General features: G+C 72.8%; 51 protein-coding genes and 1 pseudogene. 32 read left to right on the top strand and 20 right to left on the bottom strand.

Translation table 11 applies throughout. From position 1 onward, the window contains the following. Positions 1–56: 56 nt before the first annotated feature. Positions 57–1,043, bottom strand: coding sequence for a class I SAM-dependent methyltransferase (locus ABZ261_RS26685; RefSeq protein WP_356863404.1), 987 nt, complete (start codon positions 1,041–1,043; stop codon positions 57–59). Between the two features lie 233 nt (positions 1,044–1,276). On the opposite strand from ABZ261_RS26685, the gene rpsA reads away from it, so the two are divergent. The 4 genes from rpsA (at position 1,277) to ABZ261_RS26665 (ending at position 5,229) form a co-directional block, all read left to right on the top strand. After that, positions 1,277–2,767, top strand: a complete 1,491-nt coding sequence (gene rpsA, locus ABZ261_RS26680) for a 30S ribosomal protein S1 (protein ID WP_356863402.1) — start codon at positions 1,277–1,279, stop codon at positions 2,765–2,767. A gap of 369 nt (positions 2,768–3,136) precedes the next feature. Next, positions 3,137–4,075: a PAC2 family protein gene (locus ABZ261_RS26675; protein ID WP_356863400.1), complete on the top strand. Its 939-nt coding sequence runs from the start codon at positions 3,137–3,139 to the stop codon at positions 4,073–4,075. Between the two features lie 79 nt (positions 4,076–4,154). Next, positions 4,155–4,799 (top strand): dephospho-CoA kinase, encoded by a 645-nt coding sequence (coaE, locus tag ABZ261_RS26670; RefSeq protein ID WP_356863398.1) that lies wholly within the window; start codon positions 4,155–4,157, stop codon positions 4,797–4,799. A 49-nt stretch (positions 4,800–4,848) separates the two neighbouring features. Next, the gene (locus ABZ261_RS26665; RefSeq protein WP_356863396.1) at positions 4,849–5,229 is read left to right on the top strand and encodes a tetratricopeptide repeat protein; all 381 of its coding nucleotides are present in this window, start codon (positions 4,849–4,851) and stop codon (positions 5,227–5,229) included. Between the two features lie 47 nt (positions 5,230–5,276). Here ABZ261_RS26665 and ABZ261_RS26660 read toward each other — a convergent pair whose 3' ends face one another. Further along, entirely contained in the window at positions 5,277–5,573 is a 297-nt protein-coding gene (locus ABZ261_RS26660) for a DUF6343 family protein (RefSeq protein ID WP_356863394.1), read from the bottom strand. Positions 5,574–5,862: 289 nt separating this feature from the next. On the opposite strand from ABZ261_RS26660, the gene ABZ261_RS26655 reads away from it, so the two are divergent. From ABZ261_RS26655 to ABZ261_RS26645, 3 genes are all read left to right on the top strand, one after another. Continuing rightward, positions 5,863–6,543, top strand: coding sequence for a class I SAM-dependent methyltransferase (locus tag ABZ261_RS26655; protein WP_356863392.1), 681 nt, complete (start codon positions 5,863–5,865; stop codon positions 6,541–6,543). 235 nt (positions 6,544–6,778) lie between these two features. Continuing rightward, positions 6,779–7,225: a DoxX family protein gene (locus tag ABZ261_RS26650; protein ID WP_356863390.1), complete on the top strand. Its 447-nt coding sequence runs from the start codon at positions 6,779–6,781 to the stop codon at positions 7,223–7,225. Positions 7,226–7,296: 71 nt separating this feature from the next. Continuing rightward, positions 7,297–8,043, top strand: a complete 747-nt coding sequence (locus ABZ261_RS26645) for a uracil-DNA glycosylase (RefSeq protein WP_356863388.1) — start codon at positions 7,297–7,299, stop codon at positions 8,041–8,043. An 8-nt stretch (positions 8,044–8,051) separates the two neighbouring features. On the opposite strand, the gene ABZ261_RS26640 is transcribed toward ABZ261_RS26645, so the two are convergent. Further along, positions 8,052–8,450, bottom strand: a complete 399-nt coding sequence (locus tag ABZ261_RS26640; protein ID WP_356863386.1) for a RidA family protein — start codon at positions 8,448–8,450, stop codon at positions 8,052–8,054. 358 nt (positions 8,451–8,808) lie between these two features. Here ABZ261_RS26640 and ABZ261_RS26635 point away from each other — a divergent pair, with 358 nt between their 5' ends. Continuing rightward, on the top strand, positions 8,809–8,985 hold the full coding sequence (locus tag ABZ261_RS26635) for a hypothetical protein (protein ID WP_356863384.1): 177 nt from the start codon (positions 8,809–8,811) through the stop codon (positions 8,983–8,985). A gap of 61 nt (positions 8,986–9,046) precedes the next feature. Here the strand turns inward: ABZ261_RS26635 and ABZ261_RS26630 are convergent, their stop codons facing one another. The 3 genes from ABZ261_RS26630 to ABZ261_RS26620 all read right to left on the bottom strand — a co-directional run bounded on the left by ABZ261_RS26630 (position 9,047) and on the right by ABZ261_RS26620 (position 12,772). Then, positions 9,047–11,185 (bottom strand): ABC transporter ATP-binding protein, encoded by a 2,139-nt coding sequence (locus ABZ261_RS26630; protein ID WP_356863382.1) that lies wholly within the window; start codon positions 11,183–11,185, stop codon positions 9,047–9,049. Positions 11,186–11,495: 310 nt separating this feature from the next. Next, entirely contained in the window at positions 11,496–11,894 is a 399-nt protein-coding gene (locus ABZ261_RS26625; RefSeq protein WP_356863421.1) for a hypothetical protein, read from the bottom strand. Positions 11,895–11,950: 56 nt separating this feature from the next. Further along, a complete protein-coding gene (locus ABZ261_RS26620) occupies positions 11,951–12,772 on the bottom strand; it encodes an ATP-binding protein (RefSeq protein ID WP_356863380.1) in 822 nt (273 codons plus the stop codon). 200 nt (positions 12,773–12,972) lie between these two features. On the opposite strand from ABZ261_RS26620, the gene ABZ261_RS26615 reads away from it, so the two are divergent. The 3 genes from ABZ261_RS26615 to ABZ261_RS26605 all read left to right on the top strand — a co-directional run bounded on the left by ABZ261_RS26615 (position 12,973) and on the right by ABZ261_RS26605 (position 14,992). Further along, positions 12,973–13,833: a helix-turn-helix transcriptional regulator gene (locus ABZ261_RS26615; protein WP_356863378.1), complete on the top strand. Its 861-nt coding sequence runs from the start codon at positions 12,973–12,975 to the stop codon at positions 13,831–13,833. After that, positions 13,834–14,088, top strand: a complete 255-nt coding sequence (locus ABZ261_RS26610; RefSeq protein WP_356863376.1) for a DUF397 domain-containing protein — start codon at positions 13,834–13,836, stop codon at positions 14,086–14,088. A 94-nt stretch (positions 14,089–14,182) separates the two neighbouring features. After that, the gene (locus tag ABZ261_RS26605) at positions 14,183–14,992 is read left to right on the top strand and encodes an SAM-dependent methyltransferase (protein ID WP_356863374.1); all 810 of its coding nucleotides are present in this window, start codon (positions 14,183–14,185) and stop codon (positions 14,990–14,992) included. 77 nt (positions 14,993–15,069) lie between these two features. Here ABZ261_RS26605 and ABZ261_RS26600 read toward each other — a convergent pair whose 3' ends face one another. Continuing rightward, a complete protein-coding gene (locus ABZ261_RS26600) occupies positions 15,070–16,557 on the bottom strand; it encodes a glutamate synthase subunit beta (RefSeq protein ID WP_356863372.1) in 1,488 nt (495 codons plus the stop codon). A 1,155-nt stretch (positions 16,558–17,712) separates the two neighbouring features. On the opposite strand from ABZ261_RS26600, the gene ABZ261_RS26595 reads away from it, so the two are divergent. Further along, entirely contained in the window at positions 17,713–18,345 is a 633-nt protein-coding gene (locus tag ABZ261_RS26595) for a uridine kinase (RefSeq protein ID WP_356863371.1), read from the top strand. A gap of 125 nt (positions 18,346–18,470) precedes the next feature. Here the strand turns inward: ABZ261_RS26595 and ABZ261_RS26590 are convergent, their stop codons facing one another. Continuing rightward, a complete protein-coding gene (locus ABZ261_RS26590) occupies positions 18,471–19,598 on the bottom strand; it encodes a magnesium and cobalt transport protein CorA (RefSeq protein ID WP_356863369.1) in 1,128 nt (375 codons plus the stop codon). Positions 19,599–20,161: 563 nt separating this feature from the next. Beyond that, a complete protein-coding gene (locus tag ABZ261_RS26585; protein ID WP_356863367.1) occupies positions 20,162–21,070 on the bottom strand; it encodes a pseudouridine-5'-phosphate glycosidase in 909 nt (302 codons plus the stop codon). Between the two features lie 163 nt (positions 21,071–21,233). On the opposite strand from ABZ261_RS26585, the gene ABZ261_RS26580 reads away from it, so the two are divergent. Continuing rightward, on the top strand, positions 21,234–21,665 hold the full coding sequence (locus tag ABZ261_RS26580) for a VOC family protein (RefSeq protein ID WP_356863365.1): 432 nt from the start codon (positions 21,234–21,236) through the stop codon (positions 21,663–21,665). Between the two features lie 16 nt (positions 21,666–21,681). Here the strand turns inward: ABZ261_RS26580 and ABZ261_RS26575 are convergent, their stop codons facing one another. Next, positions 21,682–22,245 carry a methylated-DNA--[protein]-cysteine S-methyltransferase gene (locus tag ABZ261_RS26575; protein WP_356863364.1) on the bottom strand — a complete coding sequence of 188 codons (564 nt, stop codon included), beginning with the start codon at positions 22,243–22,245 and terminating at the stop codon, positions 21,682–21,684. A 40-nt stretch (positions 22,246–22,285) separates the two neighbouring features. Further along, on the bottom strand, positions 22,286–23,155 hold the full coding sequence (locus ABZ261_RS26570) for a glycerophosphodiester phosphodiesterase family protein (RefSeq protein ID WP_356863362.1): 870 nt from the start codon (positions 23,153–23,155) through the stop codon (positions 22,286–22,288). Between the two features lie 276 nt (positions 23,156–23,431). Here ABZ261_RS26570 and ABZ261_RS26565 point away from each other — a divergent pair, with 276 nt between their 5' ends. The 5 genes from ABZ261_RS26565 to ABZ261_RS26545 all read left to right on the top strand — a co-directional run bounded on the left by ABZ261_RS26565 (position 23,432) and on the right by ABZ261_RS26545 (position 30,492). After that, the gene (locus ABZ261_RS26565) at positions 23,432–24,310 is read left to right on the top strand and encodes an MHYT domain-containing protein (protein WP_356863360.1); all 879 of its coding nucleotides are present in this window, start codon (positions 23,432–23,434) and stop codon (positions 24,308–24,310) included. A gap of 40 nt (positions 24,311–24,350) precedes the next feature. Beyond that, positions 24,351–26,489, top strand: a complete 2,139-nt coding sequence (gene uvrB / locus ABZ261_RS26560; RefSeq protein WP_356863358.1) for an excinuclease ABC subunit UvrB — start codon at positions 24,351–24,353, stop codon at positions 26,487–26,489. 161 nt (positions 26,490–26,650) lie between these two features. Beyond that, positions 26,651–27,229, top strand: coding sequence for a TerD family protein (locus tag ABZ261_RS26555; protein ID WP_356863356.1), 579 nt, complete (start codon positions 26,651–26,653; stop codon positions 27,227–27,229). A gap of 63 nt (positions 27,230–27,292) precedes the next feature. Continuing rightward, on the top strand, positions 27,293–29,266 hold the full coding sequence (locus ABZ261_RS26550) for a TerD family protein (protein ID WP_356863354.1): 1,974 nt from the start codon (positions 27,293–27,295) through the stop codon (positions 29,264–29,266). Between the two features lie 224 nt (positions 29,267–29,490). Next, complete coding sequence (locus tag ABZ261_RS26545; protein WP_356863352.1) at positions 29,491–30,492, top strand: TerC family protein; 1,002 nt, start codon at positions 29,491–29,493, stop codon at positions 30,490–30,492. A 155-nt stretch (positions 30,493–30,647) separates the two neighbouring features. Here the strand turns inward: ABZ261_RS26545 and ABZ261_RS26540 are convergent, their stop codons facing one another. Then, positions 30,648–31,919 carry an MFS transporter gene (locus tag ABZ261_RS26540; RefSeq protein ID WP_356863419.1) on the bottom strand — a complete coding sequence of 424 codons (1,272 nt, stop codon included), beginning with the start codon at positions 31,917–31,919 and terminating at the stop codon, positions 30,648–30,650. A gap of 219 nt (positions 31,920–32,138) precedes the next feature. Here ABZ261_RS26540 and aroQ point away from each other — a divergent pair, with 219 nt between their 5' ends. Beyond that, positions 32,139–32,612: a type II 3-dehydroquinate dehydratase gene (gene aroQ, locus ABZ261_RS26535; RefSeq protein WP_356863350.1), complete on the top strand. Its 474-nt coding sequence runs from the start codon at positions 32,139–32,141 to the stop codon at positions 32,610–32,612. Between the two features lie 9 nt (positions 32,613–32,621). Here aroQ and ABZ261_RS26530 read toward each other — a convergent pair whose 3' ends face one another. The 5 genes from ABZ261_RS26530 to ABZ261_RS26510 form a co-directional block, all read right to left on the bottom strand. Continuing rightward, on the bottom strand, positions 32,622–33,350 hold the full coding sequence (locus tag ABZ261_RS26530) for an amino acid ABC transporter ATP-binding protein (RefSeq protein ID WP_356863417.1): 729 nt from the start codon (positions 33,348–33,350) through the stop codon (positions 32,622–32,624). A gap of 55 nt (positions 33,351–33,405) precedes the next feature. Beyond that, positions 33,406–34,227 carry an amino acid ABC transporter permease gene (locus ABZ261_RS26525; RefSeq protein ID WP_356863415.1) on the bottom strand — a complete coding sequence of 274 codons (822 nt, stop codon included), beginning with the start codon at positions 34,225–34,227 and terminating at the stop codon, positions 33,406–33,408. Between the two features lie 104 nt (positions 34,228–34,331). After that, positions 34,332–35,216, bottom strand: a complete 885-nt coding sequence (locus ABZ261_RS26520; RefSeq protein WP_356863348.1) for an ABC transporter substrate-binding protein — start codon at positions 35,214–35,216, stop codon at positions 34,332–34,334. 483 nt (positions 35,217–35,699) lie between these two features. Continuing rightward, entirely contained in the window at positions 35,700–36,356 is a 657-nt protein-coding gene (locus ABZ261_RS26515; protein ID WP_356863346.1) for an MBL fold metallo-hydrolase, read from the bottom strand. A gap of 44 nt (positions 36,357–36,400) precedes the next feature. After that, positions 36,401–37,087: a maleylpyruvate isomerase family mycothiol-dependent enzyme gene (locus ABZ261_RS26510; protein WP_356863344.1), complete on the bottom strand. Its 687-nt coding sequence runs from the start codon at positions 37,085–37,087 to the stop codon at positions 36,401–36,403. Between the two features lie 245 nt (positions 37,088–37,332). Between ABZ261_RS26510 and uvrA the strand changes: the two genes are divergently transcribed. Continuing rightward, positions 37,333–40,353, top strand: a complete 3,021-nt coding sequence (gene uvrA / locus ABZ261_RS26505; protein ID WP_356863342.1) for an excinuclease ABC subunit UvrA — start codon at positions 37,333–37,335, stop codon at positions 40,351–40,353. A 152-nt stretch (positions 40,354–40,505) separates the two neighbouring features. Here uvrA and ABZ261_RS26500 read toward each other — a convergent pair whose 3' ends face one another. Together ABZ261_RS26500 and ABZ261_RS26495 are read right to left on the bottom strand one after the other, a co-directional pair. Continuing rightward, a complete protein-coding gene (locus ABZ261_RS26500) occupies positions 40,506–41,426 on the bottom strand; it encodes a carbohydrate kinase (RefSeq protein ID WP_356863340.1) in 921 nt (306 codons plus the stop codon). Then, entirely contained in the window at positions 41,423–42,553 is a 1,131-nt protein-coding gene (locus tag ABZ261_RS26495) for a LacI family DNA-binding transcriptional regulator (protein WP_356863338.1), read from the bottom strand. The genes ABZ261_RS26500 and ABZ261_RS26495 overlap by 4 nt, the downstream gene beginning before the upstream one ends. Before the next feature lie 426 nt (positions 42,554–42,979). Between ABZ261_RS26495 and ABZ261_RS26490 the strand changes: the two genes are divergently transcribed. Further along, on the top strand, positions 42,980–43,408 hold the full coding sequence (locus ABZ261_RS26490) for a Rieske (2Fe-2S) protein (RefSeq protein WP_356863336.1): 429 nt from the start codon (positions 42,980–42,982) through the stop codon (positions 43,406–43,408). Between the two features lie 74 nt (positions 43,409–43,482). Here the strand turns inward: ABZ261_RS26490 and ABZ261_RS26485 are convergent, their stop codons facing one another. Then, positions 43,483–44,451 carry a hypothetical protein gene (locus ABZ261_RS26485; protein WP_356863335.1) on the bottom strand — a complete coding sequence of 323 codons (969 nt, stop codon included), beginning with the start codon at positions 44,449–44,451 and terminating at the stop codon, positions 43,483–43,485. 337 nt (positions 44,452–44,788) lie between these two features. On the opposite strand from ABZ261_RS26485, the gene uvrC reads away from it, so the two are divergent. The 11 genes and pseudogenes from uvrC to ABZ261_RS26430 form a co-directional block, all read left to right on the top strand. Then, on the top strand, positions 44,789–46,951 hold the full coding sequence (uvrC, locus tag ABZ261_RS26480; RefSeq protein WP_356863333.1) for an excinuclease ABC subunit UvrC: 2,163 nt from the start codon (positions 44,789–44,791) through the stop codon (positions 46,949–46,951). After that, entirely contained in the window at positions 46,948–47,964 is a 1,017-nt protein-coding gene (gene rapZ / locus ABZ261_RS26475) for an RNase adapter RapZ (protein WP_356863331.1), read from the top strand. Before uvrC ends, rapZ begins: the two co-directional genes overlap by 4 nt. Then, positions 47,961–49,025, top strand: a complete 1,065-nt coding sequence (gene yvcK / locus ABZ261_RS26470) for a uridine diphosphate-N-acetylglucosamine-binding protein YvcK (protein WP_356863329.1) — start codon at positions 47,961–47,963, stop codon at positions 49,023–49,025. The genes rapZ and yvcK overlap by 4 nt, the downstream gene beginning before the upstream one ends. Beyond that, on the top strand, positions 49,016–50,005 hold the full coding sequence (whiA, locus tag ABZ261_RS26465; protein ID WP_356863327.1) for a DNA-binding protein WhiA: 990 nt from the start codon (positions 49,016–49,018) through the stop codon (positions 50,003–50,005). Before yvcK ends, whiA begins: the two co-directional genes overlap by 10 nt. A gap of 622 nt (positions 50,006–50,627) precedes the next feature. Continuing rightward, positions 50,628–51,635 (top strand): type I glyceraldehyde-3-phosphate dehydrogenase, encoded by a 1,008-nt coding sequence (gene gap / locus ABZ261_RS26460; RefSeq protein WP_356863325.1) that lies wholly within the window; start codon positions 50,628–50,630, stop codon positions 51,633–51,635. Between the two features lie 134 nt (positions 51,636–51,769). Continuing rightward, entirely contained in the window at positions 51,770–52,981 is a 1,212-nt protein-coding gene (locus ABZ261_RS26455) for a phosphoglycerate kinase (protein ID WP_356863323.1), read from the top strand. Positions 52,982–52,987: 6 nt separating this feature from the next. Beyond that, positions 52,988–53,764 (top strand): triose-phosphate isomerase, encoded by a 777-nt coding sequence (gene tpiA, locus ABZ261_RS26450; protein ID WP_356863321.1) that lies wholly within the window; start codon positions 52,988–52,990, stop codon positions 53,762–53,764. 109 nt (positions 53,765–53,873) lie between these two features. Beyond that, complete coding sequence (secG, locus tag ABZ261_RS26445) at positions 53,874–54,110, top strand: preprotein translocase subunit SecG (RefSeq protein ID WP_356863319.1); 237 nt, start codon at positions 53,874–53,876, stop codon at positions 54,108–54,110. 254 nt (positions 54,111–54,364) lie between these two features. Continuing rightward, a complete protein-coding gene (locus tag ABZ261_RS26440) occupies positions 54,365–54,700 on the top strand; it encodes an RNA polymerase-binding protein RbpA (RefSeq protein ID WP_003957010.1) in 336 nt (111 codons plus the stop codon). Positions 54,701–54,824: 124 nt separating this feature from the next. Continuing rightward, positions 54,825–56,090, top strand: coding sequence for an MFS transporter (locus tag ABZ261_RS26435; RefSeq protein ID WP_356863317.1), 1,266 nt, complete (start codon positions 54,825–54,827; stop codon positions 56,088–56,090). A gap of 52 nt (positions 56,091–56,142) precedes the next feature. Further along, positions 56,143–56,453 (top strand): annotated as a pseudogene (locus tag ABZ261_RS26430) (glucose-6-phosphate isomerase); the annotation flags it as partial.

Genomic DNA, 56,453 nt, shown 5'->3' with positions numbered 1-56,453 from the left:
TGTCGTACGACCCGGGAAACGGCCTCCACGCGCGCGTGCCCGCAGGCACGCAGCGTTCAGTCCCGCTCGCAGACGAAGATCGCCGTGCCGGGGATCAGGCTTCCGCGCAGCGGCGACCAGCCGCCCCACTCCGTGGTGTTCCAGGCCGGCCACTCCGGCTCCACCAGGTCCACCAGCCGGAAACCGCAGGCCACGACGTCCCGCACCCGGTCGCCGAGCGTCCTGTGGTGCTCCACGTAGACGGCCCTGCCGTGCTCGTCCTGCTCCACGTAGGGGGTGCGGTCGAAGTAGGAGGAGGACACCGACAGGCCCTCGGGACCCGGCTCGTCCGGGAACGCCCAGCGGATCGGATGCGTCACCGAGAACACGAACCGGCCGCCCGGCCGGAGCACCCGGCGCACCTCGCGCAGCACCAGCCGCGGGTCGGCCACGAAGGGCAGCGCCCCGTACGCGGAGCACGCCAGGTCGAAGGAGCCGTCCCCGAAGGGCAGCGCCACGGCGTCGGCGCACACCAGCGGGACGGAACCGCCGATCCGCAGGGCGTGCTGGAGCTGGCGGTGCGAGAGGTCCAGGGCCACCGGGCGGGCGCCCTGGGCGGCCAGCCAGCGCGCGCACTGGGCCGCGCCCGCGCCGATCTCCAGCACGTCCCTGCCCACCAGGTCCCCCGCCGGGCCGAGCAGCCCGGCCTCCGCCTCGTCCAGGCCCTCCGGGCCCCACACGAAGCGGCTGTCGCCGAGGAACGCGCCGTGTTCGCTCTGGTACTCGTCGGCGTTGCGGTCCCACCAGCCGCGGCTGGCCCGCGAGCTCTCGGTGACGTCCGCGTCGCGCCGCGTGGCCTCCGGCTCGGGCCGGCCGGCCCCGGACGGTCCGTACGCTTCCGGCTCTTGGATGATCGGCTCCCTCGTCGTACTCTTCCGTGCAACCCGCCGGGGTCCGCGCGCAGGCGATCCACGCGCAGGCGATCCACGGGCCCGCGCGGCCGGTCGGGGCGGTTCCGCCGCCGGGCGCGCGGCGGTCCGCCCGGGGTCCTGGCCGTCGCGCATTGACCCTGCCCGGCTGCCCCCGTATGCTACAAGTTGCGCTGCGGGCCTGCGCACCTCAGACGTAGCAGGCTGCGCTCGCATCTGTTGTATGTCCCCTCGGTTGTCGAGGCGCCACCGGGCACCCGGTGCTCAAAGTGGCGCTTCCTTGGCTGTCCGGCTTCTGCAGAGCGAAACGGGCTCCCGGCGTAAGCAGTACCTACGACTTCAATGTCCGTACCGGAGCCCTTTCCCACATGACGAGCAGCACCGAGACCACCGCCACCACCCCGCAGGTAGCGGTCAACGACATCGGTAACGAGGAAGCCTTCCTCGCCGCGATCGACGAGACGATCAAGTACTTCAACGACGGCGACATCGTCGACGGCGTCATCGTGAAGGTCGACCGGGACGAGGTCCTGCTCGACATCGGTTACAAGACCGAAGGTGTCATCCCGAGCCGCGAGCTCTCGATCAAGCACGACGTCGACCCCAACGAGGTCGTGGCCGTCGGCGACGAGATCGAGGCCCTGGTCCTCCAGAAGGAGGACAAGGAAGGCCGCCTGATCCTCTCGAAGAAGCGCGCCCAGTACGAGCGTGCCTGGGGCACCATCGAGAAGATCAAGGAAGAGGACGGCATCGTCACCGGTACCGTCATCGAGGTCGTCAAGGGTGGTCTCATCCTCGACATCGGCCTCCGCGGCTTCCTCCCGGCCTCCCTGGTGGAGATGCGCCGTGTCCGCGACCTCCAGCCGTACGTCGGCAAGGAGCTCGAGGCCAAGATCATCGAGCTGGACAAGAACCGCAACAACGTGGTCCTGTCCCGCCGCGCCTGGCTCGAGCAGACCCAGTCCGAGGTCCGCCAGACGTTCCTCACGACCCTGCAGAAGGGTCAGGTCCGCTCCGGCGTGGTCTCCTCGATCGTCAACTTCGGCGCCTTCGTGGACCTGGGTGGCGTCGACGGTCTGGTCCACGTCTCCGAGCTGTCCTGGAAGCACATCGACCACCCGTCCGAGGTCGTCGAGGTCGGCCAGGAGGTCACGGTCGAGGTCCTCGACGTCGACATGGACCGCGAGCGCGTCTCCCTGTCGCTGAAGGCGACCCAGGAAGACCCGTGGCAGCAGTTCGCCCGGACCCACCAGATCGGCCAGGTCGTGCCCGGCAAGGTCACCAAGCTGGTGCCGTTCGGCGCGTTCGTCCGCGTGGACGAGGGCATCGAGGGTCTGGTCCACATCTCCGAGCTGGCCGAGCGCCACGTGGAGATCCCGGAGCAGGTCGTCCAGGTCAACGACGAGATCTTCGTCAAGGTCATCGACATCGACCTCGAGCGTCGTCGCATCAGCCTCTCGCTGAAGCAGGCCAACGAGGCGTTCGGCGCCGACCCGTCCGCGGTCGAGTTCGACCCGACCCTGTACGGCATGGCCGCGTCCTACGACGACCAGGGCAACTACATCTACCCCGAGGGCTTCGACCCGGAGACCAACGACTGGCTGCCCGGCTACGAGAAGCAGCGCGAGGAGTGGGAGCGCCAGTACGCCGAGGCGCAGTCCCGCTTCGAGCAGCACCAGCAGCAGGTCATCAAGTCCCGCGAGGCGGACGCCCAGGCCGCTGCCGAGGGCGGCGAGGCCGCGGCTCCGGCCGCGACCGGCGGTTCGTACTCCTCCGAGGGCGCGGACACCTCCGGTGCGCTCGCCTCGGACGAGGCGCTGGCCGCGCTGCGCGAGAAGCTCGCCGGCGGGCAGAGCTGACCGCTGCCGCCGAGGCACACCCGTCAGGGCTGAGGGGCCGCACCTTCCGAGGTGCGGCCCCTCGGGCTTTCCCCGGGCCGGCGGCTGCCGCGCCGGCTCCCCCGGGGCCGTGCTCCCCCTGACCGGCGCCACCGGCCCGGACCGGCCCGACCCGTCCGGCGATCCACCGCCGCCGGCCACGGCGGCGGTGAGGAACGGGCCGCGCGCATGACGGCCGTCATGGTGGACGCCGATGTCCGGCCACGCGCACAGCCGCTGACGCGGCGTCAAGGCGGCTGGGCGCCGCCGCCTCCGATCGAGGGCGTGTCGCGGGAATTACCGTGTTCCGGGCCGCGTTGTCCAGGAGGAACACGAGGAGGAGCGGTCACTGTGCTTGATCCGCAGGGTTTGTACGCATGGGAGCCGAAGGGCCTCGCCGTCGTCGACATGGCGCTCGCCCAGGAGTCGGCCGGCCTTGTCATGCTCTACCACTTCGACGGCTACATCGACGCGGGTGAGACCGGCGACCAGATAGTCGACCGGCTGCTGGACTCCCTGCCCCACCAGCTCGTGGCCCGCTTCGACCACGACCGGCTCGTGGACTACCGCGCCCGCCGGCCCCTGCTGACCTTCGAACGCGACCGCTGGACCGGCTACGAGGTCCCGGCCATCGAGGTCCGCCTCGTCCAGGACGCCACCGGCGCCCCGTTCCTGCTGCTGTCCGGCCCCGAGCCGGACGTGGAGTGGGAGCGGTTCGCGGCGGCGGTGCGGCAGATCGTGGAGCGGCTCGGCGTCCGCCTGTCGGTGAACTTCCACGGCATCCCGATGGGCGTCCCGCACACCCGCCCCGTCGGCCTGACCCCGCACGGCAACCGCACCGACCTCGTCCCCGGCCACCGCAGCCCGTTCGAGGAGGCACAGGTGCCGGGCAGCGCCGAGTCGCTCGTCGAGTACCGCCTCATGGAGGCCGGGCACGACGTCCTGGGAGTGGCCGCGCACGTCCCCCACTACATCGCCCGCTCCCCGTACCCGGACGCCGCCCTGACCGTCCTGGAAGCCATCACCGCCGCCACCGGCCTGGTCCTGCCGGGTGTCGCGCACGCGCTGCGCACGGAGGCGCACCGCACGCAGACCGAGATCGACCGGCAGATCCGCGAAGGGGACGAGGAACTGACCGCCCTGGTCCAGGGCCTGGAGCACCAGTACGACGCGGTGGCGGGCGCCGAGACCCGCGGCAACATGCTCGCCGAGCCCGTGGAGATCCCGTCGGCCGAGGAGATCGGGCAGGAGTTCGAGCGGTTCCTCGCCGAGCGCGAGGGCGACACCTGACGGGCCCGGCACCGGCCCGGCACCGGCCGGCCCGGTGCCGGCGGCGGGGCGCCGGGCCGCAGGGCCTAAGCTTCCGCTCATGCTGACAGTGGGCCTGACCGGCGGGATCGGCGCCGGCAAGAGCGAGGTGTCGCGGCTGCTCGTGGAGCGCGGAGCGGTGCTCATCGACGCCGACCGGATCGCACGCGACGTGGTGGCGCCCGGCACCCCGGGGCTCGCCGCCGTGGTCGAGGCCTTCGGCCCGGACGTCCTCACGGCGGACGGCAGCCTGGACCGGCCCCGGCTCGGCTCGATCGTCTTCGCCGACCCCGACAAGCTCGCCCTGCTCAACTCCATCGTGCACCCCCTGGTGCGCGCACGCTCCCGTGAACTCGAGAGCGCGGCGGCCGAGGACGCCGTCGTCGTCCACGACGTGCCCCTGCTCACCGAGAACGGTCTCGCCCCGCTCTACGACGTCGTGGTCGTCGTGGACGCCGACCCCGCGACCCAGCTGGACCGGCTGGTCCGGCTGCGCGGGATGACCGAGGACGACGCGCGTGCGCGCATGGCCGCGCAGGCGACCCGCGAGCAGCGCCGGGCCGTCGCGGACATCGTGATCGACAACGACGTGCCGCTGGACGAGCTGCGGGCGCGCGTCGCCGAGGTGTGGGACGACCTCGTGCGGCGAGCCCGCCGGGGCGGTGCGGAGCGGGCGCGCGGCGGTACCGGGGCGGGCGCGGAATAGCGCGGCCGCCCGGGGCGTTGCACCTCGGCAGTGAGGGAAGGACTCTGCCGTGCCCGAGACCAGCGGTTCCACCGGACGTACGCCGGAGACGCACGTCATCGACTTCCGTGCCGCCGAGCAACTGCTCAACGCACGGGACCCCCGGGGCGCGGTGAAGCTGCTCGACGGCGTCATCGCCGCCCACCCCGAGAACACCGCCGCCCGGCTGCTGCGCGCGCGTGCCTTCTTCGCCGCGGCGCAACTGCGGCCCGCCGAGCTGGAATTCACCATCGTGCTGGAGCGGGAGCCGGACAACGCGTTCGCGCATTTCGCCCTGGCCCGCACCTACGAGCGTCAGGGCCGCCCGGACCAGGCCAGGCGCCACTTCCGGCTGGCCGCCGCGCTCGACCCCAATCCGCAGTACCGGAAAGCGGCCCGCTTCGACGACTGACTCCGGGCGCGGCCGGCGGCCCGGGCCGGCCAGGCGCCGGGTGTCCGTCAAGGGCGGCGGCGCCCGGCCTGCCGCGGGTACGGCGGCCCCGGTTCCGGTGGCGGGTACGGCGGCACGTCGTGGCCCGGCTGATGGTGCGGGCCCTGCCGCATGTGCCTGAGGACCACGACCAGGTCCGCGGTGGCCACCAGCCACAGCACCCCGCACGCGGCCGCCCAGCCGGGGTGCCCGCTCAGCGCGAACGCCGCCGTGCCGAAGACCGCCCAGAGCAGTCCCCACACGCTCAGCCACAACCGCGCCCGCAGCGCGCTGCGGGCGGTCACCGGTTCACTGCCCGTACGCATCGGATCACCGCTCCTTCCTTGCAACGTACTCCCCTGTGAGCCGTGCACCAAGGCCCGCCGGGGCCCGCGCGGGGGCGCCCAGCCGCAGTGCGCCGGCGCCCGCTGTGACGCCCAGGTGCGACGGCCCGGTGCACGCCCACGGACAGGGGCGCGCGCATGCGGATGTCACCGCATGCGCGGGGTCACCCCATGCGGGGTCACCCCATGCGCATGTCACTCGAAAGGGTGAAGCGGGGTCGGGTGGGAACGGGCGTGCGGGGCCGGCCGTTGTCCGGGCATGAGGGTCGAGATGCGTAAGGGGTACGGGGGCACGGGACCGGGTGCGATCACCCCGGACGGCTGCGCGGTGGAGTTGTACGCGCGCCTGCCGGTGGGCAGCGAGCCGGACGTCATCGCCGCGGCGGTACCGGCCGGGGCGCACATACTGGAACTGGGCAGCGGGGTGGGCCGGGTCACCCACGCCCTGCTGGAGCGAGGATTCACGGTCACGGCGGTGGACGAGTCCGCCGACATGCTGGCCCGGGTCCGCGGCGCGCGCACCATATGCAGTCCCATCGAAGACCTCGACCTGGGCGAGGAGTTCGACGTGGTGATGCTCGCGTCGTTCCTCGTGCACGCCGGTGACGAGGAGGTGCGCCGAGGGTTGCTGCGCACCTGCGCCCGGCATGTGGCCGAGGGCGGCTGCGTGCTCATCCAGCGCGAGGGCGAGGACTACCACACCGAGGTGCCCCGGGAGCGGGTCGACCCCAGCGGCTTCACCGTGCGGATCCTCTCGGCGGACCCGGTCGGGGACGGGGTGAACTCCGTCCACGCCGAGTACGTGTTCCCGGACGCGGTCTGGACCCAGACGTTCCTGTCCCGGCCCCTGACGAGGGAGCAGTTCGAGTCGGCGCTGGCGGAGGCGGGACTGGAGGTGGACGCGTATCTGACACCGGACGGGATGTGGGTGCGGGCGCTGCCGACCGCCTGACCCGGGCGCCGCCCTCTCCACGGGACCGGCGGACCGGGGGACTGCACGATGCCGGGCACCCTGCCCGCCGGGGCGGCCGAGGCCGGCGGACGCCGAGCCGGTCCCGCGGCGGACGGACCGCTCGGTGAACCGGCGAGGAGGTACCCGGGCAGCCCGCCCCGGAGCGATGAGTTTCCGGGGGCCGGCGGGTCTACCCCGGCGAAAGCTACCGGGACCGCATCCCCAGGAGACCCCCATGTCCGAGACCACCGCTTCCGCCGGTTCCACGACCCCCGCGGCCTCCGGCCCGCTCACCGGCCGGGCGCGCCGGGCCCGGGTCGCGCTGCGGGCCCTGCAGACAGTGCTCGCCCTCTTCTACGGCGTCGCCAGCGCCCTGCCCAAGCTCATCGCGCATCCGTCGGCCGTCGAGTCCTTCGACCGGATCGGCTGGGGCACCGGGGCCATGTACACCATCGGCGCGCTGGAACTCGCCGGCGCCGTCGCGCTGCTGATCCCGGTACTGCAGTCCGTGGCCGCGCTCGCCCTCGCCGCGCTCATGGTGGGAGCGTTCATCGTCCAGCTCACCGTGTTCGACGGCCGCAACGCGGTGACCCCGCTGATCCTCATCGCGCCGCTGATCCTGATCGCCTGGGCCCGGCGCGCCCACAACAGGGACCTGCTGCGTCTGCTGCACCGCCGGTGAGTCTCCGACCTGCGCCTTCGCCGGTGCGGGCGGCGGCTTCCCCCGGACGATCCGGGGCATACGGTGACGGTATGGACGACAGCAACGCACTCGCCCGGCTCGACCGGCGCGTCGCCGGCTGCCGGGCCTGCCCCCGGCTGGTCGACTGGCGCGAGGAGGTGGCCCGTACCAAGCGGGCCGCGTTCGCCGACTGGACGTACTGGGGGCGTCCGGTGCCGGGCTTCGGCCCGGCCGACGCCCGGCTGCTGATCATCGGGCTGGCCCCGGCCGCGCACGGCGGCAACCGCACCGGACGCATGTTCACCGGCGACCGCTCCGGGGACGTGCTGTACCAGGCGCTGTACGACGTGGGGCTCGCCTCGCAGCCCACCTCCGTCCGGGCCGACGACGGTCTGGAGCTGTACGGCGTCCGCGTCACCGCGCCCGTGCACTGCGCCCCGCCGGCGAACAAGCCGGCCCCCGTCGAGCGGGACACCTGCCGGCCCTGGCTGGTGGAGGAACTGACGCTGCTCCGCCCGACACTGAGGGCCGCGGTCGTCCTCGGCGCCTTCGGCTGGCAGGCCGCGCTGCCCGCGTTCGCCGAGGCCGGGTGGAGCGTGCCCCGCCCTCGCCCGGCATTCGCCCACGGTGCCCGGGTCGCCCTCGACGGCCTGGATCTCTTCGGCTGCTTCCACGTCAGCCAGCGCAACACCTTCACCGGCCGGCTCACCGCCGAGATGCTGCGCGAGGTCCTGCACACGGCGGCGGAGACGGCCGGGCTGCCTTCGACCACCGGACGCCGTCACCTCCACCGCCCAGACCCCGGGAGGCCGTGCTGAGCGGACCGCTACGGAACCACGGCCGTCGCCGTGATCTCCACCAGCTGTCCCGTGTAGCCGAGGCAGGAGACCCCGAGCAGCGTGGACGAGTGCGGCCCCCGGCTCAGGCCGGACGCCTCGACCACCTCCCACACGGCGGACAGCGTCGCGGGCTCGTCGGCGACGACGTACACCTCCGTCACGACCACGTGCTCCAGGTCGCTGCCCACGGCCCGCAGCTGCTCGCTCAGATTGGCGATCACCTGCTCGGCCTGGAGCACGGGATCTCCCGGACCCACCAGCTCGCCGTCGGCGGTGAGCGGCACCGCCCCGGCGAGGAAGGCCAGTCCGGTCCCGGCCTCCACCACGGAGGCGTGGGAGTAGGCGGGGGGAGGGAAGAGAGCGGGGACGGTGACGCGCCGGATCATGAGGCGGCTCCTGTCAGACGGTGGCGGGCGACGGCCCAATGATCGGCGCGCACCGGCGCCCGGCGCACCCGAATTCCGCGGACCGGCGTACGCCTGCCGGGGGCGGCGACGGCAAGGCGCTCTCCGCACTCGCACTGCCCGCCTCACCCCGGCGCGGCCCCGCAGATGGCGTCCGCCCTGCCTTCACGAGGGGTACGACGGCTGACACGGAGCGTGCGGTTCGTGTCACAACGTGAACGGATTCTCACGGTCCGCGCCGGCCCGGCACCGGCAATGTCTCAGTCGTGTCACTGAGCGAGGCGTCACCCCTCCCCGGAGCGTTAACTCCTACACGGACGACGCTTTCTGGAGGTGCGAGATGGTGAACGGGCGAAGGGTGCTCGAATGCTTCCCCGCCGGTGGCCCGCGGGGCTCCTGGCCCGCGGAGGAGTTCGCCCACGCACGGCGTCTGGAGGGCATGCCCGCCGAGGTCGTCATGGACCTCGCCACGGACACGTTCCTGGTCATCGTGCGGGGGAGCGAGGCCGTCGACTGAGCCGCCACCGGAGCGCCGCCCGTCCGCGGCGCATCCGGCGGGCCCGGCGGGCCCGGACGGCTCAGACGGGCTTGGGAGCCGGGACGTCGCGGCGCGGCGCCGGCGCCTTCGCCGCGAACTGCTGCGCCTGCAGGGTGTACAGCTCGGCGTAGACACCGCCCCGGGCGAGCAGCTCCTCCGGGCTGCCGGACTCGACCAGACGTCCCTGCTCCAGCACGTGCACCAGGTCGGCGTGGCGGACGGAGGCCAGCCGGTGGGTGATCAGGACGACCGTCTGCCCACTGCCCGCCAGCGCCCGGATCTTCTCGAACACCTCCAGCTCGGCCCGCGCGTCGAGCGCCGCCGTCGGCTCGTCCACGATCAGGATGCTCCCGCGCCGGTACGCGGCCCGGGCGATGCCGAGCCGCTGCCACTGGCCGCCGGACAGTTCGTGCCCGCCGCTGAAGTTGCGGGCCAGCAGGGTGTCCAGGCCGCGCGGCAGATCCGCGACCACCTCCTCCGCTCCGGCCTCCGCGATCGACGCGGCCAGCCGCTCCTCGGTCATGGGGGCGCGGGAGCGGCCGACGGCCACGTTCACCCGGGCGGTGAACGGCCAGCGTTTGAAGTCCTGCGCCACCATCGCGATGCGCTCGGCGAGCAGTCGCCGGTCGGCGCGCGCGGCGTCGACGCCGTCCCACAGGATCCGGCCCCGGTCCGGCGTGTACAGGCCCGCCAGCAGCTTGACCAGCGTGGTCTTGCCCGAGCCGTTCTCGCCGACGAGCGCGATGATCCGGCCGAGGGGGAGGGTGAGGGTGACGTCGTCGAGGGCGGGGCGGGGGATGTTCCTCCGGATGCCGTCCCGCGGCCGGGCGCCTGCGGCGCTCCGCGAGCCGGGTTCCCGCGAGCCGGGTTCCCGCGGAGCGGCGCCCTGCCGGGCGGTGTCGTGCGGATGTCCGTCGCCGGAGCGGGCGTCGTGCGGACGGACGTCGCCGGGGCGGGCGTCGTCCGGCTGCGGATCGTGCGGGTAGCTGAAGGTGACGTTCTCGAAGCGGATCTCCTTCGGGTCCTCCGGCAGCGGCTCCCCGCCCGTCGGGATCGCCCGCTCGGCCGCAGCGACGTACAGCCGCTGCAGATCGCTCACGAACAGGGCCTCCTCGTGCAGCTGGTTGATCTCCAGCACCAGCGCGTCCAGGCTCGCCGCGCCCGTACGGATCGCGATCACCGCCGTGCCGGCCACGGACAGGGCCGTCGCACCGGCCAGCAGCAGCCCGCCCAGCGTCGCGTACGTCGCGAGCGTGGCGAGACCCGTCCAGGCCGCGGCGATCAGACCGGTCCGGGCGGCCAGCCGGGACAGCCGGGCCTGTTCCGCCTCCGCGCTCTCCGACATGCAGCGGAAGTGGCGCAGCAGGAACGGGCCGACGCCGTGCACCCGGATCTCCGGGGCGGCGGCCGGCTCGGTGAGCAGGCTGCTGATCAGCTGGCCCGCCCGGGCGTGCTGCACCCAGGTGTGGAAGGACTCGTAGCGGCGACGGGCGTTGGTCAGCGCGCTCCACGCACTGGGCAGGGTCATGGTGACCAGCAGCGGGAGCAGCGCCGGGTGCAGCACCGTGAGCACGCCGGCCGCGGCGACCAGCGAGATGATCGCGTTGATCACCCGGGTGCCGTGGCCGATCATGTGCCGGGCGGACCGGGCTCCGTACTGCGCCGTGTCCAGCAGCTTGTGGAAGGCGTGGTCCTCGATCGCCGCCAGTTCCACCTCCGCGGCACGCTCCAGGTACAGCTCGGTCGCCACCCGCTCCACCTTGGGCTCCAGCCGCCCGGTGGCGTAGGTCGAGGCGGCCCGCAGGAGCGCGGCCACCAGCGTCACGGCGGCCAGGACGACGAGGGCGGGGGCGGCCGAGCGCAGCCGCTGCTCGATGGCGGCCCCGGTGAGCAGCTCGCCGAGGGCCCTGTTCACGGCCAGCAGGCCGACCGCCTGGGCCAGGCCGCGTCCGACCTCGGCGGCCAGCACCGCCCGAGCGGCCCGCGCGTCGGCCTGCCGGGCCAGCCGGAGACTGGCCGCCAGCATGCCGGGCAGCCGGGTCAGCATCGCCCGGAAGCCCAGCTGGAGAAAGGCGTCCGCGTGCTTGTTCCAGCCCATGTCGTACCGCAGCGGCCCTCCGAACAGCAGCCGCTCCGACTCCGACACCACGGGCTCGGCCGCCTCCCGTCTCTTCCTCACCGTGACCTCCCGCACCCCGGAACGGAACGGCCACTATCGCGGCCGCAGCGGCGGCTGGGCAGGGCGCGGGACGAAGCGAGGGGGGCGCGGAAGGGGCACGGTGCGTGCGGCCGGGGCGGGGGTGGCGCCGGGGGAGGGCGGGCGGCCGGCCGCGGGCCCGCAGGCGGGCGCGCGGCTCGCCGGGGGCGCGGGCGCGGCTCGCGGGGCGTGCAGGAGCGCAGGCCGGGGTGGCCGCGCCCCCGGCCGGGTCCGGGGGCGCCGTCGTGCCGCGGCCGCCGGTACGCGTGCCGGCCGGGGTTCGGCGCAGCCGTTACGCCGAGACGGCCCGCGACCAGTCCGGCGTCGTCCCCGTCACCCGGCACAGCGCCAGGTACAGCGGTATCGGCGGGGTGTACGGAACCGTGCCCTGCGGGCGGTGGATGAGCCTGGCCTCGCCGCTGAGCAGGGCGCCGGCGGCGTAGTGGGCCGGAGACGGCCACGGCAGGGCGTAGTCCGAGTCCGACGGGACGATCCACCACCAGTGGGAGCCGTCCGCGTACACGCATCCCACCCGCGGCAGCCGCGGCAGGACGAGCGGGCCGAGGTGGTCGGGGACGCCGACGGCGTCACAGCCGAGCGGCGCCGTCATGCCGTCCGGCACCGGCAGCCGGCCGGCCGGTTCCGGCACCGGACGCCGGCGCTGCAGACCCACCAGGGCGTCCAGGCCCATGGCGAGATCCTGACCTGCGCCGACGCGCACGCGTCGCCCGAAGCCGCCGACGCCCGTCACGGGCGCTCCCCGCGGGAGTGCGGCGGCCGGCCGGACGCGGTGTGCGGGCGCTGCTCGGGGCCGGTACCGCACCGCTCGGGGCCGAGGTGCGCCGCGTGCCGCCGGTCCCCCGGGTGCGTCCCGTGCGGCTGCCGCTCCGCATCCCCGTGCCGCTGCCGCCCCGGCTCCCCCTGTCGCTGCCGCCCCTGAGTGTGCGCGTCGGCCTCGGCCGGCTGGTCCTCGTCGGAGTCGTCCGGGCGTCCGGGCTTGGGGCGGGCGCCCCAGCCCAGGTCGCCGCGCGGCTCGGCGGGGCTGGCGGCGGCCTCGGGTCCGCGGGGCAGCTCGGCCCAGACCAGCAGACCGGAGCCGTGCTCGTGGGCCCCCCACGCCCGGCACAGCGCGTCCACGAGGAGCAGCCCCCTCCCGTGCTCCTCGTCGGGCCGCTGCGAGGACGGGTGGGGTTCGCCGGGCGCGCAGCCCTCGTCGCGGACGGCTATGCGCACCATGTCGTCGTGGTCGTGCAGCTCGCACACGATCCGGCTGCTCGCCGTGTGCACGATCGCGTTGGTGACCAGCTCGGAGATGACCAGGGCCGCGTCGTCGCAGGTGTCCGTGCACACCGACCACCTGGACAGCCGGGCGTGCGTCAGGCGTCTGGCGCGGGCGGCGGAACCCGGATGTGCGGCCAGCTCGAATCGGAACCTGCGCTCGGCAGCGTCCCCCTGAGGGGCTGCTCCCGTCGCGGCGCCGAGACCGGGACGGACTGCGGCGACATCTGTTCCTAAGGGCGCGGACGGAATCACGCCTGCCACTATCTCCCCGCCGCGGACACTTGGCAAGTGTCACTCTGAAAAGTGCAGAGTGCTGTGTGACTCAGTGGAAGGTCGTGGCAGACTGCTCGCAACAGCACCACGAACGGCGCCAATTGGAGCCGCCGGAGATCCCCGGATCCCCGGACGGACCTTCGAGCGGCGCCGTAGGGCTGTCAGGAATCGTTCGGTGGAGCCCTTCGGGGCAGGTTTTCGGTGGAGGTGGGAGCGTGAGCGAGCCGCGGTCCGCGCCGACGGTGGGTCAGGTGGTCCTCGGCCGGCGCCTCCAGGACCTGCGCGAGCGCGCCGGACTGAAGCGCGAGGAGGCCGCCCGCGTGCTTCGCGTCGCCCCCGCCACGGTCCGCCGCATGGAGACGGCCGAAGTCTCCCTCAAGATCCCCTACCTGCAGCTGCTGCTGAAGGCCTACGGCGTCCCCGACGACGAGGCCGAGGTCTTCGTCCAGCTGGCCGAGGAGGCCAACCGGCCCGGCTGGTGGCAGCGCTTCCACGACATCCTGCCGGGCTGGTTCTCGATGTACGTCAGCCTGGAGGGCGCGGCCGACCTCATCCGCTCCTACGAGCCGCACTTCGTCCCCGGTCTGCTGCAGACCGAGGACTACGCGCGCGCGGTGCTGAAGTCCGGCGCCATCGGCCAGACCAGCCCGGACGACATCGAACGGCACGTCGCCGTGCGGATGCAGCGCCAGGAGCTGCTCACCCGTCCCGACGCCCCCCGCTTCTGGACGGTGATGGACGAGACGGCCCTGCGCCGCCCGGTCGGCGGCCCGGAGGTGATGCGCGCCCAGATCGACAGGCTGCTCGAGGCCGCGGAGCTGCCGCATGTCACGCTGCAGGTCGCCCCGTTCGCCAACGGGCCGCATCCGGGGACGTACGGACCTTTCGTGCTGTTCCGGTTCGCCGTGCCGGAACTGCCGGACATGGTCTACAGCGAGTACCTGACCGGCGCCGTCTACCTGGACGCGCGCACCGAGGTGGCGACCCACCTGGAGGTCATGGACCGCATGGCGGCGCAGGCCGCCACGGCACAACGCACGAAGGAGATCCTCCGGGATCTCCGCAAGGAGCTGTGAATGGATCGCATCAAGCCGCGCGGACGGGTCTACAACGGCATGCCCGCGCGGGAGTTGGGCAGCGAGGGGTGGCACAAGCCCTGGAGCGGCGGCAACGGCGGGAACTGCCTGGAGGCGATGAAGCTGGCCGACGGCCGGATCGCCGTGCGCCAGTCGACGGACCCGGACGGGCCGGCGCTCATCTACACCTCGGACGAGATGACCGCGTTCATCCAGGGCGCCAAGGCGGGAGCGGCCGACTTCCTGCTCTCCTGACCTCGGCCTGTGTCGTTTCGTGCCCGACTTCCTTATGGTGGTGGCCACTTGATCACCCGCGGCATCCGCCGCGCCTGACGCCACGGAGTGCCGCATGACCGGGCAGGACCCCACGGCCATCGAGATCGACACCAGCAAGCCGCATCCCGCGCGGATGTACGACTGGTATCTCGGCGGCAAGGACAACTACCCCGTCGACGAGGCGATGGGCCGGCAGATGCTGGCCCTCGACCCCCGGGTGCCGGTGATGGCCCGGGTCAACCGGGCCTTCATGCACCGCGCCACGCGCTGGCTGGCCCAGCAGGGCGTACGGCAGTTCCTGGACATCGGCACCGGCATACCCACCGAGCCGAACCTCCACCAGGTCGCCCAGCGGATCGCGCCCGACGCCCGGGTCGTCTACTGCGACAACGACCCGATCGTGCTGGCCCACGCGGCGGCCCTGCTGCGCAGCACCCCCGAGGGCGTCACCGAGTACCTCCAGGCCGATGTGCGCGACCCGGACGCGATCATCGCCGGCGCCGAGCGCATCCTCGACCTCGACCGGCCGGTCGCCCTGTCCCTCGTCGCCCTGCTGCACTTCGTCCCCGACGAGGACGGGGCGCACGAACTGGTCGGCCGCCTGCTGTCCCGGCTGCCCTCCGGGAGCTTCCTGATGATGACCCACGCCACCGCCGACTTCACCCCGGAGGCATCGGCGGCGGCCACCGAGAAGCTCAGGGCGGCCGGTGTCACCCTCGCCCTGCGCTCCCGCGAGGAGTTCGGCCGTTTCTTCACCGGCCTCGACCTCGTCGAGCCCGGTGTGGAGATCGTGCACAAGTGGCGCCCCGAGCTGGGCGAGCCGGTGCCGGGTCAGGACGACGGGGTGATCCCGGGGTACGGCGCGGTGGCCCGCAAGCCGTGACGCCCCGCGGCGGTGGGAGCCGCGCGGCCCGGCACACCCCCCTCTCGTGACGTGCGGGCGCCGGCCCCGCAGGGCGGTCAGACGGCCATCGGCCGGTCCGTGGGCGCGATCGGGGCCGGCAGCCGGGACGCTCCCGTGAGGTACCGGTCGACGGCCGCGGCCACGGCGCGGCCCTCGGCGATCGCCCACACGATGAGCGACTGACCGCGCGCCGCGTCCCCGGCGGCGAACACCCCGGGGACATCGGTCGCGAATCCGTCGTCCCGGGCGATCGTGCCGCGCGCGTTCATGGCCAGGCCGAGCTGGTCGATCAGCCCGTCCTCCCGGTCGGGCCCGGAGAAGCCGAGCGCGAGCAGCACCAGATCGGCGGGGACGGCCCGCTCCGTGCCCGGCACCGGTGACCGGCGCTCGTCCACCTCGACCAGGTGCAGCGACCGCACACGCCCGCCGCCGTCCCCGGTGAAACGGAGCGTGGACGCCGCGAACAGCCGCGCGTCCGCGTCCGCCGCCGGTGCCGTACGCAGCTCCCGCGCCTCCTCGTGCGCGGCCGACAGCCGGTAGATCCTCGGGTACGTCGGCCAGGGCTCGGCGTCCTCGTCGCGCTCCGCACCCGGCTGCGCGTAGATGTCCAGCTGGGTCACGGACGCGGCCCCCTCGCGCACCGCGGTGCCCAGACAGTCCGCCCCGGTGTCCCCGCCGCCGACGATCACCACATGCCGGCCGGCGGCCGACAGCGGCGACACCTCCAGGTCCCCGGCACAGACCCGGTTGGCCAGCGGCAGATACTCCATCGCCTGGTGTATCCCGCGCAACTCCCGGCCCGGCACCGGCAGTTCCCGCCACGCCGTCGCACCGGTCGCGATCACCACCGCGTCGTACCGCCCCCGCAGCTCCCTCGCCGGAACGTCCCGCCCGACCGCCGTCGAGGTACGGAACTTCGTCCCCTCGGCCCGCATCTGCTCGATCCGCCGCTCCAGATGCCGCTTCTCCATCTTGAACTCGGGGATGCCGTAGCGCATCAGCCCCCCGATCCGGTCGTCCCTCTCGTACACCGCGACCGTGTGGCCGGCCCGCGTCAGCTGCTGCGCCGCGGCCAGCCCGGCGGGCCCGGAGCCGATGACGGCCACCGTCCTGCCGGAGAGCCGCTCGGGCGGCCGCGCCGGGGTGAACCCCTCCTCCCACGCCCGGTCCGCGATCGCACACTCCACGTTCTTGATGGTGACGGCCGGCTGGTTGATCGCCAGCACGCACCCCGCCTCGCACGGCGCCGGGCACAGCCGTCCGGTGAACTCGGGGAAGTTGTTCGTGGCGTGCAGCCGGTCGCTCGCGGCCCGCCAGTCCTCCCGTGCGACCAGGTCGTTCCACTCGGGGATGAGATTGCCCAGCGGGCAGGCCTGGTGGCAGAACGGGACGCCGCAGTCCATGCAGCGGTCGGCCTGCTTGCCGATGATGGGCAGCAGCGCTCCCGGGACGTACACCTCGTCCCAGTCCCGCGCCCGCTCCTCGACGGGCCGCCGCGGCCACTCCTGGCGCGGCGTCGTCATGAACCCCTTGGGATCGGCCATGGGCGTCTTCCTCGCGTGCGGGGCGCCGGAGGCACCGGAGGCACGACCGGCCGTACGTCGTCTGGCGGCACTCTTCCGGCCACGATACGTCCCCACCCCGGCCTGCGCAGAGACCCGGACGGCGCTTTCCGCCCGGACTTCCCGGCCCACGGCCGGCCGGCTCGCCACCGCCCGCACCGGCAGGGGCGGAAGGGCCGGCGGACGACCGGGACCGGCCCCCCACGCGCTGGATCAGGCGACGCCCACCGCGCGGGCCAGGGCCGACCGCCGGCGCGCCCAGCACCGCGGACCCGAGGAGCACGGCCACCAGGGCCGACCGCATCGCGGCGAGGCCGATCGCCTGCATCGCCGCGGCACCCCGCACGGGCGGCAGTGCGGGGTGCACCCGCATCACCAAGGCCGGCAAGCCCCGGCACACGCCGGCCACCGGGACCACCGCGGCCACCAGCACGAACGCCCTCCCGATCACTCCCGCTCCCCCCTTTCCCCCTCCGTCGGGCCCGGCTCCCTGCCATGCCCGCACGACCATCGCCACGGCCGCGGCGATCCGGCGCCGCCTGACCGACCGCGGCGCGCCGCTCGCCTCCAGCTCCTCGTACCGGGTGTCCCATTGCCGTACGAGGAGCCACGACCGCCGAGACCCCCGAGCCCGACCGTGACCGCCCGGCCACGCCGCGCCCGGCTCCCGCAGCCCCGCACCGATGCGTGGGCCGCGATCACGCGGGCCCGCTCGGCCGGACAAGCGGGGGAGAGCACCATCCCGGCAGCGACACCACCGCGCACCGCATGTCCTCCCGCCGCCCTGCGCCGCCCGTCCCGCGCCCGCCGCCGGCGTCGCGCCGCGGTCCTTCCCACCGTCACCGCCCACGCCCGACCTCACGGGCCGCCTCCTCGCTCCCCTTTCTGCTCGCCCCCTCCTCCGGCCGCTTGCGCCCCCTCACTCCACGCCTTTCACCTCGCGGACCGCGCCGCGTCTCCCGGTCGACCCCGGCGGGTGGCCACCGCCCGTCCGCACCGGCCGCGCGCTGACGGCCGCCCCACCGGTCCCGCCCGCACCTTCGCGGCTCAGCACGGCACGGTCGCGAGCACGGCCGCCCACCGTCTCCCCGCCGGCGTCGTCACCGGGCTCGTGGTCCGCCCGGCATCATGGGGCCTGTGCGACTCGAAGCGATCACCTGGGACCGGCTCGCCGAACAGCTGGCCGACCGGCTGGCCGGGCTGGAACCGGCCGACGGAGGCGCCTGGCCGCGCGTCGGCTTCGACGCGGCCCCGGCCGCCCGCCCCGGCGAGCTGGCCGAGCGCGTCGGCGCGGCGCTGCGGGTGCGCGGCCGGCCCTCGCTCGTGGTCGGCGCCGAGGGCTTCCTGCGTCCTGCCTCGCTGCGCCTGGAACACGGACGGCGGGACGCGGAGTCGTACTACGACGGGTGGTTCGACACGGGCGCCCTGTGGCGGGAGGTCTTCGGCCCGCTGGATCCCGGAGGCAGCGGGCGGGTGCTGCCCGATCTGTGGGATCCGGCCACGGACCGGGCCACCCGCAGCCCGTACGTCCAGCTCCCGCCCCGCGGGGTCCTGTTGCTCCACGGCCCCCTGCTGCTGCGCCACTGGTTCCCCTTCGACCTGACCGTGCACCTCCAGCTGTCTTCAGGCGCCCTGCGCCGACGCACCCCCGAGGCCGAACGGTGGACCCTCCCCGCCTTCGAACGCTACGCAGCCGAGACCGACCCGGCCGGGACCGCGGACGTCCTGGTGCGCGCCGACGATCCGCGCCACCCCGCCTGGAGCGGCTGAGCGGGCAGCCCCGTCCAGCGGTCCGTGTGAGGCGTCGCCCCGCGTGCGAGACCCCGCCCGACGACGCCGCGACGCCACGACGCCACGGCGGCACGGGCACGCACCGGCGGCACCCGCCCTGCCGCTCACAGCCAGCCGTTGCGCCGGAACCCCCGGTACAGCACCGCACACGCCGCCGCCATCACGGCCATCACCAGTGGGTATCCCGACCGCCAGCGCAGCAACGGCATGTGGTCGAAGTTCATGCCGTACACCCCGCACACCATCGTCGGAACGGCGATCACCGCGGCCCAGGCCGTGATCCTGCGCATGTCCTCGTTCTGCGCCACGGTCACCTGCGCGAGATGCGCCTGCAGGATGGAGTTGAGCAGTTCGTCGAACGCGGCGATCTGCTCCTTGGCCCGTATCAGGTGGTCGAGCACATCCCGGAAGTAGGTCTGTATCTCCGGGGCGACGATCCGGATGGGCCGGGTGGCCAGGTCCTCCACCGGACGGCCCAGCGGCACCACCGCCCGTTTCAGCTCCAGGAGTTCGCGCTTCATCTGGTAGATCCGGCCCGGATCGAGGCGGGCGCCGTTCTCCGAGAACACCTCCGTCTCCACCTGGTCGATGTCGGCCTGCACCGCGTCCGTGACGCTCAGGTAGTCGTCGACGACATGGTCGGCGATCGCGTGCAGCACCGCCGCCGGTCCCTTGGCGAGCTGATGCGGATAAGCCTCCAACTCCTCACGGAGCGGGCCCAGTGAGCCGTGCCGGCCGTGCCGCACGGTGATCACGAAGTCCTCCCCGACGAACGCCATGATCTCGCCGGTGTCCACCACCTCACTGGTCGCCGTCAGTTGCTCGTGCTCCACGTAGCAGACGGTCTTGAACACCGCGAAGAGCGTGTCCCCGTAGTGCTCCAGCTTCGGCCGCTGGTGGGCCTCGACCGCGTCCTCGACCGCCAGCGGATGCAGGTCGAACAACTCGGCGACGCCCACGAACTCCTGGTCCGTCGGCTCGTGCAGACCCAGCCAGACGAAGCCCTCGCCGCTTCCGCGCACCCGGCGCACGGCATCCACCAGGTCGACGCACCCCGGCACGCGCACACCGTCCCGGTACGTCACGCAGTTCACCACCGAGGAGCCCAGCGGTGACCTGGCGGGATGACTGAGGTCCACGCGCGGCCGCCGCCGGGCCAGCCGCGCCACCTTGCCCAGGCCGCCGGCCCTGCCCAACTCCGTGACCTTCCGCAGATTCCCTGCCATGGACATCTGGATCTCCTCGTGTGGATCTCCGTGTGCAACGCTTCGTGCCTTGCCCGGCAAGTCTGCCAGTTGGGGGCAAAGTGCGGGGAAGCCTGTGGGAACGGCGAGTTCCGCTTGGTTCCCGCCTGTGGACAGAAGGGTCGGACGAACAGCGACGGCCGGTCGACCGGGAAGAGGTGGGGCCCACCGGGCAGGTCGTCGCCACGGACATCGGCAGTTGCGGTCGATGACTCGGGTGTTGCGGCTCGGGGGCCTGCTGCCGGTCGACGACGCCGGCCCCGCTCTCCGGCCGTCGGCCTGCCCCGGCGAGCACGTGCCCCGCGCGGCTGTTTCCCGACCGGCTGCGCCAGGGCTTCCGCGAGCCGCTCGCCGACCGCGGTGCCGGCCTGTTCCACGGCCGCAGACTCCCGCGCCTGCTCCGACAGGCCGGGCTGGGGGGCTGGGGGGCTGGGGGGAGGAGGAGGCCGGCGCGTACTTCCCGGTGCCGGCCGCGAGCGGCCCCCGGTGCCGCGCGACGACGTCCGTGACCACGTCACCGACGACCGGCAGCGCCCCGCCCCGCTCCGAGGTCACCCGCCGGCCCACGCCGTGGCGATCCGGGCCGCGAGCCGTACGTTGCCCCGCACCGCCGCCAGGTTGGCGCTCAGCGAGGCACCGTCCGTGTGCCGCACCAAGTGGTCCAGCAGGAACGGTGTGACCGCCTGGCCGGTGACCTGCTGCTCCGCGCAGGCGCGCAGCGCGTCGGCGAGCACCCGCGCGTGCAGCCCGGGATCGAGCTGCTCCGCCTCCGGGACGGGGTTCGCGACGATCAGCGCCGATTCCGGACCGTCGAGAGCGTCCTGGGCACGCATGACGGCGGCGACCTGCTCCGGACTGTCCAGCCGCCAGTCGACCGGATGCCCCGAGTCCGACAGGTAGAAGCCGGGGAACCGGGCCGTGCCGTACCCGGCGACGGCCACGCCCAGCGTCTCCAGCCGCTGGAGTGTCGCCGGCACGTCCAGGATCGACTTCACGCCCGCGCACACCACCGTGATCCGGGTACGCGCCAGCAGTCCCAGGTCGGCCGACTCGTCCTGGGTGGCGGTCCACTCCCGGTGCACACCGCCCAGCCCGCCCGTGGCGAACACCCGGATCCCCGCGAGCGCGGCCAGCCGTGCCGTCGCCGACACCGTGGTCGCGCCGCTCGCCCCCGCCGCCACGGCGAGCGGCAGGTCACGGTGGCCCAGCTTGCGCATGCCGGCGTCGTTCGCGACGCGCTCCAGCTGCTGCTCGTCCAGGCCGACGCGGGGCTGCCCGTCGAGGACGGCGACGGTCGCCGGCACGGCGCCCTCCCTCCGCACCGCGTCCTCCAGCTCCCGCGCCACCCGCAGATTGCGCGGGCGGGGCAGACCGTGCGCGATGATCGTGGACTCCAGGGCCACCACCGGGCGCCGCGCGTCGAGCGCCGCCCGGACTTCCTCCGACACCACCAGCACCACGTGCCCGCCTCCTGTCCGCCGGTCCTCCCCCTCATCCATGGCGGCCGCCGGACCCGGCCAAACCGGACCCGGGCCGCACCGGACCCGGGCAGAACCGGACCCGGGCCGAACCGGCCGCGGGGCACGCTTGCGGCCGGTGGGGCCTGCCGCCAGCCTGGGCCGCATGACGAACAGCACCATGCGCCTCGATCACGTCGTCCTGTGGGTGGCCGACCCGGTCTCCGCGGCCGATTTCTACGAGACGGCCGTCGGCCTGGAGCCGGTCCGCCTCACGGAGTTCACCGAGGGGAAGGCGTCCTTCCCCTCCGTGCGCGTCAACGGGGAGACCATCCTCGACCTCGCCCCGCTCGGTTTCGCCGAGCGCATGACGATGCTGCCCGGCTCGGCCGACAGCGCGGGCCATCCGGTCAACCACGTCTGCCTGTCCCTGCCGCGGGACGGCTTCGACGCCCTGCGCGCCCGCCTCCGGGAGCACGGCGTCCCCGTGTCGGACATCGACCGCGGACTGTCCGGCGCCCGCGGCGACGCCACGCGCAGCTTCTACTTCCGCGATCCCGACGGCAATGTCGTCGAGATCCGGCACTACGCCGACTAGCCGCGGTCTGCGCCGGTCAGAACAGCGGCTCCGGCAGCACCCCCTCCAGCGCGAGCAGCCTCCGCTTGATCTCCAGCCCGCCCCCGAAACCGCCGATCCCCCCGTCGCTCTCCACCACCCGGTGGCACGGCACGACCACCGGCAGCGGATTGGCGCCCATCGCCGCGCCGACCGCCTGGGCCCCGCCGGGCTGGCCGACCCGGCCCGCGAGCTCGCCGTACCCCACCACGGTGCCGTACGGCACCCCGACGGCCAGCTCGCGCAGCACCTGCCGGTTGAACCCGGAGATCAGCGACCAGTCCAGCGGCAGGTCGAAGTCGTGCCGCTCGCCCGCGAAGTAGGCACGCATCTGGCGTATCGCCTCCGCCAGCAGCGGCGCGTCCGCATCCTGCACGGGCCGGCCGCCCAGCCGGGCGGCCAGCCGCTGCAGCGTCCGGTCCCGTACCGCGTCCGAGGCGTGGAAGACGACGCTGACCAGGCCGTCGCGGGTCGCCGCGAGCAGCAACGGGCCGATGTCCGTCCCCACCACGGCCCACACGATCCGCCGCTCGTCCCGCTCATCGGGTGCAAGGCTGTCCATGCGCCCACGGTACGGCCCGCCACCGACAACGCCGGCCGGCTCAGTCCGACTCCAGCGCCGCCCGCACCACGTCGGGCTTGTTGGTGATGATCCCGTCGATCCCGTAGCCGGCGACCCGGCGGGCGGTGGCCGCGTCGTTCACCGTCCAGGTGAACAGACCGAGCCGCCTGTGCGGCCCCCGGAAGGCGTGCACGGCCGAGACGTAGGAGACGGAGAGATCGCCGTACGAGGGGTTGACGAGATCGGTGAAGTGCGCGAGCCGGGGCAGGTCCGCCACCGGGGGCGTGCCGAGGTATGCGGTGGTGACGGCCGGCTTCAGCTCGTGGACGGCCCGTACGCTGTCGGCGCTGAAGCTCTGCACGATCAGCCGCCTGAGGTGCCGGTGGTCCAGCCAGCCCTCGTTGCCGAGCTGCTTGAGGGTCTGCTGTTCGATGCCCGGGTACAGCTCCGGGTTCTTGATCTCCAGCAGCAGTTTCTGGTGGTTGCGCTCCACCCGGCGCATGTACTGCTTCAGCGTCGGGACGTGCGCGCCCGCGTACGCGGGGGAGAACCAGCTGCCCGCGTCCAGCCGGGCGATCTCGGCGGCGGTGAAGTCCTTCACCTTCCACGGCGCCCGGCCCGGGAAGACGTCCTCGACGTCGGTCGTGCGCTGCAGGCTGTCGTCGTGGAGGACGACCAGTTCGCCGTCCTTGGTGCGCTGGACGTCGTTCTCGACCCACGGGAAACCGAGCTCGGCGGCCTTGTCGACGGCGGCCAGCGTGTTCTCGGGGGCGTAGGCGGATGCGCCCCGGTGGGCGATCACCGTGGGCAGGCCGCCCTCACCCGCGCGGGCGTGGGAGGCGGGGCTCAGCAGCACCGCCGCCGTCCCGAGGACGGCGGCGGCGGTGGCGGCGACTACGCGCGCGTACATGCGTGCTCCTCGCGTCGAGCGGATACCGACAGCACCAGCCTGACAGCAGAGGGTCAACAACACGCGGGCGCAATATGGCCACAGATTGAAGAGAGGCGCCCGAGTCCGCTCACCGGTGCCGCACAACTACGGCAGCGGCGTGTTTCTTTGCCGGAAAATCGTTCGACCATTCCGGTGGGGGTCATACTTTCTGCGACAACCCTGACCACCCGAGCGGTGCTGGGACGGGGGCGCATTGGGACATTCCGGGACGTCAAGGCGGAAGGGCAGCCGCGCATGCAAGGCACGGTCGACGGATTCAGCTACGGGGTCGTCACCCCGTTGGTGGCCTATTTGATGGCCTGCCTCGGCGGTGCCCTCGGCCTGCGCTGCACCACCAGGGCCATGCTGGTCGCCTCCTCCCGGCGGCCCGCCTGGCTGGCCCTCGGCTCGGCGGCGATCGGCTCCGGAATATGGACCATGCACTTCGTCGCCATGATGGGCTTCTCCATCGAAGAGGCCCCGATCCACTACGACAGACCGATGACCTACGCCAGCCTCGGCCTCGCCGTCGTCATGGTCGGCATCGGGATCTTCATCGTCGGCTACCGGGGCGCCACCGGGACCCCGCTCTTCACCGGCGGCACGATCACCGGTCTGGGCGTCGCCTCGATGCACTACCTCGGCATGGCGGGCGTCCGCTTCCACGGCCGGTTCACGTACAGCACGCCGACCGTCGCCGCCTCCGTCCTCATAGCGGTCGTGGCCGCCACCGCCGCCCTGTGGGCGGCCGGCCGCGTCCGGGGCTTCCTGTGGAGCGTGGGCGCGAGCCTCGTCATGGGACTCGCGGTCAGCGGCATGCACTACACCGGGATGGCCGCCCTCGGCGTGCACCTCGACGGCACCGCCCGCGCCGCCGCGGGCGCGCCGTCGGCCTCCGTGCTCGCGCCGATGCTGATCGGCCCGCTGGCCTTCCTGCTCCTCGCGGGCGTCGTCGTGGTCTTCGACCCGCTGATGGTCATGGGCCGGCCCGGCCGGACTCCCGTCGAGCACAAACCGGGCGTTCCGGCGGCCGCGGTCGCCTCCCACGCCGAACGCCGGTCCGCCCCCCGCACGGGGCCCCGCACCGACCGCCGGCCCGAGCCCCACGGCGCCCGCACCCCGCAGAACCGCTGACCGGAGCCCGTTGTCAGTGCGGGGTCGTACGGTTGATGGCATGCGGCCCGTTTCCCACATCGAACGCACGGTGGCGCCCTTCGAGGTCGTCAGCCCCTACCGCCCCAGCGGCGACCAGCCGGCGGCCATCGCCGAGCTGGCCCGGCGCATCGAGGCCGGCGAGAAGGACGTCGTCCTGCTGGGCGCGACCGGCACCGGAAAGTCCGCCACCACGGCGTGGATGATCGAAAAGCTCCAGCGCCCCACGCTCGTGATGGCGCCGAACAAGACGCTGGCCGCCCAGCTGGCGAACGAGTTCCGCGAGCTCCTGCCGAACAACGCGGTCGAGTACTTCGTGTCGTACTACGACTACTACCAGCCCGAGGCCTACGTCCCGCAGTCGGACACCTACATCGAGAAGGATTCCTCGATCAACGAGGAGGTCGAGCGTCTGCGCCACTCGGCCACCAACTCGCTGCTCACCCGCCGCGATGTCATCGTGGTCGCCTCGGTGTCCTGCATCTACGGCCTCGGCACACCGCAGGAGTACGTGGACCGCATGGTCCCCCTCAAGGTCGGCGACGAGATCGACCGGGACGAGCTGTTGCGCCGCTTCGTCGACATCCAGTACACGCGCAACGACATGGCCTTCACCCGCGGCACCTTCCGGGTCCGCGGCGACACCATCGAGATCTTCCCGGTGTACGAGGAGCTGGCCGTCCGCATCGAGATGTTCGGCGACGAGATCGAGGCGCTGACCACGCTGCACCCGCTCACCGGCGAGATCATCAGCGATGAGCGGCAGCTGTACGTCTTCCCGGCCTCCCACTACGTCGCGGGCCCCGAGCGCATGGAGCGGGCCGTCAACGACATCGAGAAGGAGCTCGGGGAGCGTCTGGCCGAGCTGGAGAAGCAGGGCAAGCTGCTGGAGGCCCAGCGGCTGCGGATGCGGACGACGTACGACCTGGAGATGCTCCGCCAGATCGGCACCTGCTCCGGCGTCGAGAACTACTCGATGCACTTCGACGGCCGCGCGCCCGGCACCCCGCCGAACACCCTGCTGGACTACTTCCCCGAGGACTTCCTCCTCGTCATCGACGAGTCGCACGTCACGGTGCCGCAGATCGGCGCGATGTACGAGGGCGACGCCTCCCGCAAGCGCACCCTCGTCGACCACGGCTTCCGCCTGCCCTCGGCCCTGGACAACCGCCCCCTGAAGTGGGAGGAGTTCCAGGAGCGCATCGGGCAGACCGTCTACCTGTCGGCGACCCCCGGCGCCTACGAGCTCTCCCGCTCCAAGGGCGTCGTCGAGCAGATCATCCGCCCGACCGGCCTGGTCGACCCCGAGGTCGTGGTCAAGCCCACCGAGGGCCAGATCGACGACCTGGTGCACGAGATCCGCCGGCGCACGGAGAAGGACGAGCGGGTCCTCGTCACCACGCTGACCAAGAAGATGGCCGAGGACCTCACCGACTACTTCGTGGAACTCGGCATCCAGGTCCGTTACCTGCACAGCGACGTCGACACCCTGCGCCGCATCGAGCTGCTGCGCGAGCTGCGCTCCGGTGAGTTCGACGTCCTGGTCGGCATCAACCTGCTCCGTGAGGGCCTCGACCTGCCCGAGGTGTCCCTGGTGGCGATCCTGGACGCCGACAAGGAGGGCTTCCTCCGCTCGGGCACGTCGCTGATCCAGACCATCGGCCGCGCGGCGCGCAACGTCTCCGGCCAGGTCCACATGTACGCCGACAAGATCACTCCGGCGATGGAGAAGGCCATCGAGGAGACCAACCGCCGCCGGGAGAAGCAGATCGCCTACAACAGGGCGAACGGCATCGATCCCCAGCCGCTGCGCAAGAAGATCAACGACATCGTGGCGCAGATCGCCCGCGAGGAGGTCGACACCGAGCAGCTCCTCGGCTCCGGCTACCGCAGGACGAAGGACGGCAAGGGCGCCAAGGCACCCGTGCCGTCGCTCGGCGACAAGGCGGTCAAGGCTGCCAAGGGCGCCAAGGGCGCCAAGGGAAGGACGGTGCCCACGGACCGCCCGGCGGCCGAACTCGCCGAGCAGATCGAGGAGATGACCGAACGCATGCGCGCCGCCGCCGCGGAGCTGCAGTTCGAGGTCGCGGCCCGGCTGCGCGACGAGGTCGCCGAGATGAAGAAGGAGCTGCGGCAGATGCGGGAGGCGGGCCTGGCGTGAGCTCCGCGACCGTGCCGGACCCCGCCCTGCGCGCCGAGTGTTGCAACACCGACACAAAGGGCGGTCCGGGGTTCGGCGCGGTCGGCGGCCCTGCGTAGGGTTCTGACAACCGCGCAGCACCACCGCGCGGCAACAGGGGACCGTCGAGAGGGGATTCAGCCGTGTCCGTCAACATGACCAAGGGTCAGGCCATCAGCCTGGAGAAGAAGGACGGGGCCACCCTGACCGCGGTCCGCATGGGACTCGGCTGGCAGGCGGCGAAGCGGCGCGGCCTGTTCGGCTCCCGTACCCGCGAGATCGACCTGGACGCGTCCGCCGTCCTCTTCGCCGGCGGGGAGCCGCGGGACGTGGTCTTCTTCCGTCACCTGGTGAGCGACGACGGTTCCGTGCGCCACACCGGGGACAACCTGGTGGGCGGCGTCGGCCAGGGCGGGGACGACGAGGCCATCCTCGTGGACCTGCAGCGCGTCCCGGTCCACATCGACCAGATCGTCTTCACCGTCAACTCCTTCACCGGCCAGACGTTCCAGGAGGTGCAGAACGCGTTCTGCCGCCTCGTGGACGAGACCAACGGCCAGGAGCTCGCCCGCTACACCCTGGCCGGCGGCGGCGACTACACCGCCCAGATCATGGCCAAGGTGCACCGGGCCGGCGCCGGCTGGACGATGACCGCCATCGGCGCCCCGGCCGACGGCCGCACCTTCCAGGACCTGATGCCGGCGATCCTGCCGCACCTGTAGGACCGGGCCGCCCGCTCACCCGGCGCGGCACGCACGACATCACGACACAGGGGGGCGACGGCGATGACGGCCGAGCTGGTGCGGGGGCAGAACCACCCGCTGTCCCAGGTACTGCTGGAGATCCGGATCTCGGCCGGAGTGCCGGTGCTGACCGGAGCCACGCTCGGCGACGAGCAGGGCGCCGTGCACGGCCCTGAGCGGGTGGCCCGCCCCGGCGCGCCCGCGCCGCCCGGCGTCGAGGTGCCCGGGCGGGCCGCCGCCGAACAGCGCGTGGCCGTCGACCTGGCCGCCCTGCCCGAAGCCGTGCACCGTGTCGGCGTGTTCTGCGCGCTGCCGACCGGGACCGGAGGTCCGCTCCGCTTCGGCGCCGTCCCCGCTCCGCACGCCGCGGTGAGCGGCCCCGGCGGCGCCGAACTCGTCTCCTACACCGTCACCGGTCTGGAGGCCGAGGCGGCCGTGATCGTCCTCGAGCTGTACCGCAGACAGGGAGGGTGGAAGGTCCGCGCGATGGGCCAGGGCTACGCGGACGGTCTGCCCGCGCTGCTCACGGACCAAGGGGTGCGCGACGCCGACGACCTCGCCGCCGCCGTCCAGACGGCGGCGGCCGGCGCCCCGCCCCGTCCGGCGGCGCCGCACGACTCCGGTCCCGAGGCCGCGTCCGCGCGCGACCCCCTGGCCGCCTCCGCCTCCGCCGCCGACCGCCGGCCCGCGCCCGCTCACGAACCGGCCCGCTCGCCCGGCCCGCAGGGTCCCGCCGACGACACGGCACGCAACCCCTACGAGATCGGGGCCCGCGTCCCGGACTCCCGGGATTCCGGCGGAGGCGTCGACTACACCCATCCCCGCCGCGCCCCGCGCACCCCGCCCCCGTCGCAGGACCCGGCCTCCCCGGCCGCCGACGGGCACCCCGCCCGGCCGGTGGCCGGGGACGCCGTGGGCTGGTCCATGGAGGAGCGGCTGTACAACCAGGTGTGGGGCATGTTCGAGGACCTGGCCCGCACCACGGCCGCCTACCGCAGCGCCGTGGACTTCGCCGACTCGCGCCTGGAGAAGGAGCTCGACCGGATCCTCGCCGACCCGCGCGTCCGGCTCGGCACGGCGGGCGACGCCGCACGCGAGGAGGCCCACGCCCGCCGCACCCGGTTGACCGACCAGGCACGCGCGGCCCTGGACCGGGACCTGGCCCAGCTCACCGCCGAGGCCGAGGTGGTGGAGCCCGCGCTCCCGCCCGCCTACGCCCGCTGGGACAACCCCGTCTGGCACGCCTATCGGGTGCCCGCCGAGCCGCCGATGGCCCTGCGGCTCGGCGACCTCCACCTTCTCGAGAGCGCGCCGCTGAGCATCCCGCTGCTGCTCCGGCTGCCGCTGGAGCGCGGGGTGTGGTTCGACAGCGGGCCGACCGCGGCGGACGGCGACCTGCCGCACTCCGCCGAGCTGCGGCACCTGGCCGTGGAGGCGGCGGCCGCCCTCGCGGCGCGCCTGCTCGCCGTGCACCCGCCGGGCGCGTTCGCGGTGCACGTCATCGACGCCGCCGGGGCAGGGGGGCGGGCCCTGCTGCCGCTGACCCGGGCCGGAGTGCTCGCCGGGCCGCCCGCGACCGGGGCCGCGGGCGTCGGACAGGTGCTGGAGAGGCTGACCCGGAGGGTCGACCTGGTGCAGATGGCGGTGCGCGGCGGTGTCGCTGAGTCCCTGCCCCCCGACGTGGACACCGCGCAGCAGCTGCTGATCGTCAACGATTTCCCGCACGGGTTCGACGACCGGGCGGTGACCCGGCTGCGCTACCTCGCCGACGAGGGGCCGGCCGTCGGTGTTCACCTTCTGCTGGTGGCGGACCGCGAGGACGCGGCCGCCTACGGCCCCCTGCTCGATCCGCTGTGGCGTTCGCTGCTGCGCCTGACGCCGCTTCCCGACGACCACCTCGCCGATCCGTGGGTCGGTCATGCCTGGACGTACGAGCCCTCACTCGTCCCGGTCGGCAGCCGGGTCCTGGAAGAGGTCCTCGCGGAGGTGGCAAGAGCGCAGCCCAAGCTCAGGTAAAGCGCCACTGACCAGCTGACTTGGTTATTCTTTTACTGTGCTCTTTACCTTTCCTTGGTGATTCGGGTACTGTCTTCCGTACGGAGGGGAGTACTCCCTGACTGCGGCGCACCCGTCAGTACGGACCTGTTCCGGTCCCGGGACGCCGGCCCATCTCGGGTGGAAGAGACCTCCGGCAGCGACCACGCTGTTCGTGTTTGCCGTGACCGAATGCCGGAGGTTCAGTGGACGTCACCATGACCCTGTGGGTCCTCACCGTCGTGGGACTCGCCGTCCTGATCGCAGTCGACTTCTTCATCGGTCGCAAGCCCCATGACGTGTCCGTCAAGGAAGCGGGCATCTGGACCGTCGTCTGGATCGCCCTCGCCGGACTCTTCGGTGTCGGCCTCCTCGTCTTCGGAGGCGGACAACCGGCCGGCGAGTTCTTCGCGGGCTTCATCACCGAGAAGTCGCTGAGCGTCGACAACCTCTTCGTCTTCGTCCTGATCATGGCGAAGTTCGCCGTGCCCACCCAGTACCAGCAGCGCGTTCTGCTCGTCGGCGTGCTCATAGCCCTGGTCCTGCGGGCGGTCTTCATCGCCGCGGGAGCCGCGATCATCGCCAGCTTCTCCTGGATCTTCTACCTCTTCGGCGCGTTCCTGATCTGGACCGCGTGGAAGCTCGTCCAGGACGCCCGCGCGGACGAGGAGGACGAGGAGTACGAGGAGAACAAGCTGCTGAAGGCCGCCGAGCGCAGGTTCGGCGTGGCCGACCGGTACCACGGCACCAAGCTGTGGATCCAGCAGAACGGCAAGCGCGTCATGACCCCGATGCTGGTCGTGATGCTGGCCATCGGCACCACCGACGTGCTGTTCGCCCTGGACTCCATACCCGCGATCTTCGGCCTGACCCAGGACCCGTACATCGTCTTCACCGCGAACGCCTTCGCCCTGATGGGTCTGCGTCAGCTGTACTTCCTCATCGGCGGGCTGCTGCGAAAGCTGGTCCACCTCTCCTACGGCCTGTCGATCATCCTGGGCTTCATCGGCGTCAAGCTGGTGCTGCACGCCCTGCACGAGTCCGGTGTCCATGTGCCCGAGATCAGCATCCCGGTCTCGCTCGGCGTGATCTGCGCGGTCCTCGCCGTCACCACCGTCACCAGTCTGGTGGCCTCCAGGAAGCAGGCCGCGGCCGAGGCGGCGCACACCGACGGCGAAGGCGCCCGGAAGGGCAGCGTCGACGCCTGACCGGACGCGGCGTTCGTACCAGGCCGTCGCCAGGGCCGCCGCGGGGGCGGCCACGTCCGGTCGCGGGACGGCGCCGGCCCCGCTCCCCGGAAGCAACGGCAGGTGCACCACTCGGCCGCGGTCGCCCACCCGGCACTGCGACCACCGGGCGCACGTCAGCCGGCGACCGGCTCCGCCACGGGCACGGGCACGGGCCGCGTCTCCGGCAGCAGCGCGAAGCACGCCAGGCTGACCAGGGCGACGCCCGTCAGATAGGCCCCCACACCCCAGGGGACGCGCCCGCCCCGCTCGGCGAGCGCCGTGGCCACGATCGGGGTGAGCGCGCCGCCGAGGACGCCGCCGAGGTTGTAGCCCACCGCCGCGCCCGTGCAGCGCACCCGCGGCTCGTAGAGTTCCGGCAGGTAGGCGGCGATCACCGCGAACATGGTGATGAAGGCGACCAGGGCGCCCAGGATCGCGAGGAACATCAGCAGCGGCTCGCCGGTGGCGAGCAGCCCGACCATCGGGAGCATCCACAGCGCGCAGGCCGCACACCCCGTCAGGCACAGGGGACGGCGCCCGAACCGGTCGCCGAGCAGCGCCATGAACGGTGTGAGCGCCCCCTTGACGACCACGGCGGCCATGACACAGGTCAGCATGACCGCACGGCTGACCCCGAGCCGATCCGTCGCATACGCCAGCGACCACGTGGTGACCGCGTAGAACACCGCGTACCCGGCGGCCAGCGCGCCCGCCGTCAGCAGCACCAGCCGCCCGTGACGCCGCACGACCTCGACGACGGGCACGCGCGCGTGGTCGTCGATCTCCAGGAACCGGGGGCTCTCCGCGAGGGACGAGCGCAGCCACAGACCGGCCGCCGCCAGCGCGCCGGCCGCCCAGAACGGCACGCGCCACCCCCACCGCGCGAACTGCGCGTCGGACAGCGCCGCAGACAGGGCGAGCATCACCCCGTTGGCCAGCACGAAGCCGAACGCCGGTCCGACCTGCGGGAAACTCGACCACAGGGCGCGGCGGCCGGCGGGGGCGTGCTCGGCGGTCAGCAGCACCGCCCCGCCCCACTCCCCGCCGAGCCCCAGCCCCTGCAGGAAGCGCAGCACGAGCAACAGCGCCGGTGCGGCCGCGCCGATCGTCCCGTACGACGGCACACAGCCGACCGCGACCGTCGAGGCGCCGGTCAGCAGCAGGGAGAGGACGAGCACCGGCCGCCGTCCGCGCCGGTCCCCGAGGTGCCCGAACACCACCGAGCCCAGCGGCCGGGCCACGAACCCGACGCCGAACGTCCCGAACGCCGCCAGCGTCCCCGCGACCGGTGAGAACGTCGGGAAGAACAGCGGCCCCAGCACCAGAGCCGCCGCCGTCCCGTAGACGAAGAAGTCGTAGAACTCGATCGCGGTGCCGGCCAGGGAGGCGGCGGCGAGCCGCGGCATGGACGGGGCGCTGGCGGGGCGTGCGGGGCGTACATCGTGCATGCCGCGTCAACTACCGGCCCCGGGCGCGGGTTACGGGGGCGCGGCGAAGCGGTCACCGGACCTGGGTGCGCGCCGGGGCGGCCGGCGCGCAGGGCACGCCGTACGCTCCGGCCACCGTGATAGACCGGGTGCGAGCAGCGGTCGTCGACGCACCGCCCCGAACGGACCGGAGGAACCGTGCCCCGCACCCTGGCCAACGCCCCGATCATGATCCTCAACGGGCCCAACCTGAACCTGCTCGGCCGGCGCCAGCCCGAGATCTACGGCAAGGACACCCTGGCCGACGTCGAGGCGCTGTGCACGGAGGCGGCGGCCGCGCACGGCGGCACGGTGGACTTCCGGCAGTCCAACCACGAGGGCGAACTGGTCGACTGGATCCACGAGGCGCGCGAGAACCACTGCGGGATCGTCATCAACCCCGGCGCCTACTCGCACACCTCCATCGCGATCCTGGACGCGCTCAACGCCTGCGACGGCATGCCCGTCCTGGAGGTGCACATCTCCAACGTCCACCGGCGCGAGTCGTTCCGGCACCACTCGTACGTCTCGCTGCGCGCCGACGGCGTGATCGCCGGCTGCGGAGTGCAGGGGTACGTGTTCGGCGTGCAGCGGGTCGCGGCCCTGCTGGGAGCCGTCCGCGCGGACGCGTAGCCGAGCGGGTCACAGCCGGCCCGCCTCCGTGATCCGCCGCAGGAAGCGCCGGGTGCGCTCCTGCCGCGGGTCGCCGAAGACCTGCTCGGCGGTGCCGCGCTCGAGCACGACCCCGCCGTCCAGGAAGCACACCTGGTCGGCGACGTCCCGCGCGAACCCCATCTCGTGCGTCGCCAGCACCATGGTCATGCCCTCGTCCTTCAGACCGCGGACCACCTCCAGCACCTCGCCCACGAGTTCGGGGTCGAGCGCCGCCGTGATCTCGTCCAGGAGCAGCAGCCGGGGCCGCACGGCGAGGGCCCGCACGATCGCCACGCGCTGCTGCTGGCCGCCGCTGAGCCGGTCCGGGTAGGCGTCCGCCTTCCCGGCCAGGCCCAGGCGCCCCAGCAGGCCCCTCGCCCGTTCCTCGGCCTCCTCGCGCGCCACGCCGTGCACCCGGCGTGGCGCGAGGGTGATGTTGTCGAGCACGCTCATGTGCGGGAAGAGGTTGTACGCCTGGAAGACGACGCCGATGCGGCGCCGTACCGCGTCCCGGTCGGCGCGCGGGTCGGTGATCTCCTCGCCGTCCAGCCAGATCGCCCCGTCGTCGATCTCCTCCAGGAGGTTGGCACAGCGCAGCAGCGTGGACTTGCCGGAGCCCGAGGCGCCGATCAACGCGGTCACCGTGTGCGGGGCGACCTCCAGGCCGACGTCCCGCAGGACGACCGACCCGCCGAAGGTCTTGCGGACGGACTCCATCCGCAGGACGGGTGTGCTGTTCTCGGCGGCGCTCACCGGGATCCTCCCCAGGTACTCACGAAGACCCTCCCTGGGCTCGCAGCCGGTCCGTCCGGGCCGTCACCCAGTCCGTGAAGCGGGTCATCGGAATGGTCAGCGCCACGAACACCAGACCCGCGACGATGTACGGCGTGTAGTTCAGACTGCGCCCCACGACGATGTCGGCCGCGCGGACCGCGTCCACCGCGCCGCCGATCGACACCAGACCGGTGTCCTTCTGCAGCGACACGAGGTCGTTGAGCAGCGGCGGCACCTGCCGGCGCACCGCCTGCGGCAGCACGACGTACCGCAGGGCCTGCCGGTGGGTCAGGCCCAGGGAGCGTGCCGCCGCACGCTGCGAGGGGTGGACGGACTCGATGCCGGCGCGGAACACCTCCGCCACGTACGCCGAGTACGTCAGCGTCAGCGCCGTACCGCCGAGCAGCACCGGATCGACGGTCACCCCCTGCAGCCGCAGCGCGGGCACGCCCAGGACGACGATCATCAGGTTGATGATCAGCGGGAGGCCGCGGAAGAAGTCGGTGTACGCCGCGGCCAGCACCCGCAGCGGGAAGAACACCGGACCGCGCAGGGTCCGTGCGACGGCGATCAGCATGCCGAGGACCAGGACGGCGGCGCCGCAGACCAGCAGCAGGCGGACGTTCAGCCACAGTCCTTCGAGGACCTTGGGGAGCGCCTCGCGCGCGTAGTGCGCGCTGAAGAACGTCTCCCGGGTGCGCGGCCAGCCGGGGGCGTCGACGACGATCAGGTAGAGCACCGCTGCCGTGGCGAGCGTCGACACAGCGGCCACCGCCGTGGCCCGGCGGGCACGCGCGCGTCGGTGGCGTTCACGCTCCAGCCGCCGCGCGGAGGGGGTGTAACCGTCGGGCGCGGGAGGGGCGCCGGCGCCCGGGCCGTGCTCGCCGCCCGTCCCCTCCGGGGCCGGCCCGCCCTTGGTGAGCGTCACTTGAGCACCGGGGCGTCGACGGCCTCGGAGAGCCACTGCTTCTCGAGGCCGGCCAGCGTGCCGTTCCTGCGCAGGGCGTCGACGGCGCCGCTCACGCACGGTGTCAGCGCGCTGCCCTTGTCGAGCACGAGCCCGAACTGCTCGGGAGTGCCGCCCTGGTGCTCGAACTGTCCGACGATCTCGGCGTTCGTCACCTCGGCCGCGGTGATGTAGAAGGCGGTCGGCAGGTCGGTGACGACGGCGTCGACCTGCCCGTTCCGCAGCGCGGACTTGGCCTGGTCGTTCTTGGCGTAGACGGCCGCCTCGCGCTCCGGCTTCACCACCTCGGTGATGTAGTCGAGGCTGGTGGTGCCCACCTGGGCGCCCAGCTTGAGTTTCCTCAGGTCCGCGACGCTCGTCGCCTCGGCGGCCTTGCCGCCCTTGAGCGCGATGACGGCCTGACGCACGTCGTAGTAACCGGAGGAGAAGTCCACGGCCTTCCTGCGCTCGGCGCTGATCGACACCTGGTTGATGTCGAAGTCGAAGGTCTTCACGCCCGGTGCGAACGCCTTGTTGAACGGCACGCTCTGCCAGGCGACCGCGCTCCTGTCGTAGCCCAGCTGCTTCGCCACGGCATAGGCGACCGCCGACTCGAAGCCCTTGCCGTTGGCGGGCTCGTCGCCCTTGAACCACGGCTCGTACGCGGGTTCGTCCGTGGCGACGGTCAGCTTTCCGGGCGTCTTGGTGGGGAGCCTGCCCTTGACGCAGCTCTTCGCGTCCGACCGGGACGGGGCGGCCGACGCCTTCTCCTCGGGCTGCGGGGCGCAGCCGACGGCGGCGGCGAGCAGGGCTGTGGCCGCGGCGGCTGCTGCGCGGCGAAGGGTGCGGTGGGCAGGGTGCATGGCGGGAGAGTGGCAGCGGAAACCGCGTCTGTCCAGGTCACAGCGGTAGTTGTCCGCATGCTGGGAACGGGTGTTGCGGCCGTGTGAACAGGACGTACGCGCATCACGCGTGTGTGAACACCGGCGTACGCGGCCCCACACGTGGGCACGCGGACGGGTGCGGGCCCCGCGCCGGCCCGGAGCCCGGGCCGCCGGCCGAGGGCGGGGTTGAAGACCGGCGGCCCCTACCGCGCAGGAGCCGTCGTCCTGTGCGGGGCTGCCACCAGTTGACCGCGCGGTGCCGGTCCGCGGCAGCGCGCACACGGACGCGGCGCGTGCGCAACGTTCACACGGGGCGCACGGAGCGCGCGTGCGCGCGGGGCAGGTGAGCGACGCGTACGCCCGGCGCGCACCCAGGTGGCACCCGCGGGGAGCCGCCCTGTCCGGCACCGGGCGCGCAGCGCAGCGTCCGTCCACCCACGGGGTGCGCACGACCGGCGCCGCTCACCATCCGCGCGCGTGCCACTCCGGCAGATGCGGCCGCTCCGCGCCCAGCGTGGTGTCGTTGCCGTGTCCGGGGTAGACCCACGTCTCGTCCGGCAGCGTGTCGAAGAGCTTGGTCTCCACGTCGTGGATCAGCCGGGCGAACGCCTTCGGATCCTTGTGCGTGTTGCCGACGCCGCCCGGGAAGAGGCAGTCGCCGGTGAAGACGTGCGGGTGGCCGTGCGGGTCGTCGTAGACCAGCGCGATGGAACCGGGGGTGTGTCCGACCAGGTGGCGCGCGGTGAGCTCCACGCGGCCCACCCTGATCACGTCGCCGTCGTCGACGAGGACGTCGGTGGGCACCGGGATGCCGGGGGCGTCCTCCCGGCCGGCGTAGGTGCGCGCGCCCGTGGCGGCGACGACCGCGGCGAGCGCCTGCCAGTGGTCGCCGTGCCGGTGCGTGGTGACGACGGACGCGATGCCGTCGTCACCGATCATGCCGAGGAGCGTCTCCGCCTCGTTCGCGGCGTCGATCAGGAGCTGCTCGTCGGTGGCCCGGCAGCGCAGCAGATAGGCGTTGTTGTCCATCGGGCCGACCGCGATCTTCGTGATCATCAGGTCTTTCAGCTCGTGCACGTCCGCCGGTCCGCCGACCGTGACCTCTCCGGAGTACGTCATGGCGATCAGCCTATAGCGGGGGAGTCCCGCGGACCGGTCGCCGTCTACAGCGGAGGCAGCGTCGGCAGCGCCCCGCCCCGCACCTCCAGCGCCGCACCGTCGCGGCGCCCGGCGAGCCAGCCCACCAGGTCGGCCGGCCGGCCGCTCACCGTGACCTCGGGCCCGTCCGCCTCCCGGCCGGTGCGCCACGCGCGCGTGCCGTCCGTGACGCGGATCGCGGGGACGCCGGGGTGCCCGGAGAACCGCTGCGCGAGGAAGTCGGTCTCCCGCTCCAGGAACTCCGCCGGGACGTCCTCCAGCTCGTACCCGATCCCCAGGTCCACATGGTGCAGCTCGACCTCCGCCCACCGCCGGAACGGGACGCGGGACGCCGAGTCGGTGACCCCGTTGCGCAGCTCCACCGTCCGCGTCCAGTCCGCGGGCGCCTCCCCGGCCGCCTGGAACCGGGCCGCGCTCTCGCGGACGTCGGCGAGCTGCGCCGCCGCCGCACGCGGGGCGCCGCGCTCGATGTCCGCGTCGCGCTGCTCGGCGCTCACGTACATCGGGCGGCCTTCCAGGACGTTCACCAGAGCGTCCGCGTTCCGGGCGAGGTGCGCGAGGACGTGGCCGCGGCTCCAGCCCGGAAGCCGGGACGGCTCGGCGAGCGAGGCGTCGTCCAGCTCGGCCACCGCGGTGAGGAGCCGGTCGGTCGCCTTCCGTACACAGGCCAGGTCATGAGCGTGATCCGTCATGCCGCCGACCCTAGCCCCGCCACCTCTTCGAGTGAAGGTGGTGCACCCGGCCCAGAAATCGAATGCGCGTGCTATATGGTCGAAGGCGGCGTCGGGCATGCCGGAGACGGCGTCGGGCATGCTGGAGGGCCGGGGGTTGTTATGCAACCGGGCAATCCGACCGGCGTTGTCAGTGGCTCCCCCTAGTCTGAAGAAGCACGGGGGCCCCGCCCCTGTCACTTCTCTCAAGAAAGGTGCGGACCGGCGTGGCCGACCGTCTCATCGTCCGTGGCGCGCGCGAGCACAACCTGAAGAACGTCTCGCTCGACCTGCCTCGCGACTCGCTCATCGTCTTCACGGGCCTGTCCGGGTCGGGCAAGTCCTCCCTGGCCTTCGACACGATCTTCGCCGAGGGCCAGCGCCGTTACGTGGAGTCGCTCTCCTCGTACGCACGGCAGTTCCTCGGCCAGATGGACAAGCCCGACGTCGACTTCATCGAGGGCCTCTCGCCGGCGGTCTCCATCGACCAGAAGTCGACCTCCCGCAACCCGCGCTCGACGGTCGGCACCATCACCGAGGTCTACGACTACCTGCGCCTGCTCTTCGCGCGCATCGGCAAGCCGCACTGCCCCGAGTGCGGCCGCCCGATCTCGCGCCAGTCGCCGCAGGCCATCGTGGACCGGGTCCTGGAGCTGCCGGAGGGAAGCCGCTTCCAGGTGCTGTCCCCGCTGGTGCGCGAGCGCAAGGGCGAGTTCGTCGACCTCTTCGCCGACCTGCAGACCAAGGGCTACTCCCGCGCGCGCGTGGACGGCCGGACCGTCCAGCTGTCCGATCCGCCGGCCCTGAAGAAGCAGGAGAAGCACACCATCGAGGTGGTCGTGGACCGCCTCACGGTGAAGGACTCGGCCAAGCGCCGCCTCACCGACTCCGTGGAGACCGCGCTCGGCCTGTCCGGCGGCATGGTCGTGCTCGACTTCGTGGACCTCCCCGAGGACGACCCCGAGCGCGAGCGCATGTTCTCGGAGCACCTGTACTGCCCGTACGACGACCTGTCCTTCGAGGAGCTGGAGCCCCGCTCCTTCTCCTTCAACTCGCCCTTCGGCGCCTGCCCCGAGTGCACCGGCATCGGCACGCGCATGGAGGTCGACCCGGAACTGATCGTCCCGGACCCCGACAAGTCCCTGGACGAGGGCGCCATCCACCCCTGGTCCCACGGGCACACCAAGGACTACTTCGGCCGGCTGGTCGGCGCCCTCGCGGACGCCCTCGGCTTCCGCACGGACATCCCCTTCGCCGGCCTGCCGCAGCGCGCCAAGAAGGCCCTGCTGCACGGCCACAGGACCCAGATCGAGGTGCGGTACCGCAACCGGTACGGCCGCGAGCGCGTCTACACCACGCCCTTCGAGGGCGCGGTGCCCTTCGTGAAGCGCCGGCACAGCGAGGCCGAGAGCGACGCCAGCCGCGAGCGCTTCGAGGGCTACATGCGCGAGGTGCCCTGCCCCTCCTGCGAGGGCACGCGCCTGAAGCCGATCGTCCTCGCGGTCACGATCATGGGGAAGTCGATCGCCGAGGTCTCCGCGATGTCGATCAGCGACTGCGCCGACTTCCTGGGCGAGCTGAAGCTGAGCGCCCGCGACAAGAAGATCGCCGAGCGGGTCCTGAAGGAGGTCAACGAGCGGCTGCGGTTCCTGGTCGACGTCGGCCTGGACTACCTCTCGCTCAACCGCGCCGCCGGCACGCTCTCCGGCGGCGAGGCCCAGCGCATCCGCCTGGCCACGCAGATCGGCTCCGGCCTCGTCGGCGTCCTGTACGTCCTGGACGAGCCGTCCATCGGCCTGCACCAGCGGGACAACCACCGGCTGATCGAGACCCTCGTCCGGCTGCGGGACATGGGCAACACGCTCATCGTCGTCGAGCACGACGAGGACACCATCAAGGTCGCCGACTGGATCGTGGACATCGGCCCGGGCGCCGGCGAGCACGGCGGCAAGGTCGTGCACAGCGGCTCGGTGAAGGAGCTGCTCGACAACACCGAGTCGCAGACCGGCGCGTACCTCTCGGGCCGCAAGTCGATCCCCGTCCCGGACGTGCGCCGCCCGCGCGACCCGTCCCGGCAGCTCACGGTGCACGGGGCCCGGGAGAACAACCTGCGGGACATCGACGTGTCCTTCCCGCTGGGTGTCTTCACGGCCGTCACGGGTGTCTCCGGATCCGGCAAGTCGACGCTGGTCAACGACATCCTCTACACGCACCTGGCCCGCGAGCTGAACGGCGCCCGCACCGTCCCCGGACGGCACACGCGCGTGGCGGGCGACGACCTGGTCGACAAGGTCGTGCACGTCGACCAGTCGCCGATCGGCCGCACCCCGCGGTCCAACCCGGCGACGTACACCGGAGTCTTCGACCACATCCGCAAGCTGTTCGCCGAGACCACCGAGGCGAAGGTCCGCGGCTATCAGCCCGGCCGCTTCTCCTTCAACGTCAAGGGCGGCCGCTGCGAGAACTGCGCGGGCGACGGCACGATCAAGATCGAGATGAACTTCCTCCCGGACGTCTACGTCCCGTGCGAGGTCTGCCACGGCGCCCGGTACAACCGGGAGACCCTGGAGGTCCACTACAAGGGCAAGTCCATCGCCGAGGTGCTGAACATGCCGATCGAGGAGGCCATGCACTTCTTCGAGGCGGTCCCGGCGATCTCCCGCCACCTGAAGACGCTGCACGACGTCGGTCTCGGCTATGTCCGCCTCGGCCAGTCCGCCACCACCCTCTCCGGCGGTGAGGCGCAGCGTGTGAAGCTCGCCAGCGAACTGCAGAAGCGCTCCACCGGACGCACCGTCTACGTCCTGGACGAGCCGACCACCGGTCTGCACTTCGAGGACATCAGCAAGCTGCTCAAGGTCCTCGGCGGGCTGGTCGACAAGGGCAACACGGTCATCGTCATCGAGCACAACCTCGACGTGATCAAGACCGCCGACTGGATCGTGGACATGGGTCCGGAGGGCGGCGCCGGCGGCGGCCTGGTGGTCGCCGAGGGCACGCCGGAACAGGTCGCCGCCGTCCCCGCCAGTCACACCGGCAAGTTCCTGCGCGAGGTCCTGGGCGACCGGGTCAGCGACGCCGAGCCAATGAAGGCGCCGCGGTCCACGACGGCCCGGAGGACGGCCGCGGCCAAGACGCCGGCGAAGAAGGCGGTGACGGCCGAGGCCGACGGCACCGCGACCAGGAAAACCGCGGCCACGAAGAAGGCCACGGCCGCGGAGAAGCGCACGCGGGCCCGCAAGGCCTGAGACGACCGGACCGGAGGAGGCTCACAGCCCCCTCCGGCCCCGGCACCGGCTCCGGACACCGCACCGCCTCCGCCCACTGCCTGTACCGCATCGGGAACGCGGCGCCCCGCGGGAGCTCCCGCGGGGCGCGCTGGTTCCTCGAAGCAGCCCGCTCACAGCGCGGCGTAGCCGCCCAGCTCCGACGCGTACGGCGGCTCGGCCCCCGCCCGGGAGCAGGTGACCGCCGCCGCGCGGGCCGCGAAGCGCAGCAGCCGGGTCCAGCCCTCCGCCCCGAGGGCGGCGAGCGCTTCCCGGGACAGCGCGTCTTGGACTGCCAGCCCGTGCAGCAGGGCGGCGTTCACCGTGTCACCGGCGCCGATGGTGTCCACGACGTCCACCGCCTCGCCCGGTACGGAGTACTCGCCGCCGTCCCGGGTGAACGCGGTCAGACCGTCGCCGCCCCGGGTCACCACCACGGCCGACGGCCCCGCGGCCAGCCACTCCTGCGGGGTGCCGCCGAGCCACGCGGCGTCCTCCACGGACAGCTTCAGCAGCGTCACCGAGGGCAGCCAGCTCTTGAAACGCGCCCGGTAGGCGTCCGCGTCCGGGATCAGCCCTGCCCGGATGTTCGGGTCCAGCGCCGTGAACAGCCCCTGCTCCGCGGCGGCGCGCATCAGCTCCTCGTAGGCGCTGGCCCCCGGTTCCAGCACGAGCGAGCAGGTGCCGAAGGACACCGCGCGCGTGCCGGCGGGGAGAGCGGCGGGGGCGGTGAACAGGCGGTCGGCGGTGCCGTCGACGTAGAAGGAGTAGGCGGCCGAGCCGGCGTCGTCGATCGTGGCCACCGCCAGGGTCGTCGGCTCCTGCCCCCGCTGGACGCCGGACACGTCGACGCCGGACCTGCGCAGCCCGTCGAGCAGGGCCTCGCCGAAGGCGTCGTTCGACGTCCGCGAGCAGAAGGCGGTGGGGGAGCCGAGCCGGCCGAGGGCCACGGCGGTGTTGTACGGGCCTCCGCCGAGCGCCGGCTTCAGCTCGGCGAGGGCCCCGGGGCCCTGCGGTACCAGGTCGATCAGTGCCTCACCGGCGACGACGATCACGGGGTGGTTCCCTTCTCGGACAGCGGGGACGATGCGGTGCGCCCGGCCGTTCCCGCGGGACCGGGCTCCTCGGGGCATCCGCAGGACGTGCGGTGGACGAACGTGCACGGCAGCCGGACCGTCCGGGGCGCGCGTCCCGGCCCGGCCAGCCGGTCCAGGAGCAGCCGGACGGCCTGCGCGCCCAGTTCCCGGCTGGGCTGGGCGACGGCGGTCAGCCGGGGCGAGAACAGGTCGGCCCAGGCGAAGTCGTCGAAGCAGCACAGGGCCATGTCGTCCGGTACGGACCGGCCGTGCCGGCGCAGCGCGCGCAGGGCGCCGATGGTCATCGCGTTGTTGGCGGTGACGAGGGCCGTGGGCGGATCGGGCAGGGAGAGCAGCGCCGCCGTGGCCTCCTCGGCGCCCTCGGAGGCGGAGTTGCCGGACACGAGGAGACGGTCGTCGTGGGAGAGCCCGGCGGCGGTCAGGCCTTCCCGGTACCCGCGCACGCGCTCATGGGTGGTGCTGAGTCCGGGCAGACCCGCGATCAGACCGATCCGGCGGTGTCCCAGCCAGGCGAGGTGGGTGACGAGCCGGGCCGTCGGCGCGGCGCTCCCGGCGCAGACCTGGTCGAACCACGGCGCGCCCGCCGACGTGACGGCGTCCGGGCCGTTGCCCGGCGGACGGTCCTCCGGCACGCCCCCGTCGATCAGCCGGTCCAGGAAGACGGTCGGCACGGCGTGCCGGCGGAGGTAGCCGACGAGATCGTCCGGCCGTGCGGAGGGAGCGACGATCATGCCGTCCACCCGGCGCTCGTGGAGCAACTGCGCGACCTTGCGCTCGTGCCGGGGGTCGTCGTGCGGGTCGGCGATGAGGAGGCTGTAGCCCGCCTCCAGGGCGGCGGTCTCGACGCCCTGGAGGATCTCCGTGAAGTAGGGGTTGCTGACGGCCGAGACCGCGAGGCCGATGGAGCGGGTGCGCGAGGTCACCAGGGAGCGGGCCAGCGTGTTGGGGGTGTAGCCGAGGGCGTCGACGGCGTCGAGCACGGCCTGGCGGGTGGGGGGCAGCACCGGACGCGTGCCGTTGAGCACGTGCGAGACGGTCGCCACGGAGACGCCCGCTCTGCGGGCGACGTCCGCCATGGTGGCCATGGCACTCCCTCCTGTGAGCCGATCGGGCGGGGGCCCGGGTCGGACGTGATACCGGGCCGGACCGCGAGCCGGTCGCACTCCGAGCCGGCGGAACCTTGAGCCGCCCGAGGCCCGTACAGCCGAGCCGTGGGGCACCCGGACACCCGGACACCCGGCCGCGACCGCCCCGTGCGCGGGCCGCCGAGGCCACCAGGACCATAGGGACCCGGTCCGAGCCTTCGGGCGGGACGGTATCCCATGAGCCCCCTCAGCGTAAACGCTTGCGCAAGCGTTTACGCGAGCAGCCCTCCGAACCCGTGGACGCAGCGCCTCCGCGTCCGCTTCCGTACGCCCCCGATCCGAGCCGGTGCACCCGCCCCCGCACCGAGAGCACCCCGTTCATCCGGGTATCGTCGCCCTGCACGCCCCTTGACCCTGGAGTCCCAGATGCCCGCCCGCCCCTCCGCGAGCCGCCGTACCGTTCTCAAGGGGGCCGCCATGGCCCCGGTCGCCGGACTCGGCCTGGCCGCCTGCTCGGCCCCCGGCGGTGACCGCCCGGCCGCCGCCACCCCGACGGAACCGGTCGACGTCGGCGCCGACAGCGAGGTCCCCGAGGGCGGGGCCAAGCTCTACCGGGACCACAACGTGGTGGTCAGCCGTGCCGCAGACGGCAGGCTGAAGGCGTACAGCACGATCTGCACGCACGCGGGGTGCCCGATCGACAGGCTGCGGGGGACGACCCTGGTCTGCCCCTGCCACGGCAGCGAGTTCGACGCCCTGACGGGCAAGGTGGTCCAGGCGCCGGCGACCGAGCCGCTGACCGAGCTGGCGGTCGAGACCGCGCACGGCAGGATCGTCGCCGGTCCGGCGGTCTGAGCGGCGGAGGCGGCACGCACGGCAGCCGTCCCCGTCCCGTCCCCGCCCCCGTCGCGGCTGCGCGGCTCACGGGTTCACGGGCCCGGCGGAGCCGTTGGCCCCCAGTCCCAGGCGATTCCCACGACGCCCGGCCGGATGCGGGGTTCGACGAGGTGGACGCAGTGGTGCGGCCCGGTCACCGTCAGCTCCTGCCCGCCGCCGCGCGGGGCCGCGGGCGAGTGCTGGGTGAAGCGGTGGCAGCGCACGGGAAGGGCGGCCGGGTCGAAACGCACCTGGAGCGCGTACTGGCCGCCGGGGGAGCCGAACCGGTGGAGGTACTCGTGGGACGTCCCGGCGGTGCCGTCCTCGACGCCGTACCGGAAGGAGAAGGTGTCGCCGGAGCGCAAGGCGGCGCCGAAGAGCAGCTCGGCCACGAGCACGCCGGTGTCCTGGTCCAGGCGGACGCGTCCGGTGCGGCAGTTCTCCAGGGCGTGCACGGTCATCCGGCCCGGATCGCAGCCCGGGTCGCCGCGGTGGACGGCGACGAAGCGGTCGACGCCGTCGCGGTGGGCCCGCACGATGTGGTGGGCCTCGCGGCTCGCCAGTTCGCCCCGGGCGCCGAGCCGGACGCGCTCGTGGTGCCCCAGGGTCTGCAGCCCGCCGTCCACGGACCGGCCCAGGTCGGCGGTGAGCCGGTCCAGTACGCCGGAGGCCTCGTTCACGGAGCGGTACGAGCGGCCCGCCGCCCGGCCCCCCGGGGTGCGCTCACCGGACTCGGCGAGCAGCCGGATCAGTGACTCCTCGGGCAGCCGGAGGATCTCCTCCAGCGCGCGCACGGCACGCAGCGATTCCGGGCGCTGCGGGCGGCGGGCGCCCTGCTGCCAGTAACTCAGGCTGGTCACGCCCACCTTGACGCCGCGGCGCGACAGATGGTGCTGCACCCGCTGGAGCGGCAGTCCGCGTGCGGCGATCGCGGCGCGCAGCGCCACGTGGAAGGGGCCGCCGCGCAGGGCCGTGTCCAGTTCCGCGGTGGGGACGTCCGCGTGTTCTGTGGCATGCCGCATACGGAGGGGCCTTTCTGTGAGGTGTCACTCCGGCTGGTCAGACCGTCCGTGCCGGGGCGGAGCGGGCCCCGTGGCCGCCGCGGCCGCCCCTGGAGGCGCGCCGTGCCCGTGTGCACGCGGGCACGGCCCCCGAGTCCCCCCGCATTGAAGCGTGTTGACCAGAACCCGACAACACTGCGAACCGACGCCGTGGACGAGTGGCCGGACCTCGCCCTCCCGGGGGCGGGGCCGCGCGCCGCCCCGGCCGCGCCGATCTCGGCGCGCGGGGCACCGTGCGGACACGGGCGCCGTCCACAGGCCCGACGCGGTGTCGGCGCTCGCCAGTAGGGTGTGAAGCATGGCCGACCCCTCCAGCTACCGCCCCAGGCCGGGAGACATCCCGGACTGCCCCGGGGTGTACAGGTTCCGTGACGAGCACCGCCGGGTGATCTACGTCGGAAAGGCGAAGAGCCTGCGCCAGCGCCTGGCGAACTACTTCCAGGACCTGGCGAACCTGCACCCGCGCACCCGGTCGATGGTGACCACCGCCGCGTCCGTGGAGTGGACCGTGGTGTCCACGGAGGTGGAGGCGCTGCAGCTGGAGTACTCCTGGATCAAGGAGTACGACCCCCGGTTCAACGTCAAGTACCGCGACGACAAGAGCTACCCGTACCTCGCGGTGACGATGAACGAGCGGTTCCCGCGCGTGCAGGTGATGCGCGGTCACAAGAAGAAGGGCGTGCGGTACTTCGGGCCGTACGCGCACGCGTGGGCCATCCGCGACACCGTCGACCTGCTGCTGCGGGTCTTCCCGGTGCGCACCTGCTCGGCCGGGGTCTTCAAGAACGCCTCCCGCACCGGCCGCCCCTGCCTGCTCGGCTACATCGGCAAGTGCTCCGCGCCCTGCGTCGGGCGGATCACCCCCGAGGACCACCAGGAGCTGGCCGAGGAGTTCTGCGACTTCATGGCCGGTCGCACGGGCACCTACCTCCGCCGTCTGGAGAAGCAGATGCGGGAGGCCGCCGAGGAGATGGAGTACGAGCGGGCGGCCCGGCTGCGCGACGACATCGGGGCCCTGAAGAAGGCCATGGAGAAGAACGCGGTCGTCCTCGCCGACGCGACCGACGCCGACCTGATCGCCGTCGCCGAGGACGAGCTGGAGGCGGCCGTGCAGATCTTCCACGTGCGCGGCGGCCGGGTGCGCGGCCAGCGCGGCTGGGTGACCGACAAGGTGGAGGAGATCACCACCGGCGCCCTCGTCGAGCACGCCCTGCAGCAGCTCTACGGCGAGGAGACCGGGGACGCGGTGCCCAAGGAGGTGCTGGTCCCGGCCCTGCCCGAGCCGGTCGAGCCGATCCAGGAGTGGCTGACCGGCCACCGCGGGTCGAACGTGTCGCTGCGCATACCGCAGCGCGGCGACAAGAAGGCGCTCATGGAGACCGTCCAGCGCAACGCCCAGCAGGCCCTCGCGCTGCACAAGACCAAGCGCGCCTCCGACCTGACCACGCGCTCGCGGGCGCTGGAGGAGATCGCCGAGGCCCTCGGTCTGGACAGCGCCCCGCTGCGGATCGAGTGCTACGACATCTCCCACCTCCAGGGCGACGACGTGGTGGCGTCCATGGTCGTCTTCGAGGACGGCCTGCAGCGCAAGAGTGAGTACCGCCGCTTCCAGATCAAGGGCTTCGCCGGCCAGGACGACGTCCGCTCCATGCACGAGGTGATCACCCGCCGCTTCAGGCGCTACCTCGCCGAGAAGGAGAGGACGGGGGAGTGGACCGAGGATGCCGGCGCCGCGGTCGCCCTCGACGCCGCCGACGGCGCCCCGGCCGGCGGCAACGGCCTGCACGGCACGGCGGACGGCGCGCTCACCGGCGCGAACGGCGCCCTCGCCGACGGGGACGGCGCGCTCACCGGCGCCCTCAAGGACGAGGACGGACGGCCCAGGAAGTTCGCGTACCCGCCCCAGCTCGTCGTGGTCGACGGCGGCCGGCCGCAGGTCGCGGCGGCCCGGCGCGCACTGGACGAACTGGGCATCGACGACATCGCCGTCTGCGGTCTGGCCAAGCGCCTGGAGGAGGTCTGGGTGCCCGGCGAGGACGACCCCGTGGTCCTGCCCCGCACCAGCGAGGGCCTCTACCTGCTGCAGCGCGTCCGCGACGAGGCCCACCGGTTCGCGATCGCCTACCAGCGCACCAAGCGCGCCAAACGCTTGCGCGCCGGTCCCCTGGACGACGTGCCCGGCCTCGGCGAGACCCGCAAGCAGGCCCTCATCAAGCACTTCGGCTCGGTGAAGAAGCTGCGGTCCGCCACCGTCGAGCAGATCCAGGAAGTGCCCGGGATAGGCCGGAAGACGGCCGAGACCATCGCCGTGGCCCTCGCCCGGGCGGTCCCGGCCGCGCCCGCCGTGAACACGGCGACCGGAGAGATCATCGAGGACGAGGAACCCGGTACGACGGGGGGTTCCTCGGGGGAGCCCGTGTCCGCGGGCGCCCCGGACGAACGACGGGGGCAGGAGACATGACCGAGCACGACGCACATCCCGCAGCGCGGCGGGATCGGACGCACGGCGACACGGGCGGCGACGCCGCCCGGCAGCAGGCCGGCCGGAAGGCGGGCCAGGACGACGGAGCACAGGTGAGCACGGGCAGCGAGACAGCCGGGGTCCCCGAGGCGGCCATCCCCGAGCTGGTGATCATCTCCGGCATGTCCGGAGCGGGCCGGTCCACGGCCGCGAAGTGTCTGGAGGACCTCGGCTGGTTCGTCGTGGACAACCTCCCGCCCGCCCTCATCCCCACCATGGTGGAGCTGGGCGCACGCTCCCAGGGCAACGTGGCGCGGATCGCGGTCGTCGTGGACGTGCGCGGCCGCCGCTTCTTCGACAACCTGCGCGAGTCCCTCGCCGACCTGGACATCCGGGGCGTCACCCGGAGGATCGTGTTCCTGGAGTCCTCCGACGAGGCCCTGGTGCGCCGCTTCGAGTCGGTGCGCCGCCCGCACCCCCTGCAGGGCGACGGCCGGATCGTCGACGGCATCGCCGCCGAGCGGGAGCTGCTGCGCGAGCTGCGCGGCGACGCCGACCTGGTGATCGACACCTCCAGCCTCAACGTGCACGAGCTGCGCGCCAAGATGGACGCCCAGTTCGCCGGCGAGGAGGAGCCCGAGCTGCGGGCCACGGTGATGTCCTTCGGCTTCAAGTACGGGCTGCCGGTCGACGCCGACCTGGTCGCGGACATGCGCTTCCTGCCCAATCCGCACTGGGTCCCGGAGCTGCGCCCGTACACCGGCCTCAACGAGGAGGTCGCCGCCTACGTCTTCAACCAGCCCGGCGCCAAGGAGTTCCTCGACCGGTACGCGGAACTGCTGCGGCTCGTCGCGGCGGGCTACCGGCGCGAGGGTAAGCGGTATGTGACGATCGCCATCGGCTGCACCGGCGGCAAGCACCGCTCGGTCGCGATGTCGGAGAAGCTCGCCGCGCGCCTCGCGGCCGAGGGCGTGGAGACGGTGGTCGTGCACCGGGACATGGGACGGGAATGACGGAACGTACACCGCGGCTGGGCAGGCTGCGCCGGATGGTGCCCGAGCGCGTCGGCCGCCCGGCCGAGGCCCGCGGGGCCCGGCCCCGCAGGCGGGGCGCCCAGCCCAAGGTGGTCGCCCTCGGCGGCGGCATGGGACTGTCCGCGTCGCTGGCGGCGCTGCGCCGGATCACCGGCGACCTCACCGCCGTCGTCACCGTGGCCGACGACGGCGGCTCCAGCGGCCGGCTCCGGGACGAACTGGGCGTGCTGCCGCCCGGCGACCTGCGCAAGGCGCTGGCCGCGCTCTGCGGGGACGACGACTGGGGCCAGACCTGGGCCCGGGTCATCCAGCACCGCTTCCAGTCCCACGGCGACCTGCACGACCACGCGGTCGGCAACCTGCTGATCGTCGCCCTGTGGGAGCAGCTCGGCGATCATGTGCAGGCCCTGGACCTGGTCGGCAGGCTGCTCGGCGCGCACGGGCGGGTGCTGCCCATGTCGGCCGTGCCGCTGGAGCTGCAGGCCCTGGTCAAGGGGCATGATCCGCTGCGCCCGGACGACGTGGACACGGTGCGCGGGCAGGCCACCGTCGCCCTCACGCCCGGCGAGGTGCAGTCGGTGCACCTGGTGCCGAACGATCCGCCCGCCGTGCCGGAGGCCGTTGCGGCGGTGCTGGACGCGGACTGGGTGGTCCTCGGACCCGGGTCGTGGTTCTCCTCGGTGATCCCGCACCTGCTCGTCCCCGAGTTGCTGGACGCGCTCACCGAGACCAAGGCGCGCCGGGTGCTCTCACTGAACCTGGCACCGCAGCCGGGAGAAACCGAGGGGTTCTCCCCGCAGCGTCATTTGGAGGTTTTGGGGCGACACGCCCCTAAACTCGCCCTGGACGTGGTGCTGGCCGACGAGGCCGCCGTGCCCGACCGCGAATCGCTCACCGAGGCCGCCGAGCGGCTGGGAGCCGCGGTCGAGCTGGCACCGGTGGCCCGGACCGACGGATCACCCCGGCACGACCCGGAGCTGCTGGCCGCCGCGTACGACCGTATTTTTCGGATGCATGGAAGGATCGGCCCATGGCGATGACGGCAGCGGTGAAGGACGAGATCTCCCGGCTCCCCGTCACCCGGACCTGCTGCAGGAAGGCGGAGGTCTCCGCCGTCCTGCGGTTCGCCGGCGGCCTCCATCTGGTGAGCGGGCGCATCGTGATCGAGGCGGAGCTGGACACCGCGATGGCGGCGCGCCGGCTCAAGCGGGACATCCTGGAGATCTTCGGCCACGGTTCCGAGCTGATCGTGATGGCGCCCGGCGGGCTGCGCCGCGGCTCGCGGTACGTGGTACGGGTCGTCGCGGGCGGTGACCAGCTCGCCCGTCAGACGGGCCTGGTGGACGGCCGGGGCCGTCCGATCCGCGGTCTGCCCCCGCAGGTGGTGTCCGGGGCCACCTGTGACGCGGAGGCGGCCTGGCGCGGGGCCTTCCTGGCGCACGGCTCGCTGACCGAGCCCGGCCGCTCCTCCTCTCTGGAGGTGACCTGCCCGGGCCCGGAGGCGGCGCTCGCGCTGGTCGGCGCGGCCCGCCGGCTGTCGATCGCCGCGAAGGCCCGTGAGGTGCGCGGCGTGGACCGGGTGGTCGTCCGGGACGGCGACGCGATCGGCGCCCTGCTGACCCGGCTCGGCGCGCACGAGTCCGTGCTGGCCTGGGAGGAGCGCCGGATGCGCCGCGAGGTGCGGGCCACGGCCAACCGGCTCGCCAACTTCGACGACGCCAACCTGCGCCGTTCCGCCCGCGCCGCCGTGGCGGCCGGGGCCCGGGTGCAGCGCGCCCTGGAGATCCTCGGGGACGAGGTTCCCGAGCACCTCGCCGCCGCCGGACGGCTGCGCATGGAGCACAAGCAGGCCTCCCTGGAGGAGCTCGGCGCGCTCGCCGACCCGCCGCTGACGAAGGACGCCGTCGCGGGCCGGATCCGCCGTCTGCTGGCGATGGCCGACAAGCGCGCCGCCGACCTCGGCATCCCCGGCACGGAGGCCAATCTCAGCGAGGAGCTGGCGGAGAACCTGGCCGGCTGACGGCCTCGGTCGACGCAACCGTGCCGGCGGTCGTCCGGGTGCGTCGGCACCTCTGCGTTTCAAGGCTCCGCTCGTGGCCGCCGTGACGGCCGGCGCCCTCGCCGCCGCCGGCGCGTCGGCCGGCGCCGCCCGGAACTGGCGGACCGTCACCTCCACCCCCGACACGACCCGCGGTGCGTACAGGAGCCGTGAAACGCACAGGGGTGTCCTTCTTTCCGGGCTTCCTTTCCGGGCTCCTGCTCCGGAGCGGCGGAGCCGACCGGCGCTGAAGGCGGCCGGCGCCAGGGCGGCGCGGGAGAAGCGTTCGGGGCGCTCGACAGGTGAGCGGAACCCCTGATCAAGAGTGCGGAAACGGGGTACCGATCATGTGAGCCAACCGGCTCACGAACGAGTGACAGAAGTGTCCAGAGCGCCCCGCATTTCGCCATGGACAAGGGCGAATCCGCCGCCGATCCGGGCTGGTCCGTACCTCTACTGGCGGGTACGGAACGCCTGCCCGTGTATGGGCCGTCTCGATGTCACCACGGGGCCCTCAGAGAGGTAGGGTCGGTGGTGGTCGGGGACATCCCAAACAGAGCTCGCCGGCACCGCGTGGCCGGCGTACCAACGAGGAGATCGGTTCGTGACGATCCGCGTAGGCATCAACGGCTTCGGCCGCATCGGTCGCAACTACTTCCGCGCCCTGCTGGAGCAGGGTGCGGACATCGAGGTTGTGGCTGTGAACGACCTGGGTGACACTGCGACCACGGCTCACCTGCTCAAGTACGACACGATCCTGGGCCGCCTCAAGCAGGAGGTCACCCACACCGCCGACACCATCACCGTCGACGGTCACACCATCAAGGTGCTCTCCGAGCGCAACCCGGCCGACATCCCGTGGGGTGAGCTGGGTGTCGACATCGTCATCGAGTCCACCGGCATCTTCACCAAGCGCGAGGACGCGGCCAAGCACCTCGCCGGCGGCGCCAAGAAGGTCCTCATCTCGGCTCCGGCCAAGGACGAGGACATCACCATCGTGATGGGCGTCAACCAGGACAAGTACGACGCGGCGAACCACCACGTCATCTCCAACGCCTCCTGCACCACCAACTGTGTGGCGCCGATGGCGAAGGTCCTCGACGAGAACTTCGGCATCGTCAAGGGTCTGATGACCACGGTGCACGCGTACACCAACGACCAGCGCATCCTGGACTTCCCGCACAAGGACCTGCGCCGCGCCCGCGCCGCCGCCGAGAACATCATCCCGACCACCACCGGCGCCGCCAAGGCCACCGCGCTGGTCCTGCCGCAGCTCAAGGGCAAGCTGGACGGCATCGCCATGCGCGTCCCGGTGCCGACCGGCTCGGTCACCGACCTCGTCGTGGAGCTCGGCCGCGAGGTCACCAAGGAAGAGGTCAACGCCGCCTTCCAGAAGGCGGCCGAGGGCGAGCTGAAGGGCCTCCTCGACTACACCGAGGACCCGATCGTCTCCTCCGACATCGTCAACGCCCCGGCGTCCTGCACCTTCGACTCCTCCCTGACCATGGTCCAGGAGGGCAAGAACGTGAAGGTCATCGGCTGGTACGACAACGAGTGGGGCTACTCCAACCGCCTCGTCGACCTCACGGTCTTCGTCGGCAACCAGCTCTGATCGACCCGGCAGGACCTCGAAGTGGAAGCAGGGCCCGTGCAGCGCAGCGCCGCGCTGTCCGGGCCCTGTCCCACGTACTGACCACGTCCTTCTACGATCAGGTGCACCACGAGCCCTCCTCAGGAGTCCACTCAATGAAGACGATCGACGAACTTCTCGCCGACGGCGTGAGCGGCAAGCGGGTCTTCGTCCGCGCCGACCTCAACGTGCCGCTGGCCGACGGGACGATCACCGACGACGGCCGCATCCGCGCCGTCCTGCCCACCGTCAAGGCCCTCGCGGACGCGGGCGCCAAGGTGGTCGTCGCCTCGCACCTGGGCCGCCCCAAGGGCGCCCCGGACCCCGCCTTCTCCCTCGCTCCGGCCGCCTCCCGCCTGGGTGAACTCCTCGGTTCCGCCGTGGCCTTCGCGACCGACACCGTCGGGCAGTCCGCCCAGGACACGGTCGCGGGCCTCGCCGACGGCCAGGTCGCCGTCCTGGAGAACCTGCGCTTCAACCCCGGCGAGACCGCCAAGGACGACGCCGAGCGGGGCGCGTTCGCCGACCGGCTCGCCGCCCTCGCCGACGTGTACGTCGGCGACGGCTTCGGCGCCGTGCACCGCGGCCACGCGTCCGTGTACGACCTCCCGGCCCGGCTGCCGCACTACGCCGGCCACCTCATCGCCACCGAGGTCGGCGTCCTGAAGAAGCTCACCGAGGACGTCAAGCGCCCCTACGTCGTCGCGCTCGGCGGCGCCAAGGTCTCCGACAAGCTCGCCGTCATCGACCGGCTGCTGGGCAAGGCCGACCGCCTGCTCATCGGCGGCGGCATGGCCTACACCTTCCTCAAGGCCAAGGGCTACGAGGTCGGCATCTCCCTCCTGCAGGAGGACCAGGTCCCGGTCGTCCGCGAGTACCTGCGGCGCGCCGAGGAGCAGGGCGTCGAACTGCTGCTCCCCGTCGACGTCGTGGTCTCCCGGGAGTTCCCGGACCTGAAGACCAAGGCGCCCAGCGAGAACACCGTGGTCGACGCCGACAAGATCCCCGCCGACCAGGAGGGCCTGGACATCGGCCCGAAGACCCGAGAGCTCTACGCCTCGAAGCTCGCCGACGCCGAGACCGTCTTCTGGAACGGTCCCATGGGCGTCTTCGAGCACCCCGACTACGCCGAGGGCACCAAGGCGGTCGCCCAGGCACTCGTCGACGCGGACGGCTTCACCGTCGTCGGCGGCGGCGACTCCGCCGCGGCCGTGCGTACGCTCGGCTTCGACGAGAACGCATTCGGCCACATCTCGACCGGTGGCGGCGCCTCCCTCGAATACCTCGAGGGCAAGACGCTCCCCGGCCTCGCCGCACTGGAGGACTGACCCCGCATGACCACTCGCACGCCGCTGATGGCGGGCAACTGGAAGATGAACCTCAACCACCTCGAGGCCATCGCGCACGTCCAGAAGCTCGCCTTCGCCCTGGCCGACAAGGACTACGAGGCCGTCGAGGTCGCCGTCCTGCCGCCCTTCACCGACCTGCGCTCCGTGCAGACGCTGGTCGACGGCGACAAGCTCAGGATCAAGTACGGCGCCCAGGACATCTCCCAGCACGACTCCGGCGCCTACACCGGCGAGATCTCCGGCTCCATGCTGGCCAAGCTGAAGTGCACGTACGTGGTCATCGGCCACTCCGAGCGCCGCCAGTACCACAACGAGACCGACGAGCTCGTCAACGCCAAGGTCAAGGCCGCCTACAGGCACGGGCTCACCCCCATCCTGTGCGTCGGCGAGGAGCTGGAGGTCCGCGAGGCGGGCAACCACGTCGCCCACACCCTCGCCCAGGTCGAGGGCGGCCTGAAGGACCTCCCGGCGGAGCAGGCCGGGACCGTCGTGATCGCCTACGAGCCCGTGTGGGCCATCGGCACCGGCAAGGTCTGCGGCGCCGAGGACGCCCAGGAGGTCTGCGCCGCCGTCCGCGCCAAGCTCGCCGAGCTGTACTCGCAGGACGTGGCCGACAAGATCCGCATCCAGTACGGCGGGTCCGTGAAGTCCGGCAACGTCGCCGAGATCATGGCCCAGGCCGACATCGACGGCGCCCTGGTCGGCGGCGCCTCGCTGGACGCCGACGAGTTCGTCAAGATCGTGCGTTTCCGCGATCAGTGACACGAGCGGTGAGTAGGCGCTAGCGGCGATACGTCGTACCCTTGCGGGGGCACAGCCGAGGTGCTGTGCCCCCCGTCGTCCATCCGTATCCGAGGAAGTTGGTCCAGCCGTGGTTTTGGGGTTCTCGATCGCCCTGATCGTCTTCAGCCTGCTGCTGATGCTGCTGGTGCTGATGCACAAGGGGAAGGGCGGCGGCCTCTCCGACATGTTCGGCGGCGGCATGGCGTCGTCCGTCGGCGGTTCCTCGGTCGCCGAGCGCAACCTCGACCGGATCACCATCGTGATCGGCCTGCTGTGGTTCGCGTGCATCATCGTCCTCGGCATCCTGATGAAGACGACCAGCTGACACCCGCGGGCGGACAGCCGGCGCACGGACGAACCGCTGACACGCGCACCGCGCGAACCAGCGCATTCCCCACGTAAAGCCCCATGTTCGGTACGCGCTCCCGAGCGCGGCCTATCATGGGGCTTGCGTCTGGATGTGGGGGGCCGGTAACTCCAATCACTGGACGCGCGTTGGGCCTTACGTAGACTGAGGCGCTCGCGGCGAAGCGAAACGCCGACTCGCTTCGCGGCACCATCACGCAGGGAGTTACGACCGTGGCAAGTGGCAACGCGATCCGAGGAAGCCGGGTCGGGGCGGGGCCGATGGGCGAGGCCGAGCGCGGCGAGTCCGCACCGCGTCTGCGCATCTCCTTCTGGTGCTCCAACGGGCATGAGACGCAGCCGAGCTTCGCCAGCGACGCACAGGTTCCCGACACCTGGGACTGCCCGCGCTGCGGCTTCCCGGCCGGCCAGGACCGGGACAACCCGCCGGACCCGCCGCGCACCGAGCCGTACAAGACGCACCTCGCGTATGTGCGCGAGCGGCGCAGCGACGCGGACGGTGAGGCCATCCTCGCCGAGGCGCTCGCCAAACTGCGGGGAGAAATCTAGGACTTGAAGCCGGCCGGGCGCCCGTGGGCGTCCGGCCGGAGCCGTGTCCGCCGCTCGGCGCCGACCCGTTGTCAGTGGTGCCCTCTACGGTTCTCCATGACGGATCGAACCGCGAGGGGGAGTCGTGACGGCGGTCGAAGCGGGGGAGCGGCGCCACCAGTGGCGCGGGGATTTCGGACGGCTGTGGAGCGCAGCGGTGCTGTCCAGCTTCGGCGACGCGCTGCGCACGGCCGCGCTGCCGCTGCTCGCCGCTTCGCTGACGGACGACCCGCTGCTCATCGCCTCCGTGAGCGCCTGCGGACACCTGCCGTGGCTGATCTTCGGGCTGGCCGGCGGGGCGATCGCCGACCGCGTGGACCAGCGGCGCGCCATGTGGACGGTGGACATCGTGCGCGGCCTGCTCGTCGCCGCGTTCGCGGCCGCCGTGGTCCTCGGCCACGCCTCGATCCCCCTGCTGTTCGTCCTGGCCTTCACGCTCACCACGCTGGAGACCCTCTTCGACAACGCCGCCACGGCCCTGCTGCCCGCACTGGTGGACCCGGCGGCCCTCGCAGGGGCCAACGCCCGCCTGATGACCGGGCAGCGCCTCGCGCGCGGTCTCCTCGGCGCACCGCTGGTGCCGCTGCTGCTCGCCGCCGGGACCGCGGCCCCCTTCGCGGCCGACGCGGCCACCTTCCTGCTGGCGGCCGCCCTGGTCGCCTCCCTGCGCGCCGCGGCGCCGGAGCGCAAGCCGAGACCGGCGGGCAGCACCCTGCGCCGGGAGATCGCCGACGGCCTGCGCACCCTGTGGCGCGACCCGCCCCTGCGCGGCCTGTGCGCCGCCACCGCCCTGTGCAACACCGGCGTCGGCGCCCTGGTCGCCACCCTGGTGGTCCTGATCACCGGCCCGCTGCACGCCGGCGCCGCGGGCTACGCGGCGGCGACCGGCGCCTACACCGTCGGCGCTCTGGCCGGAGCCGCGGTCAACGGCCGGCTCGTCACCCGGCTGGGGCGCACCCGGGCGGTGCTGCTCGCCGGGACGGTGCAGACCGGGGCCCTCGTCGCCATGGGCGCCGTGCGCAGTCTCACCGCCGTGGTGGCCGCCCTGGCCGTGTTCGGGCTCATGGGCATGGTGTGGAACGTCAACACCACCACGCTGATGCAGCAGCGGACCCCGGCCGGCATGGTGGGCCGGGTCGCCGCCGCCTTCCGCACTCTCGCCGTCGCCGGAGCGCCCCTGGGCGCGCTGCTCGGCGGGGCCGCTGCCGCCGCCTGGGGCGCCGGCAGCGCGCCCCTGCTGGCCGCCGCGTTCTTCGTCCCGTCCGTGGGCGCGCTGATACCCGCGCGCAAGGCGGACGTGCCCGTCGCCGCGCCGGACGACGGCGCCGCGACGGCTCGCGTCCCGCGCTGATCAACTAGGTTGGAACGGCTGTGACAGGCACGAAAGAAGGCGGAAGTCCGAAATGAACGCAGACGGCCGTACCATGCTCAACCAGACGCCCGAATGGACCGCTCTCGCCGAGCACCGCGAGAAGCTGGCCGGCACCCACCTCAGGGACCTGTTCGCCGCCGACCCCGGGCGCGGCGCCGCGTACACCCTCCAGGTCGGTGACCTGCACATCGACTACTCGAAGCATCTGGTCACCGATGAGACGCTGCGGCTGCTGCGCGGGCTGGCTGCGGCGGCGGACGTGTTCGGTCTGCGGGACGCGATGTTCCGCGGGGAGCGGATCAACGTCACCGAGGACCGGGCCGTGCTGCACACCGCGCTGCG

The organism is Streptomyces sp. NPDC006193 (assembly GCF_040613915.1).
GTDB lineage: Bacteria > Actinomycetota > Actinomycetes > Streptomycetales > Streptomycetaceae > Streptomyces.
The sequence above is the reverse complement of the archived record's forward strand: the minus strand, read 5'-3'. Positions and strand labels throughout refer to the sequence as shown.

What these genes read in the sequence shown, in the direction of transcription:
- ABZ261_RS26685 (WP_356863404.1), bottom strand. Translation starts at nt 1,043, where the DNA reads ATGCGCGACGGCCAGGACCCCGGGCGGACCGCCGCGCGCCCGGCGGCG.
- rpsA (WP_356863402.1), top strand. Translation starts at nt 1,277, where the DNA reads ATGACGAGCAGCACCGAGACCACCGCCACCACCCCGCAGGTAGCGGTC.
- coaE (WP_356863398.1), top strand. Translation starts at nt 4,155, where the DNA reads ATGCTGACAGTGGGCCTGACCGGCGGGATCGGCGCCGGCAAGAGCGAG.
- ABZ261_RS26660 (WP_356863394.1), bottom strand. Translation starts at nt 5,573, where the DNA reads ATGCGTACGGGCAGTGAACCGGTGACCGCCCGCAGCGCGCTGCGGGCG.
- ABZ261_RS26655 (WP_356863392.1), top strand. Translation starts at nt 5,863, where the DNA reads ATGCGTAAGGGGTACGGGGGCACGGGACCGGGTGCGATCACCCCGGAC.
- ABZ261_RS26650 (WP_356863390.1), top strand. Translation starts at nt 6,779, where the DNA reads ATGTCCGAGACCACCGCTTCCGCCGGTTCCACGACCCCCGCGGCCTCC.
- ABZ261_RS26645 (WP_356863388.1), top strand. Translation starts at nt 7,297, where the DNA reads ATGGACGACAGCAACGCACTCGCCCGGCTCGACCGGCGCGTCGCCGGC.
- ABZ261_RS26640 (WP_356863386.1), bottom strand. Translation starts at nt 8,450, where the DNA reads ATGATCCGGCGCGTCACCGTCCCCGCTCTCTTCCCTCCCCCCGCCTAC.
- ABZ261_RS26635 (WP_356863384.1), top strand. Translation starts at nt 8,809, where the DNA reads ATGGTGAACGGGCGAAGGGTGCTCGAATGCTTCCCCGCCGGTGGCCCG.
- ABZ261_RS26625 (WP_356863421.1), bottom strand. Translation starts at nt 11,894, where the DNA reads ATGGGCCTGGACGCCCTGGTGGGTCTGCAGCGCCGGCGTCCGGTGCCG.
- ABZ261_RS26610 (WP_356863376.1), top strand. Translation starts at nt 13,834, where the DNA reads ATGGATCGCATCAAGCCGCGCGGACGGGTCTACAACGGCATGCCCGCG.
- ABZ261_RS26605 (WP_356863374.1), top strand. Translation starts at nt 14,183, where the DNA reads ATGACCGGGCAGGACCCCACGGCCATCGAGATCGACACCAGCAAGCCG.
- ABZ261_RS26600 (WP_356863372.1), bottom strand. Translation starts at nt 16,557, where the DNA reads ATGGCCGATCCCAAGGGGTTCATGACGACGCCGCGCCAGGAGTGGCCG.
- ABZ261_RS26590 (WP_356863369.1), bottom strand. Translation starts at nt 19,598, where the DNA reads ATGTCCATGGCAGGGAATCTGCGGAAGGTCACGGAGTTGGGCAGGGCC.
- ABZ261_RS26580 (WP_356863365.1), top strand. Translation starts at nt 21,234, where the DNA reads ATGACGAACAGCACCATGCGCCTCGATCACGTCGTCCTGTGGGTGGCC.
- ABZ261_RS26575 (WP_356863364.1), bottom strand. Translation starts at nt 22,245, where the DNA reads ATGGACAGCCTTGCACCCGATGAGCGGGACGAGCGGCGGATCGTGTGG.
- ABZ261_RS26570 (WP_356863362.1), bottom strand. Translation starts at nt 23,155, where the DNA reads ATGTACGCGCGCGTAGTCGCCGCCACCGCCGCCGCCGTCCTCGGGACG.
- ABZ261_RS26565 (WP_356863360.1), top strand. Translation starts at nt 23,432, where the DNA reads ATGCAAGGCACGGTCGACGGATTCAGCTACGGGGTCGTCACCCCGTTG.
- uvrB (WP_356863358.1), top strand. Translation starts at nt 24,351, where the DNA reads ATGCGGCCCGTTTCCCACATCGAACGCACGGTGGCGCCCTTCGAGGTC.
- ABZ261_RS26550 (WP_356863354.1), top strand. Translation starts at nt 27,293, where the DNA reads ATGACGGCCGAGCTGGTGCGGGGGCAGAACCACCCGCTGTCCCAGGTA.
- ABZ261_RS26540 (WP_356863419.1), bottom strand. Translation starts at nt 31,919, where the DNA reads ATGCCGCGGCTCGCCGCCGCCTCCCTGGCCGGCACCGCGATCGAGTTC.
- ABZ261_RS26530 (WP_356863417.1), bottom strand. Translation starts at nt 33,350, where the DNA reads ATGGAGTCCGTCCGCAAGACCTTCGGCGGGTCGGTCGTCCTGCGGGAC.
- ABZ261_RS26520 (WP_356863348.1), bottom strand. Translation starts at nt 35,216, where the DNA reads ATGCACCCTGCCCACCGCACCCTTCGCCGCGCAGCAGCCGCCGCGGCC.
- ABZ261_RS26515 (WP_356863346.1), bottom strand. Translation starts at nt 36,356, where the DNA reads ATGACGTACTCCGGAGAGGTCACGGTCGGCGGACCGGCGGACGTGCAC.
- ABZ261_RS26510 (WP_356863344.1), bottom strand. Translation starts at nt 37,087, where the DNA reads ATGACGGATCACGCTCATGACCTGGCCTGTGTACGGAAGGCGACCGAC.
- ABZ261_RS26495 (WP_356863338.1), bottom strand. Translation starts at nt 42,553, where the DNA reads ATGGCCACCATGGCGGACGTCGCCCGCAGAGCGGGCGTCTCCGTGGCG.
- ABZ261_RS26490 (WP_356863336.1), top strand. Translation starts at nt 42,980, where the DNA reads ATGCCCGCCCGCCCCTCCGCGAGCCGCCGTACCGTTCTCAAGGGGGCC.
- ABZ261_RS26485 (WP_356863335.1), bottom strand. Translation starts at nt 44,451, where the DNA reads ATGCGGCATGCCACAGAACACGCGGACGTCCCCACCGCGGAACTGGAC.
- uvrC (WP_356863333.1), top strand. Translation starts at nt 44,789, where the DNA reads ATGGCCGACCCCTCCAGCTACCGCCCCAGGCCGGGAGACATCCCGGAC.
- rapZ (WP_356863331.1), top strand. Translation starts at nt 46,948, where the DNA reads ATGACCGAGCACGACGCACATCCCGCAGCGCGGCGGGATCGGACGCAC.
- yvcK (WP_356863329.1), top strand. Translation starts at nt 47,961, where the DNA reads ATGACGGAACGTACACCGCGGCTGGGCAGGCTGCGCCGGATGGTGCCC.
- whiA (WP_356863327.1), top strand. Translation starts at nt 49,016, where the DNA reads ATGGCGATGACGGCAGCGGTGAAGGACGAGATCTCCCGGCTCCCCGTC.
- ABZ261_RS26455 (WP_356863323.1), top strand. Translation starts at nt 51,770, where the DNA reads ATGAAGACGATCGACGAACTTCTCGCCGACGGCGTGAGCGGCAAGCGG.
- tpiA (WP_356863321.1), top strand. Translation starts at nt 52,988, where the DNA reads ATGACCACTCGCACGCCGCTGATGGCGGGCAACTGGAAGATGAACCTC.